This is a genomic window from Thiomicrorhabdus marina, assembly GCF_017571465.1.
Classification (GTDB): domain Bacteria; phylum Pseudomonadota; class Gammaproteobacteria; order Thiomicrospirales; family Thiomicrospiraceae; genus Thiomicrorhabdus; species Thiomicrorhabdus marina.
Map to the genome: position 1 here is coordinate 1 of NZ_JAGETV010000011.1, position 57,671 is coordinate 57,671.

At 45.2% G+C, this 57,671-nt stretch carries 54 protein-coding genes, 1 tRNA gene and 2 pseudogenes (1 of these 57 running past the window's edge); 14 read left to right on the forward strand and 43 right to left on the reverse strand.

Going from position 1 to position 57,671, the window contains the following annotated elements:
• Positions 1 to 482 (reverse strand): annotated as a pseudogene (locus J3998_RS07380) (transposase); the annotation flags it as partial.
• Positions 483 to 567: 85 nt separating this feature from the next.
• Here J3998_RS07380 and J3998_RS07385 point away from each other — a divergent pair.
• The 3 genes and pseudogenes from J3998_RS07385 to istB all read left to right on the forward strand — a co-directional run.
• Positions 568 to 699: pseudogene (locus J3998_RS07385) on the forward strand (helix-turn-helix domain-containing protein); the annotation flags it as partial.
• A gap of 243 nt (positions 700 to 942) precedes the next feature.
• Positions 943 to 2,481: an IS21 family transposase gene (istA, locus tag J3998_RS07390; RefSeq protein WP_208149394.1), complete on the forward strand. Its 1,539-nt coding sequence runs from the start codon at positions 943 to 945 to the stop codon at positions 2,479 to 2,481.
• A gap of 14 nt (positions 2,482 to 2,495) precedes the next feature.
• On the forward strand, positions 2,496 to 3,236 hold the full coding sequence (gene istB / locus J3998_RS07395) for an IS21-like element helper ATPase IstB (RefSeq protein WP_208149396.1): 741 nt from the start codon (positions 2,496 to 2,498) through the stop codon (positions 3,234 to 3,236).
• A gap of 279 nt (positions 3,237 to 3,515) precedes the next feature.
• Here istB and J3998_RS07400 read toward each other — a convergent pair whose 3' ends face one another.
• From J3998_RS07400 to rlmE, 24 genes are all read right to left on the reverse strand, one after another.
• A complete protein-coding gene (locus tag J3998_RS07400; RefSeq protein ID WP_208149398.1) occupies positions 3,516 to 3,941 on the reverse strand; it encodes a DUF2726 domain-containing protein in 426 nt (141 codons plus the stop codon).
• A gap of 64 nt (positions 3,942 to 4,005) precedes the next feature.
• The gene (locus J3998_RS07405) at positions 4,006 to 6,849 is read right to left on the reverse strand and encodes a UvrD-helicase domain-containing protein (RefSeq protein WP_208149400.1); all 2,844 of its coding nucleotides are present in this window, start codon (positions 6,847 to 6,849) and stop codon (positions 4,006 to 4,008) included.
• A 91-nt stretch (positions 6,850 to 6,940) separates the two neighbouring features.
• The gene (locus J3998_RS07410) at positions 6,941 to 7,258 is read right to left on the reverse strand and encodes a DUF2818 family protein (RefSeq protein ID WP_208149402.1); all 318 of its coding nucleotides are present in this window, start codon (positions 7,256 to 7,258) and stop codon (positions 6,941 to 6,943) included.
• A 108-nt stretch (positions 7,259 to 7,366) separates the two neighbouring features.
• Positions 7,367 to 8,803, reverse strand: coding sequence for an NADH-quinone oxidoreductase subunit NuoN (nuoN, locus tag J3998_RS07415; protein ID WP_208149404.1), 1,437 nt, complete (start codon positions 8,801 to 8,803; stop codon positions 7,367 to 7,369).
• A 20-nt stretch (positions 8,804 to 8,823) separates the two neighbouring features.
• Entirely contained in the window at positions 8,824 to 10,338 is a 1,515-nt protein-coding gene (locus J3998_RS07420; protein WP_208149406.1) for an NADH-quinone oxidoreductase subunit M, read from the reverse strand.
• 32 nt (positions 10,339 to 10,370) lie between these two features.
• Positions 10,371 to 12,344 (reverse strand): NADH-quinone oxidoreductase subunit L, encoded by a 1,974-nt coding sequence (nuoL, locus tag J3998_RS07425; RefSeq protein ID WP_208149408.1) that lies wholly within the window; start codon positions 12,342 to 12,344, stop codon positions 10,371 to 10,373.
• Positions 12,345 to 12,350: 6 nt separating this feature from the next.
• Positions 12,351 to 12,656 carry an NADH-quinone oxidoreductase subunit NuoK gene (gene nuoK / locus J3998_RS07430; protein ID WP_130537096.1) on the reverse strand — a complete coding sequence of 102 codons (306 nt, stop codon included), beginning with the start codon at positions 12,654 to 12,656 and terminating at the stop codon, positions 12,351 to 12,353.
• A complete protein-coding gene (locus J3998_RS07435; protein WP_208149410.1) occupies positions 12,653 to 13,297 on the reverse strand; it encodes an NADH-quinone oxidoreductase subunit J in 645 nt (214 codons plus the stop codon). The genes nuoK and J3998_RS07435 overlap by 4 nt, the downstream gene beginning before the upstream one ends.
• A 23-nt stretch (positions 13,298 to 13,320) precedes the next feature.
• Positions 13,321 to 13,812, reverse strand: a complete 492-nt coding sequence (gene nuoI, locus J3998_RS07440) for an NADH-quinone oxidoreductase subunit NuoI (protein ID WP_208149412.1) — start codon at positions 13,810 to 13,812, stop codon at positions 13,321 to 13,323.
• Positions 13,813 to 13,823: 11 nt separating this feature from the next.
• The gene (nuoH, locus tag J3998_RS07445) at positions 13,824 to 14,885 is read right to left on the reverse strand and encodes an NADH-quinone oxidoreductase subunit NuoH (protein ID WP_208149414.1); all 1,062 of its coding nucleotides are present in this window, start codon (positions 14,883 to 14,885) and stop codon (positions 13,824 to 13,826) included.
• A complete protein-coding gene (gene nuoG / locus J3998_RS07450; protein ID WP_208149417.1) occupies positions 14,885 to 16,987 on the reverse strand; it encodes an NADH-quinone oxidoreductase subunit NuoG in 2,103 nt (700 codons plus the stop codon). The genes nuoH and nuoG overlap by 1 nt, the downstream gene beginning before the upstream one ends.
• A 54-nt stretch (positions 16,988 to 17,041) precedes the next feature.
• On the reverse strand, positions 17,042 to 18,322 hold the full coding sequence (gene nuoF / locus J3998_RS07455) for an NADH-quinone oxidoreductase subunit NuoF (protein WP_208149419.1): 1,281 nt from the start codon (positions 18,320 to 18,322) through the stop codon (positions 17,042 to 17,044).
• 4 nt (positions 18,323 to 18,326) lie between these two features.
• Positions 18,327 to 18,818: an NADH-quinone oxidoreductase subunit NuoE gene (gene nuoE / locus J3998_RS07460; RefSeq protein ID WP_208149421.1), complete on the reverse strand. Its 492-nt coding sequence runs from the start codon at positions 18,816 to 18,818 to the stop codon at positions 18,327 to 18,329.
• Positions 18,815 to 20,068 (reverse strand): NADH-quinone oxidoreductase subunit D, encoded by a 1,254-nt coding sequence (locus J3998_RS07465; protein WP_208149422.1) that lies wholly within the window; start codon positions 20,066 to 20,068, stop codon positions 18,815 to 18,817. The genes nuoE and J3998_RS07465 overlap by 4 nt, the downstream gene beginning before the upstream one ends.
• Positions 20,069 to 20,077: 9 nt before the next feature.
• Positions 20,078 to 20,755 carry an NADH-quinone oxidoreductase subunit C gene (locus J3998_RS07470; RefSeq protein WP_208149425.1) on the reverse strand — a complete coding sequence of 226 codons (678 nt, stop codon included), beginning with the start codon at positions 20,753 to 20,755 and terminating at the stop codon, positions 20,078 to 20,080.
• A gap of 17 nt (positions 20,756 to 20,772) precedes the next feature.
• A complete protein-coding gene (locus J3998_RS07475; RefSeq protein WP_173272909.1) occupies positions 20,773 to 21,249 on the reverse strand; it encodes a NuoB/complex I 20 kDa subunit family protein in 477 nt (158 codons plus the stop codon).
• The gene (locus J3998_RS07480) at positions 21,240 to 21,596 is read right to left on the reverse strand and encodes an NADH-quinone oxidoreductase subunit A (RefSeq protein ID WP_208149427.1); all 357 of its coding nucleotides are present in this window, start codon (positions 21,594 to 21,596) and stop codon (positions 21,240 to 21,242) included. Before J3998_RS07480 ends, J3998_RS07475 begins: the two co-directional genes overlap by 10 nt.
• Before the next feature lie 70 nt (positions 21,597 to 21,666).
• A tRNA-Leu gene (locus J3998_RS07485) sits at positions 21,667 to 21,751 on the reverse strand.
• Between the two features lie 11 nt (positions 21,752 to 21,762).
• Positions 21,763 to 22,083, reverse strand: coding sequence for a preprotein translocase subunit SecG (gene secG, locus J3998_RS07490; protein ID WP_208149429.1), 321 nt, complete (start codon positions 22,081 to 22,083; stop codon positions 21,763 to 21,765).
• Positions 22,083 to 22,841 (reverse strand): triose-phosphate isomerase, encoded by a 759-nt coding sequence (gene tpiA, locus J3998_RS07495; protein WP_208149430.1) that lies wholly within the window; start codon positions 22,839 to 22,841, stop codon positions 22,083 to 22,085. Before tpiA ends, secG begins: the two co-directional genes overlap by 1 nt.
• Before the next feature lie 68 nt (positions 22,842 to 22,909).
• Positions 22,910 to 24,241, reverse strand: a complete 1,332-nt coding sequence (gene glmM / locus J3998_RS07500) for a phosphoglucosamine mutase (protein WP_208149431.1) — start codon at positions 24,239 to 24,241, stop codon at positions 22,910 to 22,912.
• 19 nt (positions 24,242 to 24,260) lie between these two features.
• Positions 24,261 to 25,097: a dihydropteroate synthase gene (gene folP, locus J3998_RS07505; protein WP_243750654.1), complete on the reverse strand. Its 837-nt coding sequence runs from the start codon at positions 25,095 to 25,097 to the stop codon at positions 24,261 to 24,263.
• Positions 25,098 to 25,237: 140 nt separating this feature from the next.
• Positions 25,238 to 27,202, reverse strand: a complete 1,965-nt coding sequence (gene ftsH, locus J3998_RS07510; RefSeq protein WP_208149572.1) for an ATP-dependent zinc metalloprotease FtsH — start codon at positions 27,200 to 27,202, stop codon at positions 25,238 to 25,240.
• 285 nt (positions 27,203 to 27,487) lie between these two features.
• A complete protein-coding gene (rlmE, locus tag J3998_RS07515) occupies positions 27,488 to 28,105 on the reverse strand; it encodes a 23S rRNA (uridine(2552)-2'-O)-methyltransferase RlmE (protein ID WP_208149433.1) in 618 nt (205 codons plus the stop codon).
• Between the two features lie 57 nt (positions 28,106 to 28,162).
• Between rlmE and yhbY the strand changes: the two genes are divergently transcribed.
• On the forward strand, positions 28,163 to 28,492 hold the full coding sequence (yhbY, locus tag J3998_RS07520) for a ribosome assembly RNA-binding protein YhbY (RefSeq protein ID WP_208149443.1): 330 nt from the start codon (positions 28,163 to 28,165) through the stop codon (positions 28,490 to 28,492).
• A 74-nt stretch (positions 28,493 to 28,566) separates the two neighbouring features.
• On the opposite strand, the gene J3998_RS07525 is transcribed toward yhbY, so the two are convergent.
• The 15 genes from J3998_RS07525 to leuC all read right to left on the reverse strand — a co-directional run bounded on the left by J3998_RS07525 (position 28,567) and on the right by leuC (position 44,143).
• Positions 28,567 to 29,757, reverse strand: a complete 1,191-nt coding sequence (locus tag J3998_RS07525) for an O-succinylhomoserine sulfhydrylase (protein WP_208149445.1) — start codon at positions 29,755 to 29,757, stop codon at positions 28,567 to 28,569.
• 86 nt (positions 29,758 to 29,843) lie between these two features.
• On the reverse strand, positions 29,844 to 31,361 hold the full coding sequence (purF, locus tag J3998_RS07530) for an amidophosphoribosyltransferase (RefSeq protein WP_208149447.1): 1,518 nt from the start codon (positions 31,359 to 31,361) through the stop codon (positions 29,844 to 29,846).
• 26 nt (positions 31,362 to 31,387) lie between these two features.
• Complete coding sequence (locus J3998_RS07535) at positions 31,388 to 32,161, reverse strand: hypothetical protein (RefSeq protein WP_208149449.1); 774 nt, start codon at positions 32,159 to 32,161, stop codon at positions 31,388 to 31,390.
• Between the two features lie 81 nt (positions 32,162 to 32,242).
• Positions 32,243 to 33,601, reverse strand: a complete 1,359-nt coding sequence (folC, locus tag J3998_RS07540; RefSeq protein ID WP_208149451.1) for a bifunctional tetrahydrofolate synthase/dihydrofolate synthase — start codon at positions 33,599 to 33,601, stop codon at positions 32,243 to 32,245.
• 79 nt (positions 33,602 to 33,680) lie between these two features.
• The gene (gene accD / locus J3998_RS07545; RefSeq protein ID WP_208149453.1) at positions 33,681 to 34,535 is read right to left on the reverse strand and encodes an acetyl-CoA carboxylase, carboxyltransferase subunit beta; all 855 of its coding nucleotides are present in this window, start codon (positions 34,533 to 34,535) and stop codon (positions 33,681 to 33,683) included.
• A gap of 22 nt (positions 34,536 to 34,557) precedes the next feature.
• Positions 34,558 to 35,376, reverse strand: a complete 819-nt coding sequence (gene trpA, locus J3998_RS07550) for a tryptophan synthase subunit alpha (protein WP_208149455.1) — start codon at positions 35,374 to 35,376, stop codon at positions 34,558 to 34,560.
• A 221-nt stretch (positions 35,377 to 35,597) separates the two neighbouring features.
• On the reverse strand, positions 35,598 to 36,818 hold the full coding sequence (trpB, locus tag J3998_RS07555; RefSeq protein ID WP_208149457.1) for a tryptophan synthase subunit beta: 1,221 nt from the start codon (positions 36,816 to 36,818) through the stop codon (positions 35,598 to 35,600).
• A complete protein-coding gene (locus J3998_RS07560) occupies positions 36,818 to 37,438 on the reverse strand; it encodes a phosphoribosylanthranilate isomerase (RefSeq protein ID WP_208149460.1) in 621 nt (206 codons plus the stop codon). Before J3998_RS07560 ends, trpB begins: the two co-directional genes overlap by 1 nt.
• 51 nt (positions 37,439 to 37,489) lie before the next feature.
• Positions 37,490 to 38,284, reverse strand: coding sequence for a tRNA pseudouridine(38-40) synthase TruA (truA, locus tag J3998_RS07565; RefSeq protein ID WP_208149462.1), 795 nt, complete (start codon positions 38,282 to 38,284; stop codon positions 37,490 to 37,492).
• 69 nt (positions 38,285 to 38,353) lie between these two features.
• Complete coding sequence (locus J3998_RS07570) at positions 38,354 to 39,376, reverse strand: aspartate-semialdehyde dehydrogenase (RefSeq protein ID WP_208149471.1); 1,023 nt, start codon at positions 39,374 to 39,376, stop codon at positions 38,354 to 38,356.
• A 76-nt stretch (positions 39,377 to 39,452) separates the two neighbouring features.
• On the reverse strand, positions 39,453 to 39,884 hold the full coding sequence (locus J3998_RS13240) for a bactofilin family protein (protein ID WP_341829257.1): 432 nt from the start codon (positions 39,882 to 39,884) through the stop codon (positions 39,453 to 39,455).
• The gene (locus J3998_RS13495; protein ID WP_208149473.1) at positions 39,812 to 40,822 is read right to left on the reverse strand and encodes a peptidoglycan DD-metalloendopeptidase family protein; all 1,011 of its coding nucleotides are present in this window, start codon (positions 40,820 to 40,822) and stop codon (positions 39,812 to 39,814) included. The genes J3998_RS13240 and J3998_RS13495 overlap by 73 nt, the downstream gene beginning before the upstream one ends.
• 26 nt (positions 40,823 to 40,848) lie before the next feature.
• Complete coding sequence (gene leuB / locus J3998_RS07585) at positions 40,849 to 41,922, reverse strand: 3-isopropylmalate dehydrogenase (protein WP_208149475.1); 1,074 nt, start codon at positions 41,920 to 41,922, stop codon at positions 40,849 to 40,851.
• Between the two features lie 154 nt (positions 41,923 to 42,076).
• Positions 42,077 to 42,712: a 3-isopropylmalate dehydratase small subunit gene (gene leuD, locus J3998_RS07590; RefSeq protein ID WP_208149477.1), complete on the reverse strand. Its 636-nt coding sequence runs from the start codon at positions 42,710 to 42,712 to the stop codon at positions 42,077 to 42,079.
• A 15-nt stretch (positions 42,713 to 42,727) separates the two neighbouring features.
• A complete protein-coding gene (gene leuC, locus J3998_RS07595; protein WP_208149479.1) occupies positions 42,728 to 44,143 on the reverse strand; it encodes a 3-isopropylmalate dehydratase large subunit in 1,416 nt (471 codons plus the stop codon).
• A gap of 142 nt (positions 44,144 to 44,285) precedes the next feature.
• Between leuC and queE the strand changes: the two genes are divergently transcribed.
• Both queE and rlmD read left to right on the forward strand, forming a co-directional pair.
• A complete protein-coding gene (gene queE, locus J3998_RS07600; protein ID WP_208149481.1) occupies positions 44,286 to 44,930 on the forward strand; it encodes a 7-carboxy-7-deazaguanine synthase in 645 nt (214 codons plus the stop codon).
• Positions 44,931 to 44,968: 38 nt separating this feature from the next.
• On the forward strand, positions 44,969 to 46,216 hold the full coding sequence (rlmD, locus tag J3998_RS07605; protein ID WP_208149483.1) for a 23S rRNA (uracil(1939)-C(5))-methyltransferase RlmD: 1,248 nt from the start codon (positions 44,969 to 44,971) through the stop codon (positions 46,214 to 46,216).
• Positions 46,217 to 46,268: 52 nt separating this feature from the next.
• Here the strand turns inward: rlmD and J3998_RS07610 are convergent, their stop codons facing one another.
• Positions 46,269 to 47,162: a LysR family transcriptional regulator gene (locus J3998_RS07610; protein WP_341829255.1), complete on the reverse strand. Its 894-nt coding sequence runs from the start codon at positions 47,160 to 47,162 to the stop codon at positions 46,269 to 46,271.
• Positions 47,163 to 47,356: 194 nt separating this feature from the next.
• Between J3998_RS07610 and J3998_RS07615 the strand changes: the two genes are divergently transcribed.
• The 5 genes from J3998_RS07615 (at position 47,357) to J3998_RS07635 (ending at position 53,717) form a co-directional block, all read left to right on the forward strand.
• Complete coding sequence (locus J3998_RS07615; RefSeq protein WP_208149487.1) at positions 47,357 to 48,757, forward strand: ribulose-bisphosphate carboxylase; 1,401 nt, start codon at positions 47,357 to 47,359, stop codon at positions 48,755 to 48,757.
• Between the two features lie 168 nt (positions 48,758 to 48,925).
• Positions 48,926 to 49,726, forward strand: coding sequence for a CbbQ/NirQ/NorQ/GpvN family protein (locus J3998_RS07620; RefSeq protein WP_208149498.1), 801 nt, complete (start codon positions 48,926 to 48,928; stop codon positions 49,724 to 49,726).
• Between the two features lie 177 nt (positions 49,727 to 49,903).
• Positions 49,904 to 52,168: a nitric oxide reductase activation protein NorD gene (locus J3998_RS07625; RefSeq protein ID WP_208149500.1), complete on the forward strand. Its 2,265-nt coding sequence runs from the start codon at positions 49,904 to 49,906 to the stop codon at positions 52,166 to 52,168.
• Positions 52,169 to 52,229: 61 nt separating this feature from the next.
• The gene (locus J3998_RS07630) at positions 52,230 to 52,682 is read left to right on the forward strand and encodes a hypothetical protein (RefSeq protein ID WP_208149502.1); all 453 of its coding nucleotides are present in this window, start codon (positions 52,230 to 52,232) and stop codon (positions 52,680 to 52,682) included.
• A 96-nt stretch (positions 52,683 to 52,778) separates the two neighbouring features.
• Positions 52,779 to 53,717: a LysR family transcriptional regulator gene (locus tag J3998_RS07635; RefSeq protein WP_208149504.1), complete on the forward strand. Its 939-nt coding sequence runs from the start codon at positions 52,779 to 52,781 to the stop codon at positions 53,715 to 53,717.
• Between the two features lie 5 nt (positions 53,718 to 53,722).
• Here the strand turns inward: J3998_RS07635 and J3998_RS07640 are convergent, their stop codons facing one another.
• Together J3998_RS07640 and J3998_RS07645 are read right to left on the reverse strand one after the other, a co-directional pair.
• Complete coding sequence (locus tag J3998_RS07640; protein WP_208149506.1) at positions 53,723 to 54,613, reverse strand: LysR family transcriptional regulator; 891 nt, start codon at positions 54,611 to 54,613, stop codon at positions 53,723 to 53,725.
• Positions 54,614 to 54,628: 15 nt separating this feature from the next.
• Positions 54,629 to 55,435 carry a sulfite exporter TauE/SafE family protein gene (locus J3998_RS07645; RefSeq protein WP_341829256.1) on the reverse strand — a complete coding sequence of 269 codons (807 nt, stop codon included), beginning with the start codon at positions 55,433 to 55,435 and terminating at the stop codon, positions 54,629 to 54,631.
• Between the two features lie 156 nt (positions 55,436 to 55,591).
• Between J3998_RS07645 and J3998_RS07650 the strand changes: the two genes are divergently transcribed.
• The 3 genes in view from J3998_RS07650 to J3998_RS07660 are tightly spaced (at most 39 nt apart) and all read left to right on the forward strand, a layout consistent with a single transcriptional unit that may run on beyond the window.
• Complete coding sequence (locus J3998_RS07650) at positions 55,592 to 56,566, forward strand: DUF1852 domain-containing protein (RefSeq protein WP_208149508.1); 975 nt, start codon at positions 55,592 to 55,594, stop codon at positions 56,564 to 56,566.
• Positions 56,567 to 56,605: 39 nt separating this feature from the next.
• A complete protein-coding gene (locus J3998_RS07655; protein WP_208149519.1) occupies positions 56,606 to 57,634 on the forward strand; it encodes a methionine synthase in 1,029 nt (342 codons plus the stop codon).
• A gap of 11 nt (positions 57,635 to 57,645) precedes the next feature.
• Positions 57,646 to 57,671, forward strand: partial view of an NAD(P)H-flavin reductase gene (locus tag J3998_RS07660; RefSeq protein WP_208149521.1) — the 5' end (the start) only. It continues 652 nt past the right edge of the window; 26 of the gene's 678 nt are visible here — the first part of the coding sequence; its start codon is at positions 57,646 to 57,648; its stop codon lies beyond the right edge, outside the window.

Genomic DNA, 57,671 nt, shown 5'->3' on the forward strand with positions numbered 1-57,671 from the left:
GTAACGAGGATACTGAGATGCCAGTTCTCTCAGGCGTTTACGAATCGGTTCATCGGATTTTGCACGTTCAACATATCGATACGCTGTTCGGCTAATGCCTGAAAGTCGACAGGCAGTGCGTTCACTGAGTTGATAGGTTTGTATCAAGTAACGAGCAATCGGCTTTCTGTCAGCAGGCTTTACCACTTTTTTGAGACAACATCCTTCATTGCTTCGACCTCAAGTAACTTCTCAGCAAGAAGGCGTTTGAGCTTAGCATTCTCAGATTCCAGTTCTTTTAGGCGTTTGAGCTTAGCATTCTCAGATTCCAGTTCTTTTAGGCGCTTGGCTTCGTTGACTTCCAATCCTGCATATTTGCTGCGCCAGTTGTAGAAGGTGCCGCTCGAGACTCCCATCTCACGGCAAATAGCATCAACTTTTGCACCAGCTTCATGCTGCTTGATGGCTCGAATAATCTGTTCTTCGGTAAAACGTTTTTTCATTTTGAGATCTCCATTCGGATAATTTAATTGGAAATCTCATCAATGTCATGGTTTTAAATTTGGGGGAAAGGTCAAGTGGGCAAAAGAAAACGGCTACACAAGAAATGCTGTATATCGAGCTCTGAATGGTTTCGATAAATGTTTATACGGCAAATCTCATGAAATTGCAGTTAAGCTTGGCTTGAAAGAATCAACTAAAGAAAACAAAAGTGCTTAGCAATTCAAAGCACAGAATGAAATGTTGGGAGGATAAGATGAATTAAATAACGTGGGATTATGAAGTTAGCGTTGGGGAAATGGTATGGGGCTGGAACCCCATAACCATTAGGTCACTACTAGTAATAAATGATAATGTCTCAATCTTCATTATCTGGTGTTTGATACCACCTGTCAATAATCAAAGATTATTGTCTCCCCATGAGTATTTTTAATTTTTGGTGTTCACATCAGGAGACTGCTCATGTCAAATTTAAAACTCGACATCAGGCAAGCCCAAGATATTTTGCGCTTGTACTTTGATAGTCAATTTAGCTTTAGAAAAATTTCTTTAGCCAAAAATGTTTCAAGAAAAGCCGTGTCAAGAATTGTTGAAAGATTCCGTGGTTCTGGTCTAGTTTGGTCACAAGTTGATAAAGAAGACTTGTCGATAATTGAAGACATTCTTTTTCCTTCTATACAAAAAAATATGACTACATATCGGCCAATGCCCAATATGGCAGATGTATTTGAGGAACTTAAAACTAAAGGCGCTACGAGAGAGGCGCTTCACAAAGAGTATTTAGCCCAACACCCTAATGGATTGAGTTATAGTCGCTTTTGTACTCATCTTCGAGAATTTAAAAAACGACTTCCGCGCTCTTTAAGAATGATTCATTTAGCAGGTGAAAAAGTTTTTGTGGATTATGCAGGCCCCACAATTCCTGTTCGATTGTCAGGTGTTGAAACTAGACAAGCTCAAATATTTGTAGGTGTTCTGGGTGCGTCCAATTACATTTATGCTGAAGCCGCATGGAGCCAAAAGCGTGAAGACTGGATAAGTTCTCACGTTCGAATGTTTGAGCATTTTGGTGGAGTACCAATGATGGTTGTTTGCGACAATTTGAAAGCTGGAGTAAGTAAAGCCAGTAGAAAAGCGCCAGTAGTTCAAGCTGATTATGCTGATATGGCTTTTCATTACGGAACCAGCATTTTTCCAGCTAGAGCATACCAACCAAAAGACAAATCTAAGGCTGAAGGTGGGGTTTTAATCATCGAGCGCTGGATATTATTCAGAATTAGAAAGCTAGTTTTTACAAGCCTCGAACAATTAAACAAGAAAATTGCCGATCTCTTAAAAGATGTCAATTCTAGGCCTTTTAAAAAATTACCTGGCAATCGCATAGATGCTTTTGAACGATTGGATAAACCTGCATTGACCCCATTACCATCAACTGCATACGTTTACCGTAAATTCAAAAAAGCGATAGTTGATCAAAGCTATCATATTGAGGTAGACGGACATTATTACAGTGTTCCACATCCATTAGTTCGGAGAAGAGTCGAAGTCATCTACTCTGCCAATACAGTAGAAATATTACATCAAGGCAAAAGAGTCGCATCACATCCTAGAAGTTATCAGCATGGTGTCCCCAGCACTCTCAAAGAGCATATGCCTAAAGAACATCAAAAGTTTTTGTTTGCATTAGACGATATTCTTCCCTGGGCAGAGTCTATTGGTGAGTACACCGTGGTGTTTGTCAAAAGAGTTTTTATAAACCCCAAAAATCACAGTTTTAACTATCGAAATGGCCAAAGAATGAAAGCCCTTGCAGAAACATTCAGTGAAGAGCGCCTAGAAAATTCGTGCCAAATCGTTGTCCAGGCGGGAGGCAACAGCATAGATGCCGTTGAATCAGTTTTAAAGCATAACATTGATTTCAGCTCTCCTCAGAATGAATCCAGTACATTCGATGCCGATTTTGAACATTCAAATGTTCGCGGAGCTAACTACTATCATTGATAAGGTCTTGAAAAATGCTTAATAATCAAACTATAAATAAATTAGAAGAACTTAAGTTTACAGGCATGGCCAATGGCTATCGCACTCAAATGGAAACAGCACGCTATGCTCACATGTCTTTTGATGAACGACTTGGCATGTTGGTCGATCAGGAAATGACAGAGCGAGAAAACCGGCGTTATGCAAATCTCATTAGATCTGCAAAGCTTAAATTTGCTTCTGCATGTGTCGAGGATATTGATTACCAACCTAGTCGTGGCCTTGATCGCCCAATGATGGAAGGATTAAAAGATCTTGAATGGTTAAAGCATGGAATTGATCTTGTTCTGACAGGACCCGCTGGCACAGGGAAGACATGGATTGCTTGTGCTCTTGGTGAAAAAGCTTGTCGAGAAGGATTGAAAGTTAGCTTTCAGAGACTTCCAATTTTACTTGAGGAATTCAAATTAGCTCATGTGGACGGAACTTTCCATTCAAAATTGGCAAAGTTAACCAAGGTCGATTTACTGATTCTTGATGATCTCGGTGTTTCACCAATTAATGCCCAAGGACGAGGAGATTTGCTAGAAATTATTGATAGCCGATCAACAACTAAATCGACAATCGTCACCAGCCAGTTACCTGTGAGCAAATGGCACGACTATTTATCTTCTGGTAATCCAACTGCTGCTGACGCAATTTTAGATAGGATAACAGGAGGTTCATATCGCATTGAATTCAAAGGAGAGTCAATGCGAAAGTTAAGAAAAAAATAAGTTTTACTTCTTTAAAGCCACTTTCAACTGAGTGGCTTTTTTATGGCCTTAAGTGGGGAATTTGAAATGGCAACCAGTGGAGAACAAGTAACAGCAATAACTGGATTGTTAGCGCCAATGAGAGGGGAATTTGCGTCGATAATTAGTGGTTATTTGATACAAGAATATGCAGTTGTTAGGCTTGTTAACCATAGCAATGGCTATGCTTTGCGAAACCTGCCTAGAAGTGACTGCTTCAAACACCTCGCTGAAATCAATGGGGACTTATTCTGCGCTTCCTTAAGTAAACGATGTTTCGGCAACTTGTTGAACTTGCTCGGCAATTTTTTGCGCCAGTTCTTCAATCGAAAATTGCTGATATGAAAAAATATTCAGTAGAGGTAGCTTGGCTGTATAGGCCGCATCATGAGTCACTGCGTCAACCTGTTCACCGGTTTCGCTATCGATTACATTGATAAGACAGATGACATTCCAATCTAAATCAAAAATCACAAAATCAACATCTTTGTCTTGAATCTGTTGATAAAGATGATCCCATCCAGAGTTACGTTCCCATTGATTAACATTCGGTTCGATAATTTGTCGTAGCGGAATTTTAGCTAATACTTGTAACTGTTCTCCTGCCAAGACTTGTAAATCGCGGTAAAACGTTAATTCAATCGGTTTAAAAAATTTCTTCTTTTGTCGATATCCAGAAGTTGCCATACGCCTACCCTTTATTGACGCTATTCACAACTTCAAAATAACAGAAAATGCATATCCGTCGCTATTATTGATCAATATAATCGCATTTTGGGTAAGTAGAACAGCCATAGAAACGACCATGTTCGGATTCGCGCGCCGCCATATAACCGGTTTCGCATTTGGGGCAAATTTTCTTTTCCGAATGGTCGCAGGCCGGATAATTCGAACATCCCAAGAAAATACTATAAGGCCCACGGCGTTCCTGCATTTTGCCACTATGACATTTCGGGCAGAGCTCGACCTCTACTAACTTATCGCTCATCTGCACGCGCTCGATATTACCGAGCTGAGTCACGAATTCGGAACGGTCAACCGCGTTTGACAACACAAACACACCTCGCTTGGCACGAGTCAAGGCAACATACAAAAGACGGCGTTCTTCGGCATGGCTAAAGGCTTCCGGCTGAGGGATGACCAAATGCAGAATCGGATCATCGGAACGTTCACTCGGAAAACCGTAAGACCCTGATTCCAACCCCATCAGAATCACATAGTCGGCTTCTAGACCTTTAGAAGCGTGAATGGTTTTAAACTGAATCTGCAACGACGAATAACGTGCCTGATAATTGAGAAGATTATCCGGACGCTGACGATGATAACGCGCCAGTAGATAGACACTCAATTGAATGCCGCGCTTTTCGGCAGTGCTGTTTAAGCGCCATAACAGCTTTTGTACCCAGTCCAGTTGATCACTTTCACTCTCGTAAGCCTCAATCCGAACCTGATCGACATTGATGTCAGCATGTGCCTTAACCTCTTTGCGCAACTGTTCAGGATTTTGCTGCACAAATTGCGCCGCGACATCGGCAATCCCTTGATAACAGCGGAAAGTCTGAGTCAGATAATTGGTCGCGGCATAATCAAAGTGATTACTGAAGTGCGTCATGATATCGATATCGGCACCAGAAAAACGGTAGATGGATTGCCAGTCATCCCCGACTGCCATCAGCTTGCATTGTGAATTCTGGTTTAATAACGCTTGCAACAGTCGCTTACGGTCTTGTGAAATATCCTGAAATTCATCCACCAGGATATATGTAAACGGATGCACAAATTGGCGGTTTTCCAGTTGTTCACAAGCCAAGTTGATTTGGTCATTGAAATCAATCTGTCCAACACTCTGTAAATCGTCCTGATAGGCCTGATAAAGCGGCTTAAAGATTTCCAGAAACAGCGTAGTGCGAATCGGGTCATTTACTTCGGTTTGCGCTAGCTCTTGATCGAAAGCCGAGGTATCTCCGCCATTGGCTTTGAAATGGCGCAGGAAAGCCTCAAAAATCGGCAAATCATCTTCCGGCTGATACTGTTTATTCACTAACTGCGCCAGTTCATTATTACTCAGCGGATTAAATTCAACGCCTTCGTCATGCAGTTGCTGCTTTAAAGTTTGCAGAATCGTACCGTCATCAAACTGCGCGCTCGTTGTCTCAATGTAATCGGCTTTAAAACGTTGTGCTGCTTTACGTTTCTTATCGATAAAACTGCCATAATCAGATAAAAAAATCGGCCATTTTTTCTCGGCATTTAAGGCAAAGTGGAAATGATATAAATCCGCTCGCGGGAAATAGAAATCCGCTAGGGCATTACGATTCTTGGAACCGGACAATGGCTGTAGATAACGGAATTCAACCCCTTGTGAAACCAACCAATTGGCAATCATCAAGGTTTCCATTGAACTGACTTTGGTGCCGTTGAGTGCAGTAAAAATCGGACGTTTCTTGCCCTCTTTACTGGCCGCATAACTGGCGCCCATCTGACTTAGGTAATCGTAGTACGCCTTTTGAGTTTTAAAGGCGAACAAATTTGGGCGTGGCTTTTTAGCTAAGGCCAAATAGTCATACCAGCTATGCGCAAAGTCTTCTTCTTGCAGTAAGCTTTCAACTTTAGATTGCAGATAAGCCATCATCTCATTACGATTGGCGCTAGCAAGACTGGATAGCGCAACATTCTGACCTTGCGCCCGTAACACCGCCAAGCCTAGGGCATGGAAAGTCGCGCTATAGCACTGCCCTTGCAACTGTTGACCATCGCAGAATAACTGCAACTTGTTTTGCATCTTCGCGATACGCTCGCTGATGGAACGCGCCGCTTCTTCGTTATAAGCGAGAACGCAAATCTGATGTGGTTGTGCTAAACCTTTCTTTAAAAGATAAGCGACCTTCGCAACCAAGGTTGAGGATTTACCGGAACCGGCCGAGGCAATCAAAAGTTGTCTATCTTCTTCACAGACCACCGCTCGCTGCTGTTCTTCGGTTAATGGATAACTTTCGACCTGAGAAAACAGTTCTTGATAACGCTCGATTTCCTGCTGCGTATAAGCATGGTTATAGTCGATAATCGTTTGGTTATCGGCATGAATTAACTGCTGCCACAACTGCACCTGTTGCCATAGTGATTGCTCGTTGCTTGAGAAGTCTTCTTTACCCAATTTAACGAAATACGGATGCGCCAGTAATGCGCCGCTGTGTTTATCCAGTTGAGCTAAAAAATTCTGCACCAGGCCCTGGCTAAGATACTGCTGACCGGAAAAAGCCTGTAAACCTGAAAATTCGGCATTATTCGGCAAGTTCGTCATTTTTAGTTTTTGCTTAATGCTCTGGCGAATTTGATAATTCAGATGTGCGACAAATTCTCGGCTTTTTGGGCTTGCCAGATGCATTAAGCGAAAACTGCCCTGCTCGGTGGTTACCACCAACTCATCCATTACCAAACCGATGCTGCGATAGACACGCTGAATCGCCAAGTAATCTAACTGTTGGCGATTATTACCATCGTCAATAAGCAGATAGTCTGGATGCAATTGCAAACAGCGCTGACGATGACACAACTTTTGCTCGGAATAAACTACAGAATGTTGGTCGTCAGGCACGGAAGCATCTCAAGAAAGCAGTTGAAAGGTTAAAGAGTACAAATAAAAAAGCAGCGCAAAGCACTGCTTTTGTCGCTTAAAAGAAAGGCGGTTAAGCGTTCTTTTTCAGGAAGTTCGTTAGGTTATAACGATAGATAAAACCTGGGAAGGCGAAAATCATAAACATAAAGAATACGGTCACATAGAACTCCCATTCTTGGGAAGCAACATGACCCATGGTTTTCTTTTCCAATAGGTAAGCGAAAATAGCGGTAACACCGAAATAGGTCAGCCACTCGATAAAGTTCACTACGATAGATTTGTGTGCAACCTTAATGACCAAGAATAGACGGTTGCTCATAATGAATGGTAAATTGGCTAGAACTACAGCGGTAACCAACAGTAACCAGACAGCTTGACTCGAATCCATAATTTCTCTCTTTTCTTGGTATCAATACAATAAAAAGCCCGACTGAGCGGGCTTCTATAATACACAGTTTTAAGGTGCTAAGTTTACCCTTAGCACCATTAAATCTGACTAAATGCTTAAGTAGCAAAGATCAATTAGCTGCGTAGGCAATAGACCTAGCGCTAACAGCAGAATTGCCACGAAGCTCAAGCCCCAATGCAATGATGGGCTGATGATTTCGACCGGACCTTTGATTTCCGACTGATCGAAGTACATCGCTTTTACCACACGTAAGTAGTAGAACGCCGAGATAACCGCAGTGATTACCGCGATAATCGCAATCCATGTAAAGCCGGCCGCAACCACTTCTTCGATCACTAGGATTTTCGCCCAGAAGCCAACAAATGGTGGAATACCCGCCATCGAGAACATGATGATAAGCATCATCAGTGCAAGCCATGGATTCTTCTGGTTAAGCCCTTTGAAATCGGCAATACGGTCAAATTCAAAACCGGTACGCGATAGCGCCACGATAATACCGAAACCAGCAACACCTGTAATTGCGTAAACGATGATATAGAACATCGCCGCAGAGAAACCGTTATCCGTTGCAGCAATAACACCTAGTAGTAGGAAACCGATGTGACCAATACCAGAGTAAGCAAGCATACGCTTCAAGTTATCTTGCGCAATCGCGACGATAGCACCAACGACCATCGATAGAATCGAAATCATGATAATCAGTTGCTGCCAATCAGTAACTAGACCCGGCATGGCTTCGTAAAGCAGACGGTAAAGCATCGCGAAACCAGCTAACTTAGGAGCCGTACCGATATACAAAGTTACTGCGGTTGGCGCACCGTGATAAACATCCGGCATCCACATGTGAAACGGCACCGCACCCAGTTTGAATGCCAAACCGATAACAATAAATACCACACCAAATGCTAGAACGATTCCGTCAGCCTGACCTGAGGCGATAATCTCTTTGATTTCGGTGAAGGTAATGCTTCCTGTCGCACCGTAAACCATTGAAATACCGTACAGCATCATACCGGTTGCTAAAGCGCCTAGTACAAAGTACTTCATCGCCGCTTCAACCGCCATGCCGTCATACTTACGTAGCGCAACCATGGCGTAGATAGCTAGTGACATAATCTCTAGACCGAGGAATAGAGTGATGAAGTTGTTCGCGGAAATCAACACGAACATACCTAAGACACCGAACAGACCTAGAACGAAGAATTCACCGCTCACGAACTTGTGCTGCGCTAGGTATTCACGCGCAAACATGAATACCCCTAGCGAAACCGCTATGGTGAACAGTTTCATCACGTCAGCAAAGCTGTCGCGCACAAAGCTGTCGTTAAAAGTGTAAACCGTTTCCGCAGTGAAGCTAGTTAGCAGTAAGTAACCGACAACCAGCAACGTTGCTTGAATCGCATAGTAGGTAGCGTTCTGAAAACGTTTAGACCAAAAAGTGTCTGCAACCAGAATCAACGATGCCATGACCAGCAGGACAATTTCTGGAATTGCAGGCGCAAAGGATGGAATTACAAAATTCATACTTATCTATCACCTACCATTTAAAGTTTTGACGTGGTGGCTTGCACCAGTAAGTTTTCAACAGAAGTATGCATTACTTCCATCAACGGCGATGGGAACACACCCAGCGCAATCACCGCGATTGCAAGCGTAGCCATAATCGCGAACTCGCGCTTGTTAAGATCTTCGAGTTTTTCAACGTTTTCGTTAGTTACTGCACCGAAGAACACGCGTTTCACCATCCATAGCGTATAAGCCGCACCGATGATTAGGGTTAGCGCAGCGAGGATACCGTACCAGACGTTCGCTTTGAACGAAGCGATGATAACCATGAACTCACCGACGAAACCAGAAGTACCCGGTAGACCTGAGTTAGCCATTGCAAACAGTACTGCGAACATAACGAACCATGGCATCTTATTAACCACGCCACCGTAAGCAGAGATGTCACGGGTGTGCATACGGTCGTATAAAACACCGATAGCCAAGAACATCGCACCCGAGATGAAACCGTGCGATACCATTTGTACCATCGCACCTTCCATACCTATTGCCGCGCCTTCCATGGTGCCGTGCGCTTGCATGATGTCATACACCAGGAACATACCTAGGGTGACGAAACCCATGTGCGAGATTGACGAGTAGGCAACCAGTTTTTTCATATCCGACTGAACCAGCGCCACGATACCGATATACACGATAGCGATTAGCGACAGTCCGATAACCAACCAATCCAAAGTCATCGACGCATCAGGCGTGATCGGTAGCGAGAAACGAACGAAACCGTAACCACCCATTTTCAGCATGATTGCCGCTAGCACAACAGAACCGGCTGTCGGTGCTTCAACGTGCGCATCCGGTAGCCAAGTGTGTACCGGGAACATTGGAATCTTAACCGCGAACGCAATCAGGAACGCTAGGAAGATTAGGATCTGCGCGGTCATACCTAGTGGCATGGTTTGGAAATCCAAAATCGAGAAGCTGCCAATCTGCCAATACATATATAGGAATGAAACCAGCATGAATACCGAACCGAAGAAGGTATATAGGAAGAACTTCATGGTCGCGTAAACACGACGAGGCCCACCCCATTTACCGATAACGATAAACATCGGAATCAGTAGCGCTTCCCAGAAGATGTAGAACAGGATTGAGTCTAGTGCAGTGAAAACACCGACCATAATCCCGCCCATAATCAGGAAGGCACCCATGTACTGTTCAACACGTTCTTTGATAACGTCCCAAGCGGAAGCGATAACCAGCACTTGCGTGAAAGTGGTCAGCAATACCAACGGCATCGATAGACCATCAACGCCAAGGTAATACTGGACGTTGAACATCGGAATCCATGCAAGCTGTTCAACGAACTGCATGTCAGCCGTGTCGTAGTTAAAATTCGCCCACAGTGGAATTGACAGAATAAATGTCAGGCCCGCTACAATCAGCGACAGCCATTTAGCGACCGTATCGTTATTACGGCCGGCAAACAACACTAATAGACCACCGATAATCGGCAACCAGATTAGCGTGCTTAAAATAGGATAGCTTTCTAGCATGAACTATAGTCCCTTTTCTTATTATTCTTCAATTACCACAGTACCCAGATCAACATGCCTAGTAGGCCGAAGATCATGACAAATGCATAGTGGTACATATAACCGGTTTGCGTGCGGCGCAATCCACGAGCCGAATGCGCAACCGCCATAAAGGTATTGGTAACCATACCGGTATCAATCAGTTTGATATCAACCCATTTGGTGAAGAAGTGACCTAGCTTACGCGTACCGTTTACAAAAACGATTTCATTTAGACGGTCAAAACCGTAAGCGTTATCCAGCATATAGTAACCACGAGGACACATCTGTTTTAACTTCGCAGGTAAATTCGGCTGTTTGATATACATAAACCAAGCTAAAGCGACACCCGATAGCGCGAGGATAACCGGCAAGCTAGCAAATGAAGTCCAAATCAGATTAAAGGTACCTTGGAAGTACTCGGTGTAAACCATCATCATGGTGTCGTTTTCAGGCTTGATAACAATCGCATCCGCGAAGTATTGACCGTTCAACATCGCCTCGAACATTGGAATCCCCATAAATACCGATGGGATAGCCAATAGGATTAGCGGCACAGTAACAACCAGTGGCGACTCTTTAATCTTATGTGTTTTCACGTATTCAGACTCTTCACCGTGGAAGACGATAAAGAACATACGGAAGCTGTAGAACGCAGTGATAAAGACACCCGCCATCAACAAGATGTAAGCGAAGTCAGCACCGAAGCGGTCTGAGTACCCCAAACTCAGTAGAATCGAATCTTTCGAGAAGAAACCTGAGAAACCTGGAAAACCGATCAACGCCAGTGAACCAATCAACATCGCCCAATAGGTAACCGGCATGTATTTCTTCAAACCACCCATTTGACGGATGTCTTGAATATGATGCATGGCAATGATTACCGAACCGGCGGCAAGGAACAACAGTGCCTTAAAGAATGCGTGTGTCAGTACGTGGAACATCGCACCAGCGTAGGCAGACGCACCCAATGCCGCGGTCATATAACCCAGCTGTGAAAGCGTTGAATAAGCAACTACGCGTTTGATATCTTGCTGGATTAGACCCAATAGCCCCATCATGAATGCTGTTAAAGCGCCAACGATTAATACGACAGACAATGCAACTTCAGATAGCTCATAAGCCGGCGACAGACGCGCCACCATAAAGATACCTGCCGTAACCATGGTTGCCGCGTGGATAAGTGCCGAGATAGGTGTCGGGCCTTCCATCGACTCTGGTAGCCATACGTGTAACGGCATCTGTGCTGATTTACCCATCGCACCGATAAATAACAGAATCAACATAACGGTAATCATTGACCATTCCACACCCGGGATGATTTCAATCATTACGTCTTTTTGTGTTGCTAACTGACCAAAGAACTCGTTGTAGTCCATGGTATTGAAATACACATAAACCACTGCGATACCCAGGATGAAACCGAAGTCACCGACACGGTTAACCAAGAACGCTTTTAGGTTTGCTTGGATTGCTGACTCACGTTTCATGTAGAAACCGATCAGTAGGTAAGAAACCAAACCTACCGCTTCCCAACCGAAGAACAGTTGTAGGAAGTTGTTCGCCATAACCAATGAAAGCATTGAGAAGGTGAACAAAGAGATATACGAGAAGAAACGTTGGTAGTACGGATCATGGTGATCGTAATCTTCGTCATGGTCCATATAGCCGATGGTGTAGATGTGAACCATTAAGGATACAAACGTTACCACCAACATCATGGTTGCCGACAGTTTGTCGATCATAAAACCAATCTGGAAAGCAACGTTGTCAACCACCATCCATGTATATAGTGAGGCGTTGTATTCTTCCGCACCTTGGAAAACATACAACCAGAAAACGTAGAAAGACAGCGCCGCAGAAATCGCCACACCTGCAATAGTCGAGTAGTGTGCACCGGCACGACCTACTTGACGACCGAACAGACCGGCAATCATTGCACCCACTAAAGGTGCAAGCAGAATGACTGTTAAAATCTCATGTAACATTCAGCATTACCCCTTCAATGAACCAAGATCATCAACGTTGATGCTCTTACGATTACGGAACACCAAGACGATAATCGCCAAACCGATTGCCGCTTCAGCCGCAGCAACGGTCAAAATAAAGAATACGAAGATTTGCCCTGTCACATCATTTAGATAGTGAGAGAACGCAACCAAGTTGGTATTTACCGCAAGCAGTAATAGTTCGATTGACATCAATAGAACGATCACGTTTTTACGGTTTAGGAAGATACCGGCCATGCTGATCATAAACAGCACTGCGCCGAATAAAAGATAGTCAGAAAGCGCAATCATTTTTTATCTTCCTCTTCGTTTTCTACGACAGCTTTTTCAACTACCGCATCCATTTTCACCATCTCAAAGCGATCTTTCGCCAGAGTCTTGTTCTGTTTGTCAATATCTTGATACAGCACTGCACCCGTCGGACGACGACGAAGTGTTAGTGCAATCGCTGCAACAATACCAACCAGTAGTAGCACTGCCGCTAGGATGAATGCATAAGCGTGTTCGGTATAAAGCGGAATCGCGATTTCAGTGGTGTTGCTGTAACCGGCAGGCTTCATATCCGGCGCCGCTACTTTATCTAGACCGAAATGATCTGGGCCAACGACCATGTAAATCAGAGCGAAAATCGCCACTGCAGCTAAAGCACCGATTGGTAGATAACGGGTGAAACCCTCTTTCAAAATCGACATATTGATGTCTAGCATCATTACCACGAATAGGAATAGCACCATTACCGCACCGACATAGACAAGGATCAGAACCAAACCAAGGAACTCGGCTTGCGCCATAATCCAAAGACCGGCGGTTGAGATAAAGGCTAACACCAACCAAAGCGCCGCTTTGACAGGGTTTTTAACAGTGATCATCATCAATCCGGAGATAATGGCAATCGCTGCTAGCACATAGAAAATAAATTGTTCAAAACTCATAGCAGTTCTCTTCGGATTAACAATTAACGATACTTAGCATCCGCAGCACGGTCAGCAGCGATCTGCTCTTCATGCTTGTCACCAAAGGCCAGAAGGTCTTCTTTAGTGCGAATGTGTGGACCACGTTCATGGAACTCGTATTCGAACACACGAGTTTCTACGATTGCATCCACCGGACACGCTTCTTCACAGAAACCGCAGTAGATACATTTGAACATGTCGATGTCGTACTGCGTGGTACGACGGGTACCGTCATCTCTTTCTTCCGATTCGATGGTAATTGCGTTTGCCGGACAGACCGCTTCACACAATTTACATGCGATACAACGCTCTTCACCATTTTCATAACGACGTAGCGCGTGGTGACCACGGAAACGAGGCGAGATTGGAGTTTTCTCTTCCGGGTAACGCACCGTAATCTTCTTCTTGAAGAAGTATTTACCGGTAACTGATAACCCCTTGAATAACTCAGTAAGACCCCAAGTCTTAATTTGATGTTTTAGAAACTTACCCATGTCACCCTCTATTAGTTAAACCATGGACCAAAGTCGAAGTATTTCATTGCACCAACAACAAATACCCAAACAATGGTTAATGGAATTAGCACTTTCCAACCAAGACGCATCAATTGGTCATAACGGTAACGAGGGAAAGTCGCACGAAGCCATAAGAATACAAACAGTAGGAATGCTACTTTAATCGATAGCCAAGCCAGTTGCGGAACCCATGAGAACAACGCTTCAAGACCCGGAATCCCTTCAAACGGCGATAACCAACCACCAAGGAACATGATTGACGTCATAAACGAGATCAAAATCATCATCGCGTATTCAGCCAGCATGAAGACACCGAAGGTCATCCCCGAATAATCAACGTGGAAACCGGCAACGATTTCCGCTTCACCTTCGATCACATCGAAAGGCGTACGGTTGGTTTCTGCTAGACCGGAAATAAAGTACACAAAGAACATCGGTAACAATGGAAGTAGGTACCAGTTCAGGATACCGCCCTGCTGACCGTTAACGATTTCCGTTAAGTTCATGGTACCGGCAATCATAAGAACCGTTACCAGCGCGAAGCCCATTGCGATCTCATAAGAGATTTTTTGCGCCGAACCACGTAATGCACCTAGGAAAGCGTATTTCGAGTTAGAAGCCCAACCCGCGACAATCGTGCCGTACACTAGGATAGACGATACCGCTAGTACATAAAGTACACCGGCATTAATGTCCGTCACCACCATACCATCGCTAAACGGGATAACTGCATAAGCAGCAACCGCCGGCGCAATCGCTAGAACCGGTGCGATAATAAACAGGTATTTATTTGATTGTGCAGGGAAAATGACCTCTTTAGTCATCAGCTTCAACGCATCTGCAATTGGCTGTAAAAGACCTAAAGGACCGACTCGGTTCGGCCCCATACGCACTTGCATAAAGCCGATAACTTTACGTTCTGCATAAGTCAGCCATGCGACCACTAGCATAATTGGCAGAATAACTGCCACCGCTTGTAGCACCAAAGTAATGGTAATGGCAAGCCAGTCATATAAGAAGCCAGATAAAAAAGCTTGGATTGCATCAAACATTAATCTTGACCTCCAACCATGGTTGCCACATTAGCATCCGGTGTTTTCTGAAGCGATGGCGCACGGCGAACCATTGCATCCATCTGATAAGGTGCGACCATAACCACTTTCGAGTCGTTATTGGCGCTAACCATTTCAGCATCCAAATGCGCAAGCGCAAGAGTCGTGCTACGGTTATCCAGTACTTCACGCAATACTTCGTTAGTGTGCGTGTAATCGAAACCGGCAAGGTTGAACATATTGCCCATTACTCGTAGCACCTTCCAAGCGGCTTTCGCATCACCTTGCGGCTTAACAGACATTTTGAAAGACTGCTTATTACCATTGATGTTTACGAAAGTACCGGCTGTTTCCGCAAATAGCGCAATCGGAAGCATAACGTCGCTGTACTGACGAGCTTCTTCACTGTCAAACGCCGTTAGATTAACGACAAAACCGGCATTTTTGAATGCTTGTCCAGCTTGCGTCGCGTCGGTAAAGTCTGCTGCTTCTAGCCCCATTAGCAAGAACGCATCCATGCCTTGTGCCATTTGCGCAGCGTTCTTACCGTTCGCAGGCAAGAAGTTAACTAGGTTAGCGCCGACTTCGTTTGCTTGGATAGGTAGGATACTTAGCTCAGAATCCGTGTTCTTCGCAAGGCTTGCGGCTAGCTTAGTCAGCAGTGCGTAGTCAGCATGTGACTGTGCAATTTGACCAAGCATAACAATACTGTTTTTCGCATTGATAAGCGCTTCGGCATTTACTTTATCTGTATCAGTCGCTGTGACGTTTGCTAGAAGTGCATCATTATCACCTTTTGCATCCGCCGCCGCTTTTGCTAGTCCAGCTAGGTTAGCAACCATGCCGTTATCATCTGCAATTTGCTCAAGATCGTAATTGAACTTGAATGCTTGCGGATTCACTGCAATAACTTTTGCACCTTTCAGCGTAGCCTTACGCAGACGTAGATTTAGAATCGGTAGCTCTTTACGTAGGTAAGAACCGACCATAACCACAGCATCTTGTTTTTCAACATCTGCAATCGCCGTTGCTAGACCCGGAGTATGAAAGCCTTTCGCATCAGCAGAGAAATCGACCTGACGGGTACGGAAATCGATGTTTTCGGAACCGATACCACGTGCAATTTTTTGCAGTAGGTGTAGCTCTTCAGTGGTTGAATTAGCAGAAGCCATAACGCCGATGTCATTACCGACAGCTTTCTGTAGACCTTCAATCGCTACTTGCAGAGCAGTTTCCCAGTCAGTCGCTTTCCACTCACCATTGACTTTAATCATTGGCTTCGTCAAACGATCTTCCGCATTAATTGACTCATAAGAGAAACGGTCGCGGTCAGAAAGCCATACTTCATTGATGTCTTCGTTTTCATGAGGCACAACACGCATCACTTTGTCGTTCTTGCTGTGTACTTGAATATGCGAACCGATTGAATCATGTGCTGCGATACCTTGATGAGCTTTAAGCTCCCAAGTACGAGTGGTGTAACGGAACGGCTTAGACGTTAGCGCACCTACCGGGCAAAGATCAATCATGTTTCCTGACATTTCAGAATCGATTGACTTCTCAACGTAAGTACCAATTTCCATCCATTCAGAACGACCGGTTGCACCCAGTTCCATCATGCCGGCCACTTCCTGACCGAAACGAACACAACGAGTACAGTGAATACAACGCGTCATATCCGTACTAATTAATGGACCAGCGTTTTTATCACCAACAACACGTTTTGCTTCGGTGTAACGAGAAACATCTTCACCGTAATCCATCGCTACGTCTTGAAGCTCACACTCACCACCTTGGTCACAAATCGGACAATCCAACGGGTGGTTAATCAGTAGGAATTCCATAACTGATTTTTGTGATGCAATCGCTTTCGGTGAATTGGTACGCACGACCATACCGTCTGTAACCGGTGTAGCACAGGCTGGAAGCGGCTTCCAAGCACCTTCTACATCAACCAGACACATGCGGCAGTTTGCCGCAATCGAAAGTTTTTTGTGGTAACAAAAACGGGGAATCGGAATTTGAGCGCCATCAGCAACATCAATCAGCATGTCACCTTCATGAGCCTCAATAACTTGTCCGTTTATTTCAACTTTTACCATAGTTTTTAACCTAAAATTTGAATTGGTTGGGAAACCCAAAACAACGTTTATCGCTTATTTGCGATCGAAAATGCTGCAACCGTGTTCAACGTAATGCATAAATTCATGCTCGTAATGATCAATTGCCGAAGTCAATGCGATTGTCGCCGCATCACCTAGACCACAGATAACATTACCCATGATTTTGCCTGAAACATCTTTAAGGGCTGCAATGTCTTCTGGACGTCCCTTACCATCGATAATGCGGTCTAAAACACGCATTAACCAACCTGTACCTTCACGGCATGGCGTACATTGACCACATGACTCATCCCAGTAGAAATGAGATAGGTTGCGACAAACCTTAACAATATCGGTAGTCTCATCCATTACGATCATTGAACCGGCACCTAAGAAAGAGCCTGCATTCGCAATCGAATCGTAGTCCATGTTCATTTCCAGCGCTTTTTCCGCCGGAATGATTGCCGTTGAAGCACCACCTGGGATAACGCATTTAAGCTTGCGCCCTTGCCAAACACCACCGGCTAATTCCAGTAGGTCTTTGAAAGGGGTTCCCATACGTACTTCAAAGTTACCTGGACTGTTTACATGCCCAGAAACTGAATACAGCTTAGTACCACCAGCGTTTTTCACGCCGAGGTCATTAAACCACTTACCGCCTTTTGCCAAGATCATTGGAATCGACGCTAGGGTTTCAGTATTGTTAATGGTGGTCGGTTTACCGTATAAACCGTAGCTTGCCGGGAAAGGCGGTTTGAAGCGAGGTTGTCCCTTCTTACCTTCAATCGATTCCAGCAGTGCCGTTTCTTCACCACAAATATAAGCACCCGCACCTAAGTGCACATGCAAATCAAAATCCCAACCTGAATCTAGGATATTTTTACCTAGCAGGCCGGCTTCACGCGCTTGTTCAATCGCGTTTTTGAAAATTTGGTATGGTTCCCAGAACTCACCACGAATGTAGTTATAACCTTCAGACGCACCGATAACATAACCGGCAATCATCATGCCTTCTACTAGAGCATGAGGGTTATAGCGATGAATATCGCGGTCTTTAAAAGTCCCTGGTTCACCTTCATCCGAGTTACATACAATGTATTTTTGACCCGGTGCTTCACGATTCATAAAGCTCCATTTCAGACCGGTTGGGAAACCAGCCCCACCACGACCACGAATATTAGATGCTTTAACTTGTTCGATAATTTCAGCCGGCTCTAATTCACCTGCCAAAACTTTTTTCCAAATCTCATAACCACCGTTCGCCATATAGACATCGATGTCATAGGAACGTTCTTGGTCATTTAGACGAAAACAGTTTTCATTTTGATAAACCATCGTATTACTCCAATTCGTCTAAGATTTTGAATAATTTTTCTTCGGTCAGATTTTCATGGTAATCCTTACCAATCTGACACATCGGTGCACCACCGCAAGCGCCTAAACACTCAACTTTTTTGATTGAGAATTTGCCGTCAGCCGTTACTTCACCCGGTTTAACGCCAAGTTTTTCTTCTAGGCGTGCACGCAACTCTTCACCGCCACGCAGGTAGCAAGAGATCGAGTTACACCAGTTGATTGAGTGACGACCGGTCGGCTTATGGTTGTAGTTACCATAGAAAGTCGCTACTTCATAAACCGCGATAGGTGGAACACCTAGATACTCGGCAATCTCATCCATAAGATCATTGGTCAAGCTACCACCGTTGGCTTCTTGCACGATGCGTAGCGCCGGCATCGTTGCCGACTGACGTTGATCTTCCGGATAGTTGGCAATCCAAGTATCAATACGCTTTTTGATATCACCTTGAATAATATTTGTTTTGGTGCTCATCGGTCGATTTCTCCAAATACAATGTCTTGGGTACCGATAATCGATACCACATCAGCAATCATATGCCCTTTAACCATTTCATCCAGTGACGCAAGGTGAGGGAAGCCCGGTGCACGGACTTTCATTCGGTATGGCTTGTTAGCACCGTCAGATACCATATAGATACCGAACTCACCTTTCGGGTGTTCTACCGCTGCATAAGCTTCAGAAGCCGGAATACTGTAACCTTCGGTAAACAGTTTGAAGTGGTGAATCAACGCTTCCATATTCGACTTAGCGTCTTCACGTGACGGTGGAGCAACTTTATTATCAGAGCTCATTACCGGTCCGTCGTTTTCTTTCAGCCACTTAACGCACTGTTTGATGATTTTGTTCGACTCACGCATTTCAGCAATACGCACAAGGTAACGGTCATAGCAGTCACCGGTTTTACCAACCGGAATATCGAAGTCCATCTTGTCGTAAACTTCATAAGGCTGCTTCTTACGCAAATCCCATGCGATACCAGAACCACGTAGCATCGGACCGGTAAAACCTAATTGCAATGCACGCTCAGGAGAAACGATCCCGATATCAACAGTACGCTGTTTCCAGATACGGTTATCAGTCAGTAATGTTTCATACTCGTCGATATAACCAGGAAAACGCTCAGTAAACGCTTCGATGAATTCAAGCAAAGAACCTTCACGAGTTTCATTTAGCTTGTCTAGTTTTTTACCAGAATGCCAATCAGACTCTTGGTATTTAGACATCGTATCCGGAAGATCACGGTACACACCGCCTGGACGGTAGTAGGTGGCGTGCATACGTGCACCGGACACCGCTTCATAGCAGTCCATTAGGTCTTCACGTTCACGGAAGGCATAAAGGAATACGGTCATCGCACCGATATCCAGTGCGTGCGCACCTAGCCACATCAAGTGGTTTAGAACACGCGTAATTTCGTCGAACATAACGCGGATGTATTGCGCACGCTCCGGCACTTCAACGCCAAGCATCTTTTCAATCGACATCACATAAGCGTGTTCGTTAGACATCATCGATACATAGTCAAGGCGATCCATGTAACCGATAGATTGATTGTAAGGTTTGAACTCAGCCAACTTTTCAGTACCACGGTGAAGTAGACCGATATGCGGGTCAGAACGAACGACGGTTTCACCATCTAGCTCAAGAACCAAACGCAAAACTCCGTGCGCAGACGGGTGTTGAGGACCGAAGTTCAGGGTATAGTTACGAATTTCAGGCATAGTCGTTTCCTATTGAGCCTTTGCAGGTGATGTATGACGAATAACACGTGGTACGTTCACGCGGTTTTCAATTGAAACCGGCTCGTAGACAACACGGCCTTTATCAGCGTCATAACGCATTTCAACATGCCCGGTTAACGGGAAATCTTTACGCAGCGGGTGACCGACAAAACCGTAATCGGTAAGGATACGGCGCAAATCAGGATGCCCTTGGAACAAAATACCAAGTAAATCGAACGCTTCACGCTCGAACCAGTTAGCCACACTCCAGACGTCGATAACACTGTCGACAACCGGCATTTGCGTATTAACTGGGTAAACCTTAACGCGCAGACGAACATTGTTTTGAATTGAAAGCAGGTGATAGACCACCGCAAAACGGCGTTCCATCTCTAGATGCCCTTCTTCACTTTCGTCCTCGGCAAAATCGAAAACACCACGACTAAAACCACTGTTGGCAGCACCCATGGTTTCCCAGTTTGCTTTTCCGTAATCCAGATAGTCGACACCGCATAGATCGATAAGCTGTTCAAAGCCCAGCTCATCACGGCATTTTTGCAATCCGGCAAATGCTTCATCCGCCGGAAGTTCAATGGTCAACTCGTCCAAAGCAATATCAGAACTAACTAGGATATCGCCAAGTACTTCGTTAACACGAGTTTGTAAATCAAGAACTGACTGTTTCATATTTGGTCCACTTAATCCTAGCGAGCGATGGTATTGGTACGCTTGATCTTATTCTGCAGCTGGATAATACCGTACAGAAGCGCTTCCGCAGTTGGAGGACAACCAGGCACATACACATCAACCGGAACGATTCGGTCACAACCACGCACTACCGAATAAGAGTAGTGATAGTAGCCACCACCGTTGGCACATGACCCCATTGAGATAACCCAACGCGGCTCAGCCATCTGGTCATAAACCTTACGCAGTGCCGGAGCCATTTTATTAACCAAGGTTCCCGCGACAACCATGACATCGGATTGACGTGGCGACGGACGGAAGATAATCCCGAAACGGTCAAGATCATAACGTGATGCACCGGCGTGCATCATTTCTACCGCACAACACGCTAGACCAAATGTCATTGGCCATAGTGAGCCGGTACGTGCCCAGTTGATTAATTTGTCGGCTGAGGTGGTAACGACACCTTCTCTTAAAACGCCTTCTACTCCCATTCCAGCGCTCCTTTTTTCCACTCATAGATAAAGCCGATGACCAGTAGAGATAAGAATGCGGCCATCGCAAGTAAACCAAAGGTTCCCACTTCTTCCAGAACAATCGCCCAAGGGAACAGGAAAGCGATTTCCAGATCGAAAATAATAAATAGGATCGCAACCAGATAGAAACGTACATCGAACTTCATTCGCGCATCTTCAAATGCTTCAAAACCACACTCATATGGTGAGTTTTTCTCTGGATCAGGCTTTTGTGGCCCAAGTAAGTAACCTACTAAAATTGGCCCTACGCCAAATAAAATCCCCAAGGTGATGAACACCAGGACAGGAAGATAGTTTTCTAGCATTAGTTTGCAACCCCTATCTAGTCTTTTATACACGTGACTGCCGCAACAAGTGCGGCAGTTGATTTAATTATGGTGCCGATGGGCGGACTCGAACCGCCACGACTTGCGTCACCACCCCCTCAAGATGGCGTGTCTACCAATTTCACCACATCGGCTGAATCACTTTTTAGTCTGGTACGACTGGCGAATCATCCTGCTTAGACTCTTGTGAAGTTTGCGCAGGTGCTTCTTTAACAACACTCTGATACCCTTTCGCCTGCTGGCTTGCGATATAAGCCAAAGTCAAAGAGGTAATAAAGAAAAGTGTTGCCATAATTGCGGTCATACGCGACAGGAACGTTGCCGAACCGCCACTACCAAATAATGTTTGCGAAGAGCTACCACCAAAGTTAGCCCCTGCATCCGCCCCTTTACCGTGTTGCATAAGCACCAACACGATTAATAAGAAGGCGATAATAATATGAATTGTCAGAATGATGCTGAACATTATGCACTCGCTGCTTTACAGATCGCCATGAAATCATCGGCGTTTAGGGAAGCACCACCAATCAAACCACCATCGATATCTGCTTGTGCAAATAGCTCTGCTGCGTTATCCGGTTTAACACTTCCACCATATTGAATAATTACTTTTTCCGCGATAGAACGGTTTAAACGCGCCAGTTTATCACGAATAAAAGCATGAACTTCTTGAGCTTGTTCTGGAGAAGCTGTTTTTCCAGTACCAATTGCCCAAACCGGCTCGTATGCGATAACAATTTTCTCAAATGCATCGATACCAACCACCTTAATAACTGCATCAAGCTGATCTGCAATGACTTTTTCCATTACGCCTGACTCGCGTTCATCCAGTGTTTCACCCACACATAGAATCGGCGTTAGACCTGCTTCTAGAACAACTTTGGTTTTTTCTGCGATTTGCGCATCGGTTTCACCGTAAATTGCTCGACGTTCCGAGTGACCAAGAATGATATAAGCACAATTTAGGTCTTTCGCCATTTCAACAGATGTTTCACCGGTAAAAGCACCTTGCACAGGCTCTTCCGCAACATTCTGTGCGCCGACGGCAATATTGTCAGCAGACAAGTTTGCCTGAACAAAATCGATGTAAATTGCTGGTGGGCACACCGCAATATCAACGTTTTGTACTTGGTTTGCTTGTTCGTTAAGTCCTTTAACTAGACTCTCGATTGAGGCCTTTGAACCGTGCATTTTCCAGTTGCCTGCAACAAATGGCTTTCTCATCTACTAATCTCCAACACAAAAGTTCGACAATATTAGCGGTTTCTTTCATTAAAAACAATATTGCATTTTTATGAAAATTCTGATTTGACCACACTCTCTAGCTCTGTAGCGATTTTTTCTACCAAAGCAGCCTCTTCACCTTCCACCATAACGCGAATCTTTGGCTCAGTACCCGATGCACGAATCAGAACACGCCCCTTATCAGCCAGCTCACGCTCCGCTTTTTGAATCGCATCCTGCAAGATTGGATTTTCGTCCGGCTGGGCTTTTTGCGTCAAGGTAACATTACGTAAAATCTGAGGGTAAATCGTGATTTCTTTTCGAACTTCTTGCAAAGATTTTTGCTGTGAAACCAAGGCTGCTAATACCTGAAGTGCAGCAACAATTCCATCACCGGTAGAAATCTTATTTAGACAGAGTACATGCCCTGAAGGCTCCGAACCATAAAACCAACCATTCTCGACCAAAGCCTCCATGACATAACGGTCGCCGACTGAGGTACGCACAAATTCGATACCTTTCTTCTTCAACGTCTGTTCAAAACCGAGGTTACTCATAACGGTACCAACAACGCCTGCAACAGGCTTGCCAGTCATGGTCGCCAAGATGTACAAAATAATATCGCCATCCATCAATTGACCATTTTGGTCAACAAGCATGACACGGTCACCATCACCATCAAATGCAATACCCATATCAGCTCGATGTGTTGCGACAGCTTTTGCTAAAGCTTTAGTATCAGTCGCACCACATTCATGGTTAATATTCATACCATTCGGTTCAACACCAATCGTAAACACTTCTGCACCAAGTTCACGGAATACATTCGGCGCTATATGGTAGGTCGCACCGTTAGCGCAATCGATGACTAAACGCAGCCCTTTCAAATTCTTCTTGGCACGATAAGTCCCCTTACAAAATTCAATGTATCGACCTGGCGCATCATCAATACGATAGGCCTTACCCATTTTTTCCGATGAGGCAACACTAATATCTTTACCGAGTAGAGATTCAATTTGCGATTGCATTAAGTCGGAAATTTTCTTCCCGTCTTCGTTGAAGAACTTAATACCGTTATCTTCATGCGGATTATGTGAGGCGCTGATGACAATCCCCATATCACAACTAAAAGTCTGACTCAGATAAGAAATAGCTGGTGTCGGCATAGGCCCGATAAGATAAACATCAATTCCAGCGGCAATCAGCCCTGCTTCAAGTGCAGATTCGAACATATAACCGGAGATACGCGTGTCTTTTCCGATCATCACCGAACGACCGCCGTTTTGTTTCAACACCGTACCGGCCGCCCAACCAAGCTGCAACACTTTGTCCGGACTAATCATCCCCTGTCCGACGCGACCGCGAATACCGTCTGTACCAAATACTGAACCCTTAGCCATAAAACCCACCACTCTTTTATTAATCTAGATAACGCAAAGTATCTAATGCTTGTACTGTCTGCAAAACATCATGCACCCGTACCAGTTTTGCTCCTTTCTGCGAAGCAAGTACCGTTGCGGTAACACTAGGAATCAGCCTTTCCCGAATATCATCCGTACCGACAATATCCCTAAACATCCGTTTACGGGAAACACCAACCAGCATTTCACAACCTAAATCCGAGAACTGTTCGATATTTTTAAAAAGGAGCGTATTATCCTCAAAACGCTTACCAAAGCCAAATCCAAGATCAATTAATATATCTTTTTTCGCGATACCTGCTTGTTCACAAGCTTCAATTCTTTGTTCAAGGAAAGCTTTGACCTCCGCAACCACATCCTGGTAATACGGCTGATCTTGCATGGTTTTCGGAACGCCTTTTTTATGCATTACACAAACCGGTACAGCCATCTCTTTAGCCATATGCAAAGCACCTTCCGCCTGCAAAGCATTAACATCATTAATCAAACTGGCACCAGTCAACACCGCTTGACGCATGACTTCCGGTTTGTAGGTATCGATTGAAATCGGTTTTGAGCTATTCTGCGCAATCCATTCAATCGCCGGTAAAACTCTATCTAACTCTTCTTGTAAGCTAACTGCCTCAGCTCCCGGACGAGTGGACTCACCACCGACATCAAACATATCAATGCCAGCCAGCTCCATAAGCTCTACTTGGCCTTTAACCCTATCTAATGAATTAAATCGTCCACCGTCGGAAAAAGAATCAGGAGTAACATTCAAGATTCCCATTACCGCAGCCCGACCTTTTTGCTGGGTTACTGCATTAAGCCACTGCTGTAAATCAAATCGCATTCTAACTAAACCTGCCTTATTTTCTGTGTTGAGCATTATGCCTTGATTTCGAGATTTTTAAAGCTCAATACCCCAATCCTCCCGCTATTCAGACAATAAAAAACCCCGACAAGCGGGGTTCTTATTTCGGCGTTTTTCACTTAGTGAAGCTTAGGTTCACCAGAATCTTTTACCGAATCATTATCTAAGTCCTTCTTAACCATGTCATCCCCCGATTTATCAGCAACTTTTTCCGATGCATCTTCGAGACTAACTTTTGGCTCTTGTGGAGGAATATTGTCATCCGGCTCTACCCAATCCTTAGGTGCGCCAGGTTCTTCACCCGCCATAATACGATCAACCTGATCTTTATCGATAGTTTCGTACTTCATCAAGCACTCAGTCATGATTTCCAACTTATCGTTATTATCCGTTAGAATTTGACGAGCACGTTCGTAGTTACGATCGATAATATTGCGAATCTCTTCGTCTATCTTCTTCGATACTTCACCGGAAACATTAGCATTGCGCGATGTCCCCATAAAGCCACCCTTATCTTCCTCTTCATAAAGAAGCGGGCCAAGATTGTCAGACAGACCCCACTTAGTAACCATATTACGAGCAATTGCGGTCGCACGCTCAATATCGTTACTGGCACCGGTCGTTACTGCATCTTCACCGTAGATAATCTCTTCAGCAAGACGTCCACCATACAAGCTTGAAAGCTGTGATTCTAACTTTCGTTTGGAATAGCTATAGCTATCTTCTTCCGGTAAATACATGGTTACACCTAAGGCACGACCGCGCGGCATAATTGACACTTTATAAACAGGATCATGCTCAGGCACCAAGTAACCAACAATTGCGTGGCCGGCTTCATGGTATGCGGTCATACGACGCTCAGACTCTTTCATGACCATCGATTTTCGCTCGACACCCATTAAGATTTTATCTTTGGCTTTTTCAAAATGCTTCTGAGTAACCAATTTCTCGTTTTCACGCGCAGCGAAAAGCGCCGCCTCGTTGACCAAGTTAGCCAAATCAGCCCCTGAGAAACCAGGCGTACCACGTGCAATATAAGACGGTTTCACATCATCAGACAACGGAACCTTACGCATATGCACTTTTAGAATTTGTTCACGACCTTTAATATCTGGCAAACCAACCGTTACCTGACGGTCAAAACGACCAGGACGCAATAACGCAGGGTCAAGCACGTCAGCACGGTTAGTCGCCGCAATAACGATAATTCCTTCATTGCCTTCAAAACCGTCCATCTCAACCAGCATTTGGTTAAGCGTTTGCTCACGTTCGTCATTGCCGCCGCCCATACCGGCACCACGACTACGACCGACTGCATCAATTTCATCGATAAAGATAATACATGGCGAATGCGCTTTAGCTTGTTCAAACATATCACGAACACGAGACGCACCAACACCAACAAACATTTCAACAAAATCTGAACCGGAAATAGTAAAGAACGGGACTTTCGCTTCACCGGCAATTGCTTTTGCCAGCAAGGTTTTACCAGTACCGGGAGGTCCTACCATCAATACACCGCGCGGGATATTACCGCCAAGATTTTGATATTTACTCGGATCCTTTAGGAAATCGACAATTTCACCAACTTCTTGCTTGGCTTCATCTGCACCGGCAACATCATCCAACGTTACTTTATTCTGATCTTCTGTCATCATGCGCGCTTTCGACTTACCGAAAGACATTGGACCGCCTTTACCGCCAACACCGCCGCCCATAGAACGCATAAAGAAGATCCACACTGCAATCAATAGCAACATCGGGAACCATGAAATAAAGATCTGCATCAAGACACTTTGTTTTTCCGGTGGCTTAGCAGAGATCTTGACACGGTTATCCAATAAGTCACCCATTAAGCCCGGGTCACCAGGATTATAGGTTGTAAAGCTTTGACCGCTTCCGTAAATGCCACGGATGGTCTGGCCTTCGATAATAACTTGGCTAACTTGGCCTTGATGTACCTGATCAATAAAATCAGAGTAATCTAGTCGACTCGAGGCATTCTGCCCTTGAGTGCTGAAATGGTTAAAAACGGTCATCAAGATCGTGGCTACGACCACCCACACCAAGATGTTTTTTAACATGTCATTATTCTTCATTCGTGAACCTTGTTCGTTTTTCTTCTCGAAAATTTCGATGCTGTAAATTGAAATTTGAACATAATTAGGGGTTAAAAACCACTCAATGTTAATTTTTTATAAAAAAAACTTATCGCCATTTGATATTTTCAATCAACCTGATAGATTTTATTAATTTCGTAATTGGCAAAGGCGATGCAATTTCAACAAATTTTAGTGCCTGTACTTAAGGTTTTCCGCAATAAAACCTGACATAAAACTGACTATCCTAAAACCCAAAAAACCTAACGACTACTTCTTGCCACGCGCCAATAAGTAAATCTCTTTACTACGCGCCCGAGAGGCATCTGGCTTACGGGTAATGACTTTTTGATATTTATCTCGTAGGCTCTGAATTAACTCGTTATAGCCCTCTCCTTGAAAGACTTTCATTAACAAATCGCCGTTCTTTTTGAGAACTTGATCGGCTAAATCTACACAAAGCTCAACCAGATACATCGCTCTTGGAATATCAACCGCCTTATTACCGCTCATATTCGGCGCCATGTCGGACATGACCACATCTACTTCACGCCCATCCAATGACTCCAAAAGCTGGTTGTAAACATCATCTTCACGGAAATCGCCTTGGATAAAAGTGACACCGGCAAACGGTTCAACCGGCAAAATATCCAAAGCGAATACTTCACCTTTCGCACCAAGTTTATGCGTAGTCCATTGCGACCACCCACCCGGTGCGGCACCCAAATCCACAACACACATACCCGGTTTAAACAACTTGTCTTTATCATCAATCTCTTGCAGCTTATAGACCGCACGCGAACGCCAACCTTCTTGCTTAGCTTTATTCACAAAGTGATCGTCAAAATGTTCTTTTAGCCAGCCTGCACTGGATTTACTTCTCGCCATAGGGGTTTTCTACTACAATATCGTCTTATTAAAATATGTACTAATCTGGAAAATTCAATGTCAGCCAAACAAAAAAAGCCGTTAACCTCTTTAAGCACCGCCCAAACGAAATTCTTGCGTAGCATTGCACACAATATCCGTCCAATGTTAATGATTGGCGGCAATGGCCTAACCGATGGCGTAATGGCAGAACTGGAAACAACGCTAGAGCGTCACGAACTGCTAAAAATTAAAATCAGTTTTGGTGAACGTGAAGACCGCAAAGAGATTGTTGATCACATTCTAGAACAGACCGGTGCGCTGCTTGTGCAAACCATCGGTAAAACTTGCGTCATTTTCCGTCAACGAGAAGAAGATTCGGAATTCAACGACATGCCACGCAAATAAATTCATCCCATAACCAAATCATTCAAAATCTGAAAGCCCGATTAATCGGGCTTTTTTGTGCCTGAATAAGCGACTTAAATTTTATCTAAACCACGAGCCAAATCACGTTTAATATCATCAATCGACTCCAGACCGACGGAAATACGCAACAAGTTATCGGTAATTCCCGCTTTAATACGATCTTCTGGTGCAACACGGCAATGCGTCGTGGTTGCCGGATGGGTGATAATGGTTTTAGTATCCCCCAAGTTAGCGGTAATCGACAACATCTTGGTATTATCGACCACAGTCCACGCATCATCTTTAGTACCTTTAATTCGGAACGACAGCAGGCCTCCGGCAGCCGATTGCTGCTTTTTGCCCAATTCATACTGCGGATGAGATTCCAGCCCTGGATAGAAAACCACATCGACTTTCGGATGCGCTTCCAACCATTCAGCCAGATTCTGTGCATTTTCACAGTGAGCGCGCATACGTACCGACAAGGTTTCCAAACCTTTGATAAAAATCCAAGCATTAAACGGGCTCATACTCGGCCCGCACGTTCGCATAAAGCCTCGAACCTCTTCACCCACCAATTGTTGATTGCCTAACACTGCACCACCAATTGCACGACCCTGCCCATCCAAAAACTTAGTCGCAGAGTGGATAACAATGTCGGCACCCTGCTGCAAAGGACGCTGCAAAATCGGCGTACAGAAACAGTTGTCGACAATCAACAGACAATCATTGGCTTTTGACAAAGCACTCAGTTTTTCCAAATCTGCTATCTCTGTCATAGGGTTAGACGGAGTTTCTAAGAAAAAGGCTTTGGTATTTTCCTTAATCGAGGCTTCCCATTCAGTAATATCCGTCTGCGACACAAAAGTCACTTCCACACCGAATTTCGCCAAATATTTGCTGAACAACATCTTAGTCGTGCCGAAAATACTTTGTGACGAGATGACATGGTCACCCGCCTTACACAAGGCCATAAAGGTCGATAAGATTGCAGCCATACCCGAAGCTGTACCAACGCAAGCTTCCGCGCCTTCCATCAAAGCCAAACGCTGTTCAAAAGTTCGAACCGTCGGATTGGTATAGCGCGAATAAACATTACCGGCTTCTTCACCGCTAAAGCGGGCCGCCGCCTGCGCTGCTGATTTATAACGGAAGCTAGAAGTAGGAAAAATCGCTTCCGAATTCTCTTGTTCCGGAGTCTGTTCGTAGCCGGCACGAACGGCTAAAGTTTGAATATCGTATTCTTCATCAAATGGATTAAACATCACTTTCTCTTTTTGACTGAAAAGCCGCCAAGGGCTTGACCCTAAGCGGCTTAATAAACGGATTCGCAAATTAAGTTGAAAGTAACTTAACTACCGTTATGAATACCAACCGATTCTTGACCGATCTTCTGCTTAGCAGACTGCGCATCGTCATTACGAGATGCATCTAGAGAGGCCAGATATTCAGGGGTAATATCACCGGTCGCATAGATACCGCTAAAACATGAGGTATCGAATTTATTAACGTTATCCGAACCGGCACTAACCGCATCAATTAGATCATCTAAATCTTGATAAATCAGCTTATCACAGCCAATGATTTCTGCGACTTCTTCAGTAGTACGACTGCTAGCAACTAATTCAGATGGCGACGGCATATCAATACCGTAAACATAAGGATAACGAACCGCAGGCGAAGCGGATACAAAATACACTTTCTTCGCTCCAGCTTCGCGAGCCATCTGCACAATCTGACCGGAAGTGGTTCCACGTACAATTGAGTCATCGACCAATAATACATTTTTACCTTCAAACTCCAAATCAATCGGGTTCAGTTTTTGACGTACCGATTTCTTACGCAGCTGCTGACCTGGCATAATGAAAGTACGCCCGATATAACGGTTTTTGATAAAACCTTCACGATATGGACGACCTAATTTATTTGCCAGCTCAATTGCCGAAGTACGGCTGGTATCTGGAATCGGCATTACCACGTCGATATCGTGATCCGGCCAGTCACGCAGAATTTTATCTGCTAATTTTTCACCCATACGCAGGCGAGATTTATAAACCGAGATATCGTCAATCATCGAGTCAGGACGTGCGAAGTAAACATATTCGAAAATACATGGTGAGCTTACTGGATTCTCAGCGCACTGCTCAAAATTGATTTCGCCGGAATCGGTAATCACAACCGCTTCACCCGGCGCTAAATCTTTAATCAAAGTAAAACCAAGGCCATCCAGAGCAACCGATTCCGACGCAACCATATAATCGGTTCCAGCCGCGGTTTCACGCTTACCAACCACACATGGACGCAGGCCGAACGGGTCACGGAAAGCAAATACACCAATGGTTGAAATCAGACCAACCGCTGCATAGCCTCCGCGCACACGTTTATGGACTTTACGGATTGCATTGAAAACGTCATTGGAGTCAATTTCTAACTTACCTTGCTCTTTCAACTCATGCGCAAAAATATTAAGCAGCACTTCCGAATCGGAATTGGTATTCAAATGACGCAAATCGGTACGGTAAATCTCTTCCGCCAGCTCATGCGCATTGGTCAAGTTGCCGTTATGCCCCATAACAATCCCGTAAGGAGAGTTAACATAAAACGGTTGAGCTTCGGCACTTGACGAAGAACCTGCCGTTGGATAACGAACATGACCGATACCGGTAGTCCCTAGAAGGTCACGCATGTGTCGAGTACGGAATACATCCTTAACCAAGCCGTTATCCTTGCGTTGATAAAAACGCCCGTTGTCGCAGGTCACAATCCCCGCTGCATCTTGTCCTCGATGTTGCAAGATGGTCAGTGCATCGTAAATCTCCTGATTTACTGAATTTTCACCAACCGAAACAATGCCAACAATTCCGCACATGTGTGAACTCTCTCTTAGATTGAAGATTAATTTTGGGACTTAAGGTCAATACTTTGCACGTATGAACCCTTAAGGCGAAGTATTTTATCTAAATTCTGCTTAGCTTTTTGCGCTTTGTCATAAGAATCGTACATTTCCGTTCTAAGGCTGAACAGCAGATAAGTTTTTCCGCCCTGTGTTTTCGGAAAACTCTTGTATACCAATTGATAGCCTGCCTTTTTTGCTTTAGCAACGGCCGCATCTAAAAGACGCTTATCCTCAAAGGTTGCCAGCTTAGCAATATAAGCTTTATCCGTGCTTGTCTTGCGCTTTACTGTTGTCACCGACTGAGCGGTTTGCTCTTTACTTTGCGGCGCTGACTGAACTTTAGCTATCTGTTTTTCGGCCGCTGCTTGCTGTGCAATTCGCTCACGCTCTAAACGCACTTGGCGATCACGCTCTTCTTGCTCTTTTTTCAGTTTTGCCGCATGCGCCGCCTTTGCTTGCTCTTCAGCAATAACTTCAGGCGGCTTAACCAAAGGCTTTATAACCACCGTTTGGTGATGATTCGCTTGCTCCAATTTCGGCTGTTGTTGATAAGCCGGATCGGAATACCAACTCGGCACAAACCACAACAACAATAAAATCCAAACCAAGGCACCAACCAGCCGGTTTTTCACCACATCGTCATCGCCGCTTAAAATACTTAATAACGTCGGTTCGTTTGCAGATTTAGCATGCGCTTCGACAGGAGTCATTTCCGAGTTTGGCTCTTCTTGCCTCGAAGGCTGATTAGTTGTGTCCGATAGCGGCGAAGTCAATGACACCATTCCTTATCACAATTGAAAGTTTGTAACAAAAACTCAATCCATAATACCGTTAAAACAGTCGTTTTGACCAATTTAAACATAATTGACTTGTCGCGCATTCAAGCCCTGATAAAGCTGCGCAACCGTGAAAAACGACCCCCAGACCAAATGCGTCGGCTTTTCTGGCATCGTCATCGTGCCACTCACCTGCAATAATCTTTCCAATACTTCGCTAAAAGATTCTTCGGCCGTCACGTGTTCAGCAGCAACATCTGCGTCCACCAAAATACTTTGTAGCTTCTGCAAACCGGCCGCACGCGGAATCTGTAAATCCGCCACTGTCCAATGTGTAACAAACGGCGCTATCTTTTTTACCATCGGCAAAGAATCTTTATCATCCAACACCGAAAACAGCGCTTGTAGATTATTGAGCTTGTGCTGTTCAAGATACATCGCTAATACCTGAGCTGATTGCGGATTATGCGCTACATCAATCAACCAATGAAAACGCTTACCAGCGAACTCGAAACGCAGACTCTGCAATCGACCGGGATGGTTGGCTTGTACCAATCCTTTCCGCAATGCCTCTTGCAAATGCTCAAAGGAAATTGCTAAATCACCTGCTTCCTGCATAGCAACTAATAACGCCACTACCCCAGAAGCATTTTGCAATTGAAAGTCGCCTTTTAAGGACGGTAAAGGCAAATCAAAACAGCTGCCGTTTTGACGAGTCAAACACCACGTTTTTTTATCTTCGGCAAGCTGATAACTGTAATCAACACCTAGCCTATGTAGCGGTACTTTATGCCGTACACAATAGTCAGATAAAGTTTCCGGCGGATTCGGGTCAGAACAAACCGCTAAATGCCCACTGCGAGTGACCCCGGCTTTCTCAATCGCAATCTGCCCGCGGTCATCGCCTAACCACTCAATATGATCGATATCAATCGCCGTAATAATCACCGCATCGGCATCAACAATATTGACCGCATCCAAGCGACCGCCTAACCCAACTTCAAGCACTACCACATCCAAATCGGTATTGCTAAAAATATGCAGTGCTGCCAAAGTCGAAAATTCAAAGTAGGTCAACTTAGTTGCAGCACGACTCAATTCGATATCGGCAAAAGACTCGCTGATCTGCTCATCCGCAACCGGCACACCATTTATTTGAATTCTCTCGTTAAAGTTCTGGATGTGCGGCGAAGTGTAAGCACCAACGTTCAGCCCAGCGGCTTTGAGCACACTCACCAACATCGCCACCGTCGATCCCTTGCCATTTGTTCCGGCAACGGTAATTACCTTTGGTGCCGGACGTAAAATCTGCATGCGTTCGGCTACGCTGTGCACACGCTCCAAACCAAGGTCAATTTCTTGGGCATGTAATTGCAATAGCCAATCAACCCATTCATTTACCGAGCTATTGGCACTAGGTTTTGATACTGCGCTCATTAAAGCGTCTCTTAAAAATCAGTCAAAAAAGAAGCAAAAAGCCAGAGGGATTAACCGCTCTGGCTTATAAAAAATCTGCTTAGGCAGGTTTCTTCAATAGCATCTTACAAATTGAGGCTAGCTCTGAACGCAATTCATGACGATGAATAATGCGGTCTATCGCACCATGCTCCAGCAGGAATTCACTGCGCTGGAAACCTTCCGGCAATTTTTCACGTACCGTCTGCTCGATAACTCGCGGACCGGCAAAACCGATTAACGCTTTCGGCTCGGCAACATTCAAATCACCTAGCATGGCGAAAGACGCTGATACACCACCCATTGTCGGGTCAGTTAGCACCGAAATGAATGGAATTCCCTGCTCGCGCAGTCGACCCAGCGCCGCAGAGGTTTTCGCCATCTGCATTAGAGAAAACAACGCTTCCTGCATACGCGCGCCACCGGAAGCAGAGAACACGATTAGCGGACGCTCTTCGGCAATCGCTAAATCCACAGCGCGAACAAACTTCTCGCCGACAACCGAACCCATCGATCCACCCATAAAGCGGAAATCGAAAGCACCGGTCACCACCGGAAGCGTATCAATTGTACCAGTAGCAGTAATAAAAGAATCATTCTCACCGGTTGCACGTTGCGCTTGAACAATACGATCTTTGTATTTTTTCAAATCTTTGAATTTTAGGCGATCAACTGGCGTGACGTCAGCAAACACTTCCGCAAAAGAACCTTCATCCAAGAAGGTTTCCAAACGCGCACGACCGCCTAAACGCATATGGTGATCGCACTTCGGACAGACTTCTTGATTGCGAGTCACTTCAGCACGATACAAGGTCGCTTCACATTTTGGACATTTGGTCCATAGTCCTTCCGGCACCGATTTTTTGCGGTCTGCGACCTGCTTAATACTTGGTAGAATTTTCTCAAACCAGTTCATGTCTCACCTCAAAATTCTAAAATTATTCTGCGTCTGCTTTATCAATCGCGTGGCGAAATTCATTCATCTTCTCACCGATTGCCAACTCAATTTCATACAGATCTTTATCATGGTTCGCTTCAATCAAGCTTACCAGTGCGGAACCGACAATAACTGCCGAACCTTGTTTTGACATCGCCGCCGCGGTTTCACCGTTACGAATCCCGAAACCGATTCCAAAAGGCAGCTCTACTTCGCCCTGCATACGTTGTAACTGTTTAGCAACGTCATCAACATCCAATTCCTTAGAACCGGTAACGCCTTTCAAAGAGACGTAATACACAAAGCCGCTGCCTTTTTCATTCACCGCGCGGAGGCGGCTGTTTGGCGTAGTCGGCGAAATCAAGAAAATGCGGTCTAGATTGTGTGCTTTCAAGGCATCGAAATACCCCATTGATTCCTGCGGTGGCATATCAACAGTCAGTACCGCGTCAACACCCACCGAACTGGCTGCATTAGCAAAGCTCTCAAAGCCCATACGCTCAACCGGATTCAAATAGCCCATCAGGATAATCGGCGTCTCAGCATCCTTTTCACGGAATTCACGCACCATTTCAAAGACATCGTTCATGCTGACATTATGCTCTAGCGCACGTTCAACCGCTTTTTGAATGACTGGGCCATCCGCCATCGGATCAGAAAACGGTACGCCCAACTCAATCATGTCAGCACCTTTTTCCACCAACAAATGCATCAAACTCACCGTCGCACTCGGACGCGGATCACCTGCGGTGATATAAGGAACTAAAGCGGTCTTTCCAGCGCTCTTTAACGATTCTAATCTTTGTGAAATTCTGCTCATAATTTCTAAATTCAACTTTTATGTTTTGTAAACACCATGCCTGTTCTAACCATTATGAGGCTAGCAAACCGCAATAGCTTAAAAGGAGTTTAAAACGTTATGAGGGGTTGAAGAGCAAGGCGAAAATTTAGTGAAGGCGCGCAGTTTACATACGAGTAAATGAGCAGTCTGAACAAATTTTCAACGCAGCTATTCAAGCCCGCAATAGCTTTAAAACCTTTTTAAAATTCTATGCCTTCGATTTGGCAAACAGTATTCATATCCTTATCACCACGCCCAGACAGGTTCACAATAATCACCTGATCTTTGCTCATAGTCGGTGCCAACTTGGTCGCGTAAGCGATGGCATGCGAAGATTCCAGTGCCGGGATAATCCCTTCAAAGCGAGTCAAATCACGGAAACCTTGCATGGCTTCTTCATCGTCAATCGCCACATAATTTACTCGACCAATGTCTTTCAACCATGCATGCTCAGGCCCGACTCCAGGATAATCCAGACCGGCTGAAATCGAGTGCGTTCCTAGAATCTGACCGTTTTCATCTTGCATCAGGTAAGTACGGTTACCGTGAAGAACACCCGGCGTACCTTTACACAAAGGAGCCGCGTGCTGACCCGTTTCCAGACCGTGACCTGCCGGTTCAACACCATAGATCTTGACCGAATCGTCCGCTAGGAATTTATGAAACAGACCAATCGCATTCGAACCACCGCCAACACAGGCAACCAGTGCATCCGGTAATTTACCTTCTTTTTCCAGACACTGCGCACGCGCTTCTTCACCGATAACCGCTTGGAAATCACGAACCATTGCCGGATATGGATGTGGCCCTGCTACGGTGCCGATAATATAGAAAGTATCATCAACATTGGTGACCCAGTCACGCATCGCCTCGTTTAAGGCATCTTTCAAAGTACGAGAGCCGGACTCAACTGCTACAACGGTCGCACCCAGCATACGCATGCGCGCTACGTTCGGCGCTTGACGAACGACATCATCGGCCCCCATATAAACCACACATTCCAGACCAAGACGCGCCGCAACCGTCGCCGACGCCACACCGTGTTGACCGGCACCGGTCTCGGCGATAATCCGTTTTTTACCAAGACGTTTTGCCAACAGCGCCTGACCAATAGTGTTATTTACCTTGTGCGCGCCGGTATGATTTAAGTCTTCGCGTTTTAGATAAATCTTCGCGCCACCTAATTCATGAGACCATCGTTCGGCGTAATAAAGCGGGGTTGGACGGCCAACATAATCCTTCAGATCTGCCGCCAGCTCATCCAAAAACTTTGGATCGTTTTTTACGCTTTCATATTCGTCATTAAGCTGTTCCAGCGCCGCCATCAGGGTTTCCGGCGCAAAGATACCGCCGTACGGACCGAAGTGGCCTTCGGCATCTGGAAACTGGGCAAAATCGATTGTCGAATTTTCGGTAGTCATTAAACTTTTCTCATCACTTCTTGCATAAATTGCGTAATTTTTTCGGCGGATTTTATTCCTTTTCCGGCTTCCACGCCGCCACTGACATCCAGTGCCCAAGGCGAGGTTTCGGCAATCGCTTGCGCCGCATTCTGTGGCGTCAAACCACCAGCTAGGATAATCGGCTTACGGCACTCTTGTGGAACCAACTCCCAGTTAAAGGTCTCACCGGTACCACCCGGCACGCCCTTCTTATAGGTATCTAGCAGTAAACCACTGCAATCGTAAAACTCGTCGGCAATCTTGTCGATATCGGTGTCCGCTTTCATCGGCACCGCTTTTATGTAATTACGCCCGAACTGACGACAAAATTCGCCGCTTTCCGCACCGTGAAACTGCAATAAATCGATGCGCACGTTACTTAAAACTTGCTGCACATAGTCTACGGTTGGATTAACAAACAGCGCAGTGACGGTAACAAATGCCGGTATGCCTGCTGCAATTTCTTGTGCCTTATTAATGTCGACATAACGCGGGCTCGGTTCATAAAACACAAGACCGATAGCATCCGCTCCGGCATTGACCACTGCCTGTGCGTCTTCAGTTCGGGTTAAGCCGCAGATTTTAACACGAGTTCGCATAACTGTTACCTAAGTTGGCTAATCAAATGGGGAGATTCAGTGTTTGGTCACTTAAAAATGCCACAACACTTCATCAAGACGGGTTTGCGGAATTTGCCACACGTCAGGATAGATGGCATTAACGAAATAAAGTCCTTCAGCCGGTGCGGTCGGCGCAGCTTTAGTTCGGTCTTGCAATGCCAATAAATCCGCAATCCACTCGACCGGTTGCTGCTGTTTACCAACCTGTATCAGTGAACCAACAATATTGCGCACCATATGATGTAAAAACGCATTCGCCTGAATATCAATCAATACGAAATCACCTACTCGACCAACCTGCACACTCTGCACATTGCGCATTGCATGACTGGCCTGACAAGCTGCCGCGCGGAAAGACGAAAAATCCTGCTCACCAATTAAGGCTTGCGCGGCTTGATTCATCAGCTCAGCATTCAACGGATAAGGTTCATGAGTCACGCGCCCCGCCAACACAGCAGAATGCACTTTGCGATTATAGATGACATAACGATATTGACGTGCCACCGCTGAAAAACGCGCATGAAAACCATCATCACCGCCGGGCACCTCTTGCATCCATGCAATACGAATATCGGCTGGCAAATGAGTATTCGCACCTTGAATCCACGCCTTTTCCGGACGAACAGCATTAGTATTAAAATGCACCACCTGACCGATAGCGTGCACACCGGTATCGGTACGCCCAGCACAGAAAAGCTCTATCGTCTCATTGGCGATAGAGCTTAATGCTTTTTCTAAATACTCTTGAACCGACTGGCAATGCTTTTGGCGTTGATAACCACAATAAGCGCCACCTAGGTATTCAATGCCTAAGGCTATTCTCATATAACAAACAGTAAACGAAAGATCTTGAGCAGCTTCAGTTAAAAAACTGCAACCGCCCAAAAAGACCGTTTAGATATAGTCTTTAATTAGCACTTCAGCGATTTGTACGGTATTGGTTGCGGCACCTTTACGAACGTTATCAGCGACAACCCAAAGGTTTAAACCGTTATCGCAAGAGATGTCTTCACGAATACGGCCAACGTACACCGGATTAGTTTCCGCTGCATCAGTTACTGCTGTCGGGTAACCGCCATCAACGTGCTCATCCATTAACACAACACCTTCCGCTTTTTCGAAAAGCGCTCTTGCTTCCGCAGCGGTGATTTTCTTATCGGTTTCGATATGAACCGCCTCCGAATGACCAAAGAATACCGGTACACGTACCGCAGTCGGGTTTACCAAGATGGCGTCGTCACCCATAATTTTCTTAGTTTCCCACACCATTTTCATCTCTTCTTTGGTGTAGCCATTTTCCATAAACACGTCAATTTGCGGAATACAGTTAAAAGCGATCTGCTTAGGATAAACTTTAGATTCAACCGGCTTCATATTCAGCAGGTTGGCGGTTTGTGTCGCCAACTCTTCAATCGCTTCTTTACCCGAACCGGAAACCGCTTGGTAAGTCGCCACATTGATACGTTTGATACCCACTGCATCGTAAATCGGCTTAAGCGCCACCAACATCTGAATCGTCGAGCAGTTCGGGTTAGCAATAATGCCACGTGTTTTGTAACCGGCAACCGCTTCTGGGTTTACTTCCGGCACCACTAGCGGAATATCATCGTCATAACGGAACTGAGACGTATTATCCACCACGATACAACCGGCTTCAGCAGCTTTCGGTGCGTAGACGGCAGAGATGCTTGCGCCCGGCGAGAATAGACCGATTTGCGCTTTCGAGAAATCAAATTTTTCCAAATCCTGAACTTCAACCCATTTGCCGTTGAATTCGATTTTCTTACCGGCAGAACGTGCAGAAGCCAGCGGATACAAATTTCCAACCGGGAAGTTACGCTCTTCTAAAACTTTTAGAATCGTTTCACCTACGGCACCTGTCGCACCGACAACAGCAACATCGTAAAGTTTAGTCATTTTTAGTAATCCTTAATAACTTAAAAAGCGGCACAACAGCACTCCACTGCTACACCGCCAATATGAGTTTACATCTTTATTTACGGTGTTCTACCACCAAGTAATCTTCTTCGTCTGCTGCCTGCTCTTGCAAACCAGCAAAATCCAATAAACGTTTATGTTCGTTCGAATCAATCAAATCCGGCATCGACAATACTCGGCCACCTTCTGCCAACTCATGGCGCTGGCCGATAAACTTACCGCCCGGCTCGACCACAAACTCGCGGCAAATCAAGTCGCCGATAAGCTTGCCGTCCGGCAAAATTTCGATTTTATCGCACGCCACGTGACCCTCGACCAAACCACTGATCACCACAGAACGAGCTTTTATCAAGCCTTTAACAACACCCTCACTGCCAATAGATATATCGAATTTGGTATCAATAACCCCTTCGATTAATCCGTCGTTGTGAAGCTCACCTTTGAGCTCGGTGAATTCGCCTTGAATGCTACATCCTGAGGCAATAATTGTCTTTCCACCCTCTTTGCCTGAAGGTTTACTACTTGAACTAAAGAACCCCATGGTACCAGCTTAACCTCTTTAAAAATCGCATTGTAGTTTGCTTGCGTCCATTCATGGAACGGCTTTGGATCGAGGCGATGCGATAGAAACAACACCTCATAATGTAAATGCGCGCCAGATGAGCGACCGGTATTGCCGACCTCGCCGATCTTATCACCCTTATAAACAAAATCGCCGACCTTAACTGAGCGCTTACTTAAGTGCCCATAACGGGTTTTAAAACCGTTAGCGTGCGTCACAGTAATCAAGTTACCGAAACCGGACTGCTTATTGTAAGCAGAAAAAGAGACAATGCCATCTGCAGTGGTAATCACTTCATCACCACGTTTACTGCGATAATCAATACCGTTGTGTTTTTTTCTGACCCCAGTTACCGGATGCTTCCTAAATCCATACAAACTGGTCAAGCCTTTAAAATTCTTGACCGCCGGTCCGTTTGGCACCGCATTCAACATCAGACTGCGCTCCAGCGAACTCATTTGTAAATGCTGTAAGCGTTCAGCTAACGGAACATCATCAATGCCTTGCAACTCTTGCTTGGTTAACATTGCCTCTTCGATGTTCTGTAAGGTTGAGTCCAATGTATCTAACTGCTGGCTCTTTTCCTGCAAACTGGCTTCCAGCTCAACCTTCTCAGACAGCATCTGTTCATAGTCTTGCTGAGTTTTTGCCAATCTATCGGAATAGGCCTGTACCGCAAACTTATGCTGCTCTTGAACTCGATCGACTTTATTTGAAAACCACCAAACGGTAGCCGCGCCAATTACCCAAGCAAAAAACATTACCACCAGCAACCAACCAAAAAAACGTTTGGCTAGCTGGGAAAACGAATAATGACGTGCACCATGCACGTCACTAATAGTAATGGTAAAACGGTTGCGCATTTAAACCGGAATGATTCAGGTAAAGGTTACAGCGCAGCGACGACTGCATCACCCATTTCAGAACAGGTTACCTGAGTCATACCGTCTTCCATGATGTCGCCAGTACGCAGACCTTGGTCAAGTACTTTAGAAATCGCGTCTTCAATCTTAACCGCCAAGTCTTCACGACCTAGCGTATAACGCAGCATCATCGCAGCAGACATAATTGTCGCTAACGGGTTGGCTTTGTTTTGACCGGCGATATCCGGTGCAGAACCGTGCGAAGGCTCGTACATCCCTTTGTTATTTTTATCCAGCGACGCAGAAGCCAACATCCCGATAGAACCGGTCAGCATTGACGCTTCATCCGACAAAATATCACCGAACATATTACCGGTTACCATAACGTCGAACTGCTTAGGATTTAACACCAACTGCATCGCTGCGTTATCAACATACATGTGATTCACTTCAACTTCCGGATATTCAGGAGCGATTTCATCAATAATTTCACGCCACATTTCCGTTACTTCAAGAACATTGGCCTTATCAACCGAAGTCAGTTTTTTACCACGTTTCATTGCCGCTTGGAAAGCCACGTGCGCGATACGTTTTACTTCAGATTCAGAGTAAACGTAAGTGTTATAACCTTGGCGCTCACCGTTTTCCAAAGTACGGATACCACGTGGCTGACCGAAGTAGATACCGCCTGTCAATTCACGCACGATAAGAATATCTAGACCAGCAACGATTTCCGGCTTAAGCGTAGATGCTGAAGCCAATTGCGGGAATAGCATTGCAGGACGAAGGTTAGCGAAAAGCTCCATCTCTTTACGAAGACGTAGCAGACCTTTCTCAGGACGCACCGAAATATCTAGCGATTCCCACTTGTAACCACCTACAGCACCCAGTAGAACTGCATCAGCATCATGCGCTTTCTGCATTGTCTCGTCTGCCAAAGGCACACCGTGAACATCATAGGCTGCACCACCAACCAAATCTTCTTCCATTGCAATATCCAAACCGTCAGTCTCAACCAACTTATTCAATACTTTTACTGCTTCAGCAGTAATCTCAGGACCGATACCGTCACCAGGAAGAATCAATACGTTCTTTGTCATTTTATTTCTCTTAAATTTTTAAAGTTTTTTAAGAGGGTTAATACCCTCTTTTAGAATTCTGTTCGCTACTTAGTGCGTTTGATACGAGTCATGCTTGAGAAGATAAATTTCAACCTTCTTCATCCAAGCATCGACCTCGCATGAAACACCCTCGTTAATACAGCCAAGGCTTAGTCGCTTTTCGGTTTGCTTCAAAGGCTTCAATTTCTGCCGCATGTTCAAGCGTCAGGCCGATATCATCCAAACCGTTCAGTAGGCAGTGCTTACGGAAGCTATCGACATCAAACGCAATTTCGTCGCCATTCGGCTTAACGATTTTCTGCTCAGCCAAATTAATTTTCAGCTCGTAACCTTCCGTTTCAAAGGTTTCATTAAATAGATCATCAACGGTTTTCTCATCCAAAATAATTGGCAGAATGCCGTTTTTGAATGAGTTATTGAAGAAGATATCCGCAAAGCTTGGCGAGATAATCACATCAAACCCGAAATCTTTCAATGCCCATGGCGCATGCTCACGAGATGAACCACAACCGAAGTTTTCACGTGCCAGCAGGATTTTCGCCCCCTGATAACGCGCTTGGTTCAAAACAAAATCTTTACGCAATGGACGTTGAGAGTTATCCGAGTCCGGCTGACCTACATCTTCATAACGCCATTCGTCAAACAGATTCGGTCCAAAGCCGGTGCGTTTGATTGATTTCAAAAACTGCTTCGGAATAATCGCGTCGGTATCGACATTCGCTCGGTCTAGCGGCGCGACAATTGCACTAAAGGTTGTAAACTTTTCCATCTAATCTCTCCAATCTTAAAGCATGTCACGCACGTCAACAAAGTGACCTTCAACCGCAGCCGCAGCCGCCATTTCCGGGCTCACCAAGTGCGTACGACCACCGGCACCTTGACGACCTTCAAAGTTACGGTTTGAAGTCGATGCACAGTGCTTACCGCTTGGAAGACGGTCAGCATTCATTGCCAAACACATTGAACACCCTGGGTTACGCCATTCAAAACCGGCTTCGATAAAGATTTTATCCAACCCTTCCGCTTCCGCCTGCTCTTTAACCAGACCGGAACCCGGAACCGCGATTGCCAACTCAACCTTGTCAGAAATCTTGCGACCTTTTAATACTTCCGCTGCCGCACGCAAGTCTTCGATACGCGAGTTAGTGCAAGAACCGATAAAGATGTATTCCGCTGGAATATCTTTAATCGCGGTACCGGCTGCAAGCCCCATGTATTTCAGCGCATTACGGATCGAAGTGGCCTTAACCGGGTCCGCTTCTTTTTCAGGATCAGGAATCACACCATCGACACCTAACACCATCTCTGGAGACGTTCCCCAAGAAACCTGAGGTTCGATATCTGCACCGTTCATTTCAACAACGCAGTCAAATTCCGCGTCGTCGTCAGAATGCAAATCTTGCCACGCTTCAACCGCCATATCCCAATTTGCACCGGTTGGCGCAAACGGACGACCTTTAACGTATTCAACCGTCTTATCGTCAACTGCGACCAGACCAACACGCGCACCGCCTTCGATAGCCATATTACAAACCGTCATACGCCCTTCAATCGACATATCGCGGAAAACTTGACCACCGAACTCAATCGCGTAACCGGTACCACCGGCAGTACCAATCTTACCGATAATCGCCAAAATTACGTCTTTCGGAGTAACACCCGGCTTAAGCTGACCGTCAACTTTCACCAACATGTTTTTCATTTTCTTCTGGATAAGGCACTGCGTTGCTAGAACGTGCTCAACTTCCGAAGTACCGATACCGTGCGCCAATGCACCTAACGCACCGTGCGTCGCCGTGTGCGAGTCACCGCAAACCAGCGTGCTACCCGGCAACGTTTTGCCTTCTTCCGGTCCAACCACGTGCACGATACCTTGGCGTGGGTCACCCATACCGAATTCAGTGATACCGAACTCTTTGGTGTTCATGCCAAGCGTTACCACCTGAATACGCGAAATCGGATCTTCAATGGTTTCTGCACCACCTTTCAATTCCGTGGTCGGAACATTATGATCACAAGTTGCCAAGTTGGCTTCGATACGCCATGGTTTACGGCCTGCAATACGCAGCCCTTCAAACGCCTGTGGAGAAGTCACTTCATGCAGCAGTTGACGGTCAATATAAATAAGCGCCGTACCATCTTCTTCCTGACGAACCACATGGTCGTCCCACAATTTGTCATATAACGTTTTTCCAGCCATAGCTCTCGTTACCTGTTATCCAATGTTTAGAATTTCAAAAATAGCAGAAAATTATAGCCGTTAGCCCCCGACCCTGACAAGAAAATCCCGTTGAATCAATGAGAAAAAGGTAAAATGCGGCAAAAAAATTTAGGTTTAGTCAATGAGTTATTCGATAAAAGAAGTCTTCTACTCGTTACAAGGTGAAGGATTCCATGCCGGTCGTCCGGCGATCTTCTGCCGTTTCAGCAACTGCAATCTCTGGACCGGTCGCGAAGAAGATCGCGAAAAAGCGATTTGTCAGTTTTGTGATACCGACTTTATCGGCACCGATGGACAAAACGGTGGCCGCTTTAAAACTGCCGAGGATTTGGTGCAGCATCTACTGCAATTCTGGCCGGAAAAAAGTGACGTGCATCCGTTTGTCATTTTGACTGGCGGCGAGCCGCTCATGCAGGTTGACGAGACCTTAACCACGGCCATGCACGCTGCCCATTTTGAAATCGCGGTGGAAACCAATGGCACTAAACCAGCACCGGCCGGACTGGATTGGATTTGCGTCAGCCCAAAAGCCAATACTGAAATCGTGCTGACGCAAGGTGACGAGTTAAAACTGGTTTACCCACAACCAACGCTAATGCCGAAACAAGTTGAAGAATTGGACTATAAGCACTTCTATCTGCAACCGATGGCCGACACCAATACTAATCTAAACCAGAAGCATACACAGATGGCATTGGAATATTGCCTAAAACACCCGAAATGGAATTTAAGTCTACAGACACATAAATTCTTAGGAATCGACTAAAACTCCACTTTCGCAAGCTGCAAAAAAAGATAACGAATATGAAAGAAATCATTGAAAGCTTAGAAGTCACCGGTCTGTCGCATGATGGTCGTGGTATTACCCACATTGATGGCAAAACCTGCTTTGTCGCCAACGCAGTACCGGGCGATATCGTCACCGCCAAAATCAGCAATGACGAACGTAATTTCTTGGAAGCGCGCTTACTGAAAATCGAGCAACCTTCGGCAGAGCGCGTTGATCCTTTCTGTGACAAATACAATGAATGCGGCGGCTGTCAGTTGCAACACCTGTCCGTCAGCGCACAGCGCTACTGGAAAGCAGAAAACTTTTTTACCGAGTTAAAACAAAAAGTTAACACAGAAATCTGTGAATTTTTCGACACCTTAATATCGACTGACCGCGCCTATCGTCGTCGAGCGCGTTTGGCGTTAGAAGTTGATAAAAAAGACAAACAAGCACGTTTCGGTTTTCGTCGCTCACAAGACAATCGCTTGGTCGATATCGAACACTGTCCGGTTTTGACCGATGAACTGAACCAAGCCATTCAACAAGTGCGTCCACAATTGCTAGAAACCGCTTCGCGTAAAACTCAAGAGTTAACCATTGTTGCGGCAGATAACGGTATTTTTGGGCTTAAAGAAAATGCCAAACAGCCGTCCTACCAAATTCAAGGTAAGCAAGCGCTAAGGTTACAATTTCCCCAAGACGGTTTTATCCAAGTTAATGCGGAAATAAACCAGAAAATGCTCGACCAAGCGATTAACTGGCTCGACATTCAATCCGAACATAAAGTCATCGACTTTTTTTGCGGTGTCGGCAACTTCACCCTGCCATTAGCGCAATACAGTCAACAAGCCATCGGCATTGAAGGTTTGGATGAACTGGTGCAAGCAGCGCAGGATAATGCAGCTGACAATGGGCTAGAGAACGGTCAATTTGCAAAAGCTGACCTGTTTAAAGACGTCTCTCATCAAGAATGGTTTCGAGGTCAAAACTATGACCGAATCCTACTTGATCCAGGTCGTTTGGGGGCTGCAAAGCTTTGCAGCCAACTTGGGCAATTACAGGCAGAGAAAATCGTCTATGTCTCTTGCAATGCAGCGACCTTGATTCGAGATATTAAGCTTTTACAAGAACAGGGCTACCAACTCCGCAAAGCCTGTGCCATGGATATGTTCCCGCACACCACCCACCTTGAAGTGATGGTCATGCTGGAAAAAGGTAAAAAACCGAAAAAACAGCGCAACAAACGCTTGGAAAGCAAAAAGCGCGTTTTTAAATTTTAGGGAAGCGCAGAACAAGTCCAAATGGGGACTTATTCTGCGCTTCCTTAGGTCTTTATATACTTAAAGCGGTTTCATCGAGAATAAATTTACGAAAGGCTTCCGCAACCGGCGAAAGCCTTTTCTCTTGCAGGTGAACAAGATACCAGTAACGTTCAATCGGCGTGCCTTCAACTTGCAAAACCGCCAAACTGGCATGCTCCAACTCAACCTGAATGGTGTGTATTGACACCAATGACAAACCGAAGCCGGAGTTAACCGCGCTCTTAATCGAATCATTCGAGTTGAATAACATCCCAATTTGTAAATTATCTTCCTGCCCCCTGAAAAAACTTTCCATTGCTTGACGGGTACCAGAACTTTCTTCTCGGGCAACAAACGGCTCTTTTATTAATTCCTTTACCGAGACCGTTTTTCCAACTAATGGATGCTTCGGTTGCGCAATAAAGACCAATGGGTTTTTCATAAAAGGTTCAATACTGTAGTGACTTTTTTCCGGTGGCTGCCCCATAATCACCAAGTCCACCAAATTCTTATCGACCTTGGACAGTAGAGCCTGCCGATTGGCAACCTCAATATCAAAATCGACTTCGGGATACAAATTCCGAAAATTCCCTAACATCTCAATCGCAAAACTGCTGGCAGTCGAAGCGACTGCGACTTTTAAGCGTCCCTTGTGGCCCCCTTTCATTTCAGCAAAATGATTTTTCGCTTCAGCAACCAACCCCAAAATGGACTCGGCATAGTTCTGCATATCCACACCGGCATCCGTTAAAAAGATTTTCTTGCCAACCTTTTCAAACAAACTCACACCGACCTCTTCCTCTAACAACTTAACTTGCTTAGAAACCGCCGGCTGACTCATAAACAGTTTTTCAGAGGCTCGAGTGTAATTCAAACAGCTTGCCACCATTCGAAACACCTTCAATTGACGCAATGAAATTCGCACTAAACATAACCTTTTAGTTATCAAAACTATCGATAAATAAAATTTTACTTATAATCTTGCAAAAAATAAACTAGTGCCCATCAAATTTTCAGCCTGTCTGAAAAAGATAGAAACCTTTAAAGAGGCATCTCTTTATTTTAGTAAGGAAGAGCAATTACGTTTTCGCCCTTCCCCAATAACCAAAGGACTACAGAATGGATCAGTCGAATCGTTACGCTGACTTAGCTCTACAAGAAGATACGCTAGTATCTGATGATAACCACCTACTCGTTGCCTACCGTCTAAAACCTGCTGAAGGTTACGGCTTCCTAGAAGTTGCTGCGCACGTTGCAGCAGAATCTTCAACCGGTACTAACGTTGAAGTTTCGACCACCGATGATTTCACTCGCGGTGTTGACGCACTGGTTTATGAAATCGACGAAGCGGCTTTCGGTGAAGACGGTGGTCTAATGAAGATCGCATACCCAGTCGCGCTATTCGATCCTAACCTACTGGACGGTCACTACAACGTTTCTCACATGTGGTCTCTAATCCTAGGTAACAACCAAGGTATGGGTGACCACGTTGGTCTACGTATGCTTGACTTCTACGTTCCAGAGAAAATGGTTAAACGTTTCGACGGTCCAGCTACGGACATCTCTGACCTATGGCGCGTACTAGGTCGTCCAGAAGTTGACGGCGGTTACATCGCTGGTACGATCATCAAACCTAAACTAGGTCTACGTCCAGAGCCATTCGCGAAAGCATGTTATGACTTCTGGCTAGGTGGTGATTTCATCAAGAATGATGAACCACAAGCTAACCAAGACTTCTGCCCAATGGAAACCGTTATTCCTCTCGTTGCAGAAACCATGGATCGCGCTCAACAAGAAACCGGTCAAGCGAAACTGTTCTCTGCGAACGTAACCGCTGACTTCCACGGTGAAATGGTTCGTCGTGGTGAATACGTTCTTGAGCAATTCGCTAAATACGGTAACGAAAAACACGTTGCATTCCTTGTTGACGGTTTCGTAACCGGTCCAGCGGGTGTAACCACTTGTCGTCGTAACTTCCCTGACACTTACCTACACTTCCACCGCGCTGGTCACGGTGCTTTGACTTCTTATAAGTCGCCTATGGGTATGGATCCAGTTTGTTACATGAAGCTTGCTCGTCTAATGGGTGCTTCGGGTATCCACACCGGAACGATGGGTTACGGAAAAATGGAAGGTCACGCTGGTGAAACCGTTCTTGCTTACATGCTTGAGCGTGATGAGTGTCAAGGGCCTTACTTCTACCAAAAATGGTACGGCATGAAGCCGACTACGCCAATCATCTCTGGTGGTATGAACGCGCTACGTCTACCTGGTTTCTTCGAGAACCTAGGTCACGGTAACGTAATCAACACGTGTGGTGGTGGTTCATTCGGTCACATCGACAGCCCAGCTGACGGTGGTATCTCTCTAGGTCAAGCTTATGACTGCTGGAAGTCTGGTATCGACCCAATCGAATACGCGAAAGACCACAAAGAATTCGCGCGCGCGTTCGAGTCTTTCCCTCACGATGCAGACAAAATCTTCCCAGATTGGCGTGAGAAGCTTGGCGTACACAAATAAAATCGTGTTCTTAAGCCATTAAGATGCTCTTTTACCCTGCCTTTTGGCAGGGTTTTTTTCTTAATTTACCAATTACAAGTAGATGCCATCTAGGTTTTTGTAAAAACCAGAACCTATATGCAATTTACTTTTTGCAAAGCAAGACAGAATAATTTTAGGGATACATGCATGGATATTTCACAATACAAAATCGACAACGAACCTTTTTACGACGCACAGTCTAACGAAGTTGAACTTTACCAAGCGGCTTACGATGCTCGTCTACCGGTAATGGTTAAAGGGCCTACCGGTTGTGGTAAATCACGTTTTGTTGAGCACATGGCGTGGAAACTCGGTAAACCTATTATTACCGTTTCCTGTAACGAAGACATCACCGCTTCAGACCTTGTTGGTCGCTACTTGCTAGACGCTAACGGCACCCGTTGGGTTGACGGCCCGCTAACCATGGCGGCTCGTTACGGTGCCATCTGTTATCTGGATGAAATTGTCGAAGCACGTCAAGATACCATGGTTATTATCCACGCCCTAACCGATCACCGTCGTGAACTGTCATTAGACAAAAAAGGCGAATTAATCAAAGCACACCCTGATTTCCAACTGGTTATCTCATACAACCCGGGCTATCAATCGCTAATGAAAGACCTTAAACAATCGACTAAGCAACGTTTCTGTGCTCTGGATTTTGATTACGCCGATGCAGCAACCGAAGCACACATCCTACAAAAAGAAGGAAACGTTGACGAAGCAACAGCGAAGAAACTGGTACAAATTGGTGAAACCGCACGTAACCTAAAAGGTCACGGCCTGGATGAAGGTATCTCAACTCGTCTAATGGTATACGCGGCAACGCTTATCAACAAAGGGATTGCACCGGTTGAAGCTTGTAAGATGGCGCTGGTTCGTCCAATCACAGACGATGCAGATATTCGCGAGACATTAGACAACGCAATCAAAATGATCTTCGCCTAAATCATTATTTTATTCGGGCATCCTTGGGCGCTGTGTGTTATTGATTTCGGTCGTGTATGAAAATATACACTCCCTCAATCGGCTTAACACAACATCCCAAATCTACCCATCTAAACTTAATGATTTCTATTTTTAAGAATAGAAAATTTTTGAAGTTAAACGAATGAGCGTTTAAGAATGAACGAAGAATTATTAGCCGACTATCAGCAGAAGTTTACCTGTGGTTTTGCACAGGCCAAAGAGGTGTTTCCGGCGTGTATTGAAGATGCGCATAACACTCTATCGCCGGAAGGCGTTAAAGCCTATATGGATGGCGCGAACTTCCTGTGTAAGATTGGTATGGGGGTTGAACCGGTATTAATTTACTTGGAAATCATGCCGGAAATCGCGCGTCATATCGGACGCGGCACCATGAAAATGGTCGCCGATTATTCCTACACCCTAGCGCGTAGCCCGAACAAAAAAGCCCTGATTCCTTTCTTGAACTCTTTAAGCAGTATCTGTCGTCGCATCGACACAATTGAAGAGCTTCAACACTATTTCGATATTCTTGAAGAGTACATCGACAAAACCCAAACGGTCATCCATGGTCACCACTCGATTCATGAAAGTCCGGGGATGGTGCCGCTGCTAAACTCCATGCCGCAGTTGATTTCTAAGCTGTGTCTGAACGGCATCCGTAACTTTATCGATTACGGAGCACGCAATTACCTCAATGCACCGGATGAACAGATAGCCTACTTCGCACTTGAGTCACATGATGCCAAAAGCATTATCACTCGCGAACGTCGCGGCACCACTTTCAAAGATGTCGAACGTCATTTAGACATGCTCAAAGAGTGTATGTGGGAATGTGATTTGCCGATGCAGACCTTCTCGACCGCATTCGATCAACTGCGCAAACCGGTGCCTTATCTGGATGAGCGTCTAATCGCTGTGCCGGATGTTTATGATTCCGAAAACGGCGTAAGCGGCTTGGATCGCTACCGAGCCATGTTGGCGCATATGATGGCGCATAAAACGTGGTCGAGCAAACTGATGGCCGATAACTATGCTCCGCACATGCAGCTATTCATCTCGACTTTTGAAGACTGCCGCGTTGAATATTTAGCAATCCAGAAATACCCGGGGCTGAAAAACCTTTTCCTAGCGTTACATCCCTACCCGGAAAAAGGCGCTTGTGATGACAGCAAACAATCCTGCCTACGTTATCGCGCAACTCGTTTATCGCGAACCTTAATGGATGAAAACTTCGATCCAGAAAATGAATTGCTGGAAGAATTCCGTGCCCGTTTCCACGAAATCATGCAGGAAAAAGGCGAAAACGCCAGCACCGCCGACATGGCTACCTTGGGCAGTAGCTTCTACGTTAAAACCCGCAAGCAGTCTTCAGACAGTCAGCCAAGCGTCTTCTTTGACGATACCGAAGTCTCTTATCGTGACGATAACCGTTATTTCTGGTTCCACTACGAAGAGTACGACGAGCCGGATGAACTGATGCCGAACGAGTATGAAAACGAAGAAATGCTGGTTGATAACGACGGCGGCTTACCGCCTCGTCATTATCATGAGTGGGATTATCTATCGGACAGCTATCGTCCGGACTGGGCCACGGTTTATGAACGTCTGCACCCGAGTGCTGATGCTGGCAAAATCGACCGCTTAATGGCGAAACATGACGACTTAGCAAAACGTCTGAAAAAGATGATTGAAATGCTCAAGCCGCAAAATAAAAAACGCATTCGTTTCCAAGAAGAAGGCGAAGAGTTGGATTTGGACATCGCCTTGCGTTCGGTCATCGACTTTAAGAGCGGCCAAGCCCCTGACCCGCGTATCAACTACAGCCACACCACCGATAGCCGCAATATCGCAGTGATGCTATTGGTTGATACTTCGCAATCGTTAAATGAACGTAACCGCGAGACCGGACAAACTTTGTTGGAGCTTTCTGAAGAAGCACTGGCGATTACCGCTTGGACGGTCGACCAATTAGGCGACAAATTCGCGATTGCCGGATTCAGTTCCGATACTCGCCACGAAGTGCGTTACCAGCATATCAAAGGCTATTCAGAACGCTATACCGACGAAGTGAAAGCGCGTATCGCGGCGATGGAAGCGTCCTATTCGACTCGAATGGGTGCAGCCATGCGACACGCCGCACACTACTTAGAAGGCCAGCAAGCCGAGAAAAAGCTGATGTTGATTTTGACCGACGGCGAACCGGCGGATATCGATAGCAAAGACCCGCAAATGCTGATTCAAGACACGCATAAAGCGGTCGAAGAACTGAAGAGTAAAGGGATTTACTCTTACTGCATTACCCTTGACCCGAATGCGGATGAGTATGTGGAAACCATTTTCGATAACCACTACACCGTTATTGACCATGTGGAAAAACTGCCGGAACAGTTACCGCAAGTGTTTATGAAACTGACTAATTAATTCGGGACAGCTCGAACAGGTTGGCAACGGCTTGTTCAGACCGTCCCAATGCGAGGCTTATATGCAATCAACGATAACCGTTCGTGTCGTGTTCGATTTTCGTGGCGAAACCTTTCGCTATGAGTCAGATATTGTTTTACCACTGTATATTGATGACATCGAACAGTTTTTGGAAAAACTGCCGCACCGTATCGCTAAGGAACATCAACTCGACCTTATTTCCTATAAGTTCGAGATAATGGAACACAGCGATATTGAGGTGATTCGTTTCCAATCGCGTATCGAACCGGTAATGCCCCAATTGCCAATGATGGTCGGAGAATTTCTAGAAGCCTATCAAGCCGCTGCGCCAGACGCTTATTTACAAAAAATAGCTGAAGCTTATGAAATCGACATTGCAAACAATCCTAAGTTAGCCAAAGCGCTTAAAGCCGCCTATGTCTTAGGTAAAGAACATCGTTTAAGTGAACGCAAACACCCGGTAAATATGTGGCTGAGTCGAGGTTTTACCTAATCCCTTTTAGAAATCGAAAAATAATTCGCTTTACTGCGAATATTGAGCAAGTAAAATGGCGTCTCTACAGACTAATGTCGAAAAGAACTGTTTTATATGCTCAATATCACCTTCAACCAAATCCGTCTATTTGAAGCGGTCGCTCGTCTAAAAAGCTTCACTAAGGCGGCCAAAGAACTGAATATTTCGCAACCGGCGGTTTCCAGTCAGTTAAAAAAACTGGCGGATTCTATCGGCAGCCCTTTGGTTGAAGTCGTTGGCCGCAAGGTGTATCTAACCCCGGTCGGTGAAACCACCTATCAACAGTTCCAAACCTTACTGGAGGACTTTGACGACTTCTCGACACGCTTGAAAGCCAGCCAAACCGGCGGTTTAGAAGGTGAACTCTGTATTGCCGGAGTCTCCGCCAGCAAATACTTTCTGCCATTTATCTTGGCAGAGTTTCTCAAACAACACCCGAAAGTCACCCCAAAACTGTCTATCCTCAGTAAAAGTGAAACCTTACATAGTCTGAAAAATAAACAACACGACTTAGTGATTACCGGCCGCGTATTCGACGGTTTGGGAGCCGATTTCGAAGCCTTTACCGATCAAACTCTTGAGGTCGTTGCCGCCCCTAGCGACCGCCTAAGTAGCCACGCAAATTTAAGTTTGAAAAGCCTGACCAAACAGAATCTGATCTTGCCGATGGAAGAAACCAGTATCCGCCAAGCGGTCAATCAGGTATTTGCTGAAGAGGGGCTAAAAATCGAACCTTACATGGAACTGAACAGTTACGAATTGATTAAACAGTCGGTCATCGCCGGGATCGGCATCGGTGTGCTACCTGCCAACACTTTCCGTTTGGAAGAATACAGCGGCCATATCGTGCGCCTGAAAGTCGATAAGTTCCCTATCAAAAAACATTGGTACTGCGCCTATAACGATAAGAAAAAACTGTCATTGGTCAGTTTGGCGTTTATCGACTTCCTGCACTGTTATCCGATTGAAACCCATCTCAAAAAGATCTACAGCACGGTCGGTAAGACGGAATAACAAGGCTACAGTTTCATTTCATTGGCGATTAGCTGAATCAAGTCTTGAATATATGATTGATGGGTTATCGCCTGTGGCGTCGCCGCATAAAGTTTTGACCATAAACCCTCTTCCCCCAAAGAGCGATAAGGCAAATGCTGAAAGTCGGCCTGATTTTCCAGTAACCACTTCGGCAAAACACAAATTCCGCGTCCGGCTTCAACCCGCTGCAGCATCATAATTGTCAATTCCGAATAACCTAGCTCCTTCGGCTCGATCTGCGCCGGTTGTAAAAACTGTTTAAAGATATCCAGTTTACTTTGCGGCACGGGGTAAGTAATTAAGGTCTGTTGAGCAAAATCTTCCGGCACTAAAAAGGCCTTCGCTAACAAAGCACTATTGGCAGGTAATACCGTAACCAATTCGTAACTGAACAGCGCGGTATAATCGATACTCTCAATTTTTTCAGGGTCGGAGGTAATCACAAAATCGACTTTCTGTTGCTGCAATTTATGCAAAGGCGATGCCTGAAAACTCGGAACAATATCCAAATCAACACTCGGCCATTTCTCTTGGTAAGGCCTTAACAAGGGCAATAACCATTCAAAACAGGTATGACAATCAATGCCGATCCATAAACGTCCGGTTTCTCCCTGTTTAAGCGCGAGGAACTGTCTTTCTAATTGCTGCATAGAAGGCAAAATACTTCGAGCACCTTCCAATAAAAGTCTGCCAGCCGGAGTAAACTGTAACGGGTGTGTTTTCCGTTTAAAGAGTTCACTTTCTAACTGTTGCTCCAGCAGCTTAATTTGATGCGATAAGGCCGATTGAGTCATATTCAGCGACTCTGCCGCTTTCACCAAACTCCCTTGCTTGTGCAGCGCTTCAATGGCCTTTAAATGTTTTATATCTAACATAAATTTTCAATAATCCTAATTTGTGAAAAACAGCATTTTGACGGCAAGAATAATCAAAAACACACCAAAGGCACGTTTTAGGGTTTTCACAGGCAATTTATGTGCGAGTTTAGCGCCAACCGGAGCCGTAAAGATACTGGCTAAAATAATTCCAAAAAATGCCGGCCAATAGATATAGCCCGTCGTGTAAGCAGGTAAATCGGTGGCCTGCATGCCAGCCAAAATATAGCCCAGACTTCCTGCCAGAGCGACAGGTAAACTAACTGCTGCAGAAGTAGCAATTGCTTGATGCATTGAAACATTATTCCAAACTAAGTAAGGCGTGGTCAGGGTTCCGCCGCCAATCCCGACTATTGACGATAAGGATCCAATCGTCGTTCCCGCAGCAGCATTACCAATAAAACCAGGCAATTCTCTACTTGGATTAGGCTTTAAAGCGAACAGCATATTTATCGCAATCAGTAACTCTAAGATCCCAAACACTTTGGAAAGCATATTCGAGGAAAAATACTGCGAGACCCAACCGCCGATAAACGCCCCTAGCAGTACGCCAAAAGCAAGCATTCTAAAAGCATCCCAACGCACAGCGTCGTGTTTGTGATGCGCATAAGCAGAAGACAATGAGGTCACAAAAATGGTTGCCAGTGACGTCGCTATCGCAATATGAACCGTTTGGCTGGAGTCCATAAAGTACGTCAATGCGGTAGCTAACACCGGAACGATAATCAAACCACCGCCAATCCCAAGCAGACCGGCTGCAAATCCGACAAATGCCCCCGTAACGAGATAGAGAGAAAATTCAAGTAGCAAAATTTCCGGCACGACCGTTCCTTAAATTTGATGACTTGTCGAATTATAAAGAGCAATCAACCATCAGAGACATGAGTTTTCTTCAAGTCTAATTGAAATAAAGTCATTTTCATTTTTCACAAGGCTCCCATACCATTTGCAACATCAATAACACAGGATTTGCAAACAATGAAAAACGACTTTACCTACAGCATTCAAAGCATTGTTTTCGACGAGAACTACATCCCTTCAGATAAAACACGTATCACCACCAACTTTGCCAATTTGGCGCGTGGCGAACAACGTCAGCAGAACCTGCGAAAAGCCATCAACATGATTAACAACAACTTTAATGCACGGGCAAATTGGGACAACCCTAATGGCGACCGCTACTCTGTCGAGCTGGAAATCATTCACGTTGATGTCGATGTTGAAGGCAATGGAGAAACCTTCCCAACCATCGAAATTTTACAAACCTATATCGTAGACCACAAAACCAAGCAGCGTCTTGAAGGCATTGTCGGTAATAACTTCTCGTCTTATGTACGTGACTATGATTTCAGCGTGCGCCTGCTGGAACACAACAAAAATAAATCTCAATTTAGCGTACCCAAAGATTTTGGCGACCTACACGGCAAGATGTTTCAGGCGTTTATTCACTCAGAGACTTATCAACAGCATTTTCATAAGCCGCCGGTGATTTGCCTGAGTGTTTCTGACAACAAAACCTATCACCGCACTGAAAACCAGCATCCGGTACTTGGGGTTGAATATCTGCCAAATGAATCATCGTTAACTGAACAATATTTCAAAAAGATGGGCTTGCAGGTTCGTTACTTTATGCCGCCAAATAGTGTTGCCCCTCTGGCGTTCTTCTTTTTCGGCGACCTGTTGGCAGACTACACCAATCTTGAATTGATTAGCACCATTAGCACCATGGAAACTTTCCAGAAGATTTACCGCCCTGAAATTTATAACGCTAATTCCTATGCCGGTGAAGTCTTTAAACCGAGCTTAAAACACGAAGATCATTCACTGACTCGTATTGTTTATGACCGAGAAGAGCGTAATCAATTGGCGATTGAGCAAGGTAAATTTGCCGAGGCAAAATTTATCAAGCCCTATCAAACCACTCTAAAACAATGGGCTGAAAATTACGCTTGAAAGCGATAAATCAACGAAATGGTAAAAGAGAAAGATTATATGAATAAATTATTCCCTACCTCCACTGTTGGCAGCTTGCCAAAACCGTCTTGGCTCGCAGAGACAGAAAAGCTCTGGCCTGCTTGGAAGCTCGAAGGCGAAGCTCTCATTGAAGCAAAACAAGATGCCTTGCGCGTTACTTTGCAAGAACAGATTCAAGCCGGCATTGATATAGTCAGTGACGGTGAACAAACTCGCCAGCATTTTGTCACCACCTTTACCGAAAACCTTGACGGTGTCGACTTCGAGAAACGCCAAACCATGAGAATTCGTAATCGCTATGATGCACAAGTGCCAACGATTGCAGGTGCCGTCAGCCGTAAAAAATCCGTGTTTGTAGAAGACGCAAAATTTTTGCGCCAGCTCACAGATCGACCAATTAAGTGGACGCTTCCCGGCCCAATGACAATGATCGATACACTATTTGACGGACACTATAAAGACCGTGCAACCTTGGCGATGGTACTGGCTGAAATTCTGAACGACGAAGCCAAAGAGCTTGCCAAAGCAGGTGTCGATATTATTCAGTTTGATGAACCGGCCTTTAATGTCTTTATTGATGAAGTGGATGAATGGGGCGTTCCTGCACTTAATAGAGCCGTTGAAGGACTGACATGCGAGTCCGCAGTGCATATTTGTTACGGCTACGGCATTAAAGCCAATACGGATTGGAAAAAGACCCTAGGTTCGGAATGGCGTCATTACGAAAAAACCTTCCCAAGCATCCAGAAATCGAATATCGATATTATCTCGCTAGAATATCAAAACTCGAATGTACCGATGGAGTTGATGGAATTGATTCGCGGAAAAAAAGTGATGGTCGGCGCGATTGATGTCGCGACTCAAACCATTGAAACACCCGAAGAAGTCGCCAATACACTGCGTAAAGCACTGCAATTTGTCGATGCAGATAAACTCTACCCTTGCACCAATTGCGGCATGGCGCCGCTCCCCCGCCATGTCGCGAGAGACAAACTAAAAGCGCTACACGATGGCGCAGCGATCTTGCGTAATGAATTATCAAATTAAGGTGTAATTTGATGTCTGCACAACCCATTCAAATTCT

Bases quoted from the DNA above. Each gene is read 5' to 3' on its own strand.
- nuoG (WP_208149417.1), bottom strand. From the start codon at position 16,987: ATGGTAAAAGTTGAAATAAACGGACAAGTTATTGAGGCTCATGAAGGT.
- tpiA (WP_208149430.1), bottom strand. From the start codon at position 22,841: ATGAGAAAGCCATTTGTTGCAGGCAACTGGAAAATGCACGGTTCAAAG.
- accD (WP_208149453.1), bottom strand. From the start codon at position 34,535: ATGAACTGGTTTGAGAAAATTCTACCAAGTATTAAGCAGGTCGCAGAC.
- J3998_RS07420 (WP_208149406.1), bottom strand. From the start codon at position 10,338: ATGCTAGAAAGCTATCCTATTTTAAGCACGCTAATCTGGTTGCCGATT.
- folC (WP_208149451.1), bottom strand. From the start codon at position 33,601: ATGAGCGCAGTATCAAAACCTAGTGCCAATAGCTCGGTAAATGAATGG.
- J3998_RS07475 (WP_173272909.1), bottom strand. From the start codon at position 21,249: ATGGGAGTAGAAGGCGTTTTAAGAGAAGGTGTCGTTACCACCTCAGCC.
- nuoK (WP_130537096.1), bottom strand. From the start codon at position 12,656: ATGATTGCGCTTTCTGACTATCTTTTATTCGGCGCAGTGCTGTTTATG.
- ftsH (WP_208149572.1), bottom strand. From the start codon at position 27,202: ATGTTAAAAAACATCTTGGTGTGGGTGGTCGTAGCCACGATCTTGATG.
- truA (WP_208149462.1), bottom strand. From the start codon at position 38,284: ATGAGAATAGCCTTAGGCATTGAATACCTAGGTGGCGCTTATTGTGGT.
- queE (WP_208149481.1), top strand. From the start codon at position 44,286: ATGAGTTATTCGATAAAAGAAGTCTTCTACTCGTTACAAGGTGAAGGA.
- trpB (WP_208149457.1), bottom strand. From the start codon at position 36,818: ATGACTACCGAAAATTCGACAATCGATTTTGCCCAGTTTCCAGATGCC.
- yhbY (WP_208149443.1), top strand. From the start codon at position 28,163: ATGTCAGCCAAACAAAAAAAGCCGTTAACCTCTTTAAGCACCGCCCAA.
- J3998_RS07640 (WP_208149506.1), bottom strand. From the start codon at position 54,613: ATGTTAGATATAAAACATTTAAAGGCCATTGAAGCGCTGCACAAGCAA.
- nuoE (WP_208149421.1), bottom strand. From the start codon at position 18,818: ATGAGCACCAAAACAAATATTATTCAAGGTGATATCAAAAAGCGTATT.
- folP (WP_243750654.1), bottom strand. From the start codon at position 25,097: ATGCGATTTGATTTACAGCAGTGGCTTAATGCAGTAACCCAGCAAAAA.
- trpA (WP_208149455.1), bottom strand. From the start codon at position 35,376: ATGAGCAGAATTTCACAAAGATTAGAATCGTTAAAGAGCGCTGGAAAG.
- nuoL (WP_208149408.1), bottom strand. From the start codon at position 12,344: ATGTTACATGAGATTTTAACAGTCATTCTGCTTGCACCTTTAGTGGGT.
- nuoN (WP_208149404.1), bottom strand. From the start codon at position 8,803: ATGAATTTTGTAATTCCATCCTTTGCGCCTGCAATTCCAGAAATTGTC.
- J3998_RS07410 (WP_208149402.1), bottom strand. From the start codon at position 7,258: ATGGATTCGAGTCAAGCTGTCTGGTTACTGTTGGTTACCGCTGTAGTT.
- J3998_RS07655 (WP_208149519.1), top strand. From the start codon at position 56,606: ATGAATAAATTATTCCCTACCTCCACTGTTGGCAGCTTGCCAAAACCG.
- glmM (WP_208149431.1), bottom strand. From the start codon at position 24,241: ATGGCTAAGGGTTCAGTATTTGGTACAGACGGTATTCGCGGTCGCGTC.
- leuC (WP_208149479.1), bottom strand. From the start codon at position 44,143: ATGGCTGGAAAAACGTTATATGACAAATTGTGGGACGACCATGTGGTT.
- J3998_RS07615 (WP_208149487.1), top strand. From the start codon at position 47,357: ATGGATCAGTCGAATCGTTACGCTGACTTAGCTCTACAAGAAGATACG.
- nuoF (WP_208149419.1), bottom strand. From the start codon at position 18,322: ATGGTTTATCAAAATGAAAACTGTTTTCGTCTAAATGACCAAGAACGT.
- istB (WP_208149396.1), top strand. From the start codon at position 2,496: ATGCTTAATAATCAAACTATAAATAAATTAGAAGAACTTAAGTTTACA.
- J3998_RS07650 (WP_208149508.1), top strand. From the start codon at position 55,592: ATGAAAAACGACTTTACCTACAGCATTCAAAGCATTGTTTTCGACGAG.
- J3998_RS07465 (WP_208149422.1), bottom strand. From the start codon at position 20,068: ATGCCTGAAATTCGTAACTATACCCTGAACTTCGGTCCTCAACACCCG.
- secG (WP_208149429.1), bottom strand. From the start codon at position 22,083: ATGTTCAGCATCATTCTGACAATTCATATTATTATCGCCTTCTTATTA.
- istA (WP_208149394.1), top strand. From the start codon at position 943: ATGTCAAATTTAAAACTCGACATCAGGCAAGCCCAAGATATTTTGCGC.
- J3998_RS07435 (WP_208149410.1), bottom strand. From the start codon at position 13,297: ATGAGTTTTGAACAATTTATTTTCTATGTGCTAGCAGCGATTGCCATT.
- nuoH (WP_208149414.1), bottom strand. From the start codon at position 14,885: ATGTTTGATGCAATCCAAGCTTTTTTATCTGGCTTCTTATATGACTGG.
- J3998_RS07620 (WP_208149498.1), top strand. From the start codon at position 48,926: ATGGATATTTCACAATACAAAATCGACAACGAACCTTTTTACGACGCA.
- nuoI (WP_208149412.1), bottom strand. From the start codon at position 13,812: ATGGGTAAGTTTCTAAAACATCAAATTAAGACTTGGGGTCTTACTGAG.
- J3998_RS07480 (WP_208149427.1), bottom strand. From the start codon at position 21,596: ATGCTAGAAAACTATCTTCCTGTCCTGGTGTTCATCACCTTGGGGATT.
- rlmD (WP_208149483.1), top strand. From the start codon at position 44,969: ATGAAAGAAATCATTGAAAGCTTAGAAGTCACCGGTCTGTCGCATGAT.
- purF (WP_208149447.1), bottom strand. From the start codon at position 31,361: ATGTGCGGAATTGTTGGCATTGTTTCGGTTGGTGAAAATTCAGTAAAT.
- J3998_RS07630 (WP_208149502.1), top strand. From the start codon at position 52,230: ATGCAATCAACGATAACCGTTCGTGTCGTGTTCGATTTTCGTGGCGAA.
- leuB (WP_208149475.1), bottom strand. From the start codon at position 41,922: ATGACAAAGAACGTATTGATTCTTCCTGGTGACGGTATCGGTCCTGAG.
- J3998_RS07560 (WP_208149460.1), bottom strand. From the start codon at position 37,438: ATGCGAACTCGTGTTAAAATCTGCGGCTTAACCCGAACTGAAGACGCA.
- J3998_RS07470 (WP_208149425.1), bottom strand. From the start codon at position 20,755: ATGAAACAGTCAGTTCTTGATTTACAAACTCGTGTTAACGAAGTACTT.
- J3998_RS07635 (WP_208149504.1), top strand. From the start codon at position 52,779: ATGCTCAATATCACCTTCAACCAAATCCGTCTATTTGAAGCGGTCGCT.
- rlmE (WP_208149433.1), bottom strand. From the start codon at position 28,105: ATGGCGAGAAGTAAATCCAGTGCAGGCTGGCTAAAAGAACATTTTGAC.
- J3998_RS07570 (WP_208149471.1), bottom strand. From the start codon at position 39,376: ATGACTAAACTTTACGATGTTGCTGTTGTCGGTGCGACAGGTGCCGTA.
- leuD (WP_208149477.1), bottom strand. From the start codon at position 42,712: ATGGAAAAGTTTACAACCTTTAGTGCAATTGTCGCGCCGCTAGACCGA.
- J3998_RS07625 (WP_208149500.1), top strand. From the start codon at position 49,904: ATGAACGAAGAATTATTAGCCGACTATCAGCAGAAGTTTACCTGTGGT.
- J3998_RS13495 (WP_208149473.1), bottom strand. From the start codon at position 40,822: ATGCGCAACCGTTTTACCATTACTATTAGTGACGTGCATGGTGCACGT.
- J3998_RS07525 (WP_208149445.1), bottom strand. From the start codon at position 29,757: ATGTTTAATCCATTTGATGAAGAATACGATATTCAAACTTTAGCCGTT.
- J3998_RS07400 (WP_208149398.1), bottom strand. From the start codon at position 3,941: ATGGCAACTTCTGGATATCGACAAAAGAAGAAATTTTTTAAACCGATT.